This window comes from Brevibacterium sp. BRM-1 (assembly GCF_026802075.1).
Taxonomy (GTDB): domain Bacteria; phylum Actinomycetota; class Actinomycetes; order Actinomycetales; family Brevibacteriaceae; genus Brevibacterium; species Brevibacterium rongguiense.
The window spans coordinates 1,832,753-1,890,423 of sequence record NZ_CP113788.1 but is presented as its reverse complement, the minus strand read 5'-3'; the positions used below and the strand labels follow the sequence as shown (position 1 = coordinate 1,890,423).

The 57,671-nt window shown below is 72.8% G+C and carries 35 protein-coding genes, 3 tRNA genes and 1 pseudogene (1 of these 39 cut by a window edge); 21 read left to right on the top strand and 18 right to left on the bottom strand.

Going from position 1 to position 57,671, the window contains the following annotated elements; genetic code table 11:
* Positions 1-299: 299 nt before the first annotated feature.
* Positions 300-953 (top strand): BPL-N domain-containing protein, encoded by a 654-nt coding sequence (locus BRM1_RS08230; RefSeq protein WP_160953737.1) that lies wholly within the window; start codon positions 300-302, stop codon positions 951-953.
* A gap of 228 nt (positions 954-1,181) precedes the next feature.
* On the opposite strand, the gene BRM1_RS08225 is transcribed toward BRM1_RS08230, so the two are convergent.
* Positions 1,182-2,348, bottom strand: coding sequence for a diacylglycerol/lipid kinase family protein (locus BRM1_RS08225; RefSeq protein ID WP_268525107.1), 1,167 nt, complete (start codon positions 2,346-2,348; stop codon positions 1,182-1,184).
* Positions 2,349-2,461: 113 nt separating this feature from the next.
* Between BRM1_RS08225 and serS the strand changes: the two genes are divergently transcribed.
* Positions 2,462-3,748: a serine--tRNA ligase gene (gene serS, locus BRM1_RS08220; RefSeq protein WP_268525105.1), complete on the top strand. Its 1,287-nt coding sequence runs from the start codon at positions 2,462-2,464 to the stop codon at positions 3,746-3,748.
* Positions 3,749-3,830: 82 nt separating this feature from the next.
* Entirely contained in the window at positions 3,831-4,637 is an 807-nt protein-coding gene (locus BRM1_RS08215) for an HAD family hydrolase (RefSeq protein WP_160953739.1), read from the top strand.
* A 14-nt stretch (positions 4,638-4,651) separates the two neighbouring features.
* Here BRM1_RS08215 and BRM1_RS08210 read toward each other — a convergent pair whose 3' ends face one another.
* From BRM1_RS08210 to BRM1_RS08200, 3 genes are read right to left on the bottom strand one after another with little or no spacing between them, the layout of a single operon-like run.
* Positions 4,652-5,551: an HAD family hydrolase gene (locus tag BRM1_RS08210; RefSeq protein ID WP_268525102.1), complete on the bottom strand. Its 900-nt coding sequence runs from the start codon at positions 5,549-5,551 to the stop codon at positions 4,652-4,654.
* Positions 5,548-6,063: a hypothetical protein gene (locus BRM1_RS08205; protein ID WP_268525100.1), complete on the bottom strand. Its 516-nt coding sequence runs from the start codon at positions 6,061-6,063 to the stop codon at positions 5,548-5,550. The genes BRM1_RS08210 and BRM1_RS08205 overlap by 4 nt, the downstream gene beginning before the upstream one ends.
* Positions 6,063-7,094, bottom strand: a complete 1,032-nt coding sequence (locus BRM1_RS08200; RefSeq protein ID WP_268529786.1) for an NAD(P)H-quinone oxidoreductase — start codon at positions 7,092-7,094, stop codon at positions 6,063-6,065. Before BRM1_RS08200 ends, BRM1_RS08205 begins: the two co-directional genes overlap by 1 nt.
* Before the next feature lie 249 nt (positions 7,095-7,343).
* Between BRM1_RS08200 and BRM1_RS08195 the strand changes: the two genes are divergently transcribed.
* Positions 7,344-8,129: a DUF805 domain-containing protein gene (locus BRM1_RS08195; RefSeq protein ID WP_160953742.1), complete on the top strand. Its 786-nt coding sequence runs from the start codon at positions 7,344-7,346 to the stop codon at positions 8,127-8,129.
* A gap of 126 nt (positions 8,130-8,255) precedes the next feature.
* On the opposite strand, the gene ilvA is transcribed toward BRM1_RS08195, so the two are convergent.
* Complete coding sequence (gene ilvA, locus BRM1_RS08190; protein WP_442864213.1) at positions 8,256-9,542, bottom strand: threonine ammonia-lyase IlvA; 1,287 nt, start codon at positions 9,540-9,542, stop codon at positions 8,256-8,258.
* Between the two features lie 123 nt (positions 9,543-9,665).
* Here ilvA and BRM1_RS08185 point away from each other — a divergent pair, with 123 nt between their 5' ends.
* The 3 genes and pseudogenes from BRM1_RS08185 to glgB all read left to right on the top strand — a co-directional run.
* Positions 9,666-11,768, top strand: a complete 2,103-nt coding sequence (locus BRM1_RS08185; RefSeq protein ID WP_268525098.1) for an alpha-1,4-glucan--maltose-1-phosphate maltosyltransferase — start codon at positions 9,666-9,668, stop codon at positions 11,766-11,768.
* 155 nt (positions 11,769-11,923) lie between these two features.
* Positions 11,924-13,999 (top strand): maltokinase N-terminal cap-like domain-containing protein, encoded by a 2,076-nt coding sequence (locus tag BRM1_RS08180; RefSeq protein WP_268525096.1) that lies wholly within the window; start codon positions 11,924-11,926, stop codon positions 13,997-13,999.
* 79 nt (positions 14,000-14,078) lie between these two features.
* A pseudogene (gene glgB / locus BRM1_RS08175) lies at positions 14,079-16,556 on the top strand (1,4-alpha-glucan branching protein GlgB); the annotation flags it as partial.
* On the opposite strand, the gene treZ reads toward glgB, so the two are convergent.
* From treZ to glgX, 3 genes are all read right to left on the bottom strand, one after another.
* Complete coding sequence (gene treZ / locus BRM1_RS08170; protein WP_268525092.1) at positions 16,553-19,033, bottom strand: malto-oligosyltrehalose trehalohydrolase; 2,481 nt, start codon at positions 19,031-19,033, stop codon at positions 16,553-16,555. The pseudogene glgB and the gene treZ overlap by 4 nt on opposite strands.
* Before the next feature lie 106 nt (positions 19,034-19,139).
* Entirely contained in the window at positions 19,140-21,920 is a 2,781-nt protein-coding gene (locus tag BRM1_RS08165) for an alpha-amylase family glycosyl hydrolase (protein ID WP_268525090.1), read from the bottom strand.
* Positions 21,917-24,151 carry a glycogen debranching protein GlgX gene (gene glgX, locus BRM1_RS08160; RefSeq protein WP_268525087.1) on the bottom strand — a complete coding sequence of 745 codons (2,235 nt, stop codon included), beginning with the start codon at positions 24,149-24,151 and terminating at the stop codon, positions 21,917-21,919. The genes BRM1_RS08165 and glgX overlap by 4 nt, the downstream gene beginning before the upstream one ends.
* Before the next feature lie 205 nt (positions 24,152-24,356).
* Here glgX and BRM1_RS08155 point away from each other — a divergent pair.
* The 8 genes from BRM1_RS08155 to BRM1_RS08120 all read left to right on the top strand — a co-directional run bounded on the left by BRM1_RS08155 (position 24,357) and on the right by BRM1_RS08120 (position 32,692).
* A tRNA-Ser gene (locus tag BRM1_RS08155) sits at positions 24,357-24,447 on the top strand.
* 99 nt (positions 24,448-24,546) lie between these two features.
* Positions 24,547-25,179, top strand: a complete 633-nt coding sequence (locus BRM1_RS08150) for a hypothetical protein (protein WP_268525085.1) — start codon at positions 24,547-24,549, stop codon at positions 25,177-25,179.
* A 382-nt stretch (positions 25,180-25,561) separates the two neighbouring features.
* A complete protein-coding gene (locus tag BRM1_RS08145) occupies positions 25,562-26,248 on the top strand; it encodes a C39 family peptidase (RefSeq protein ID WP_268525082.1) in 687 nt (228 codons plus the stop codon).
* Positions 26,249-26,632: 384 nt separating this feature from the next.
* Positions 26,633-27,358: a B3/B4 domain-containing protein gene (locus BRM1_RS08140; RefSeq protein ID WP_160953704.1), complete on the top strand. Its 726-nt coding sequence runs from the start codon at positions 26,633-26,635 to the stop codon at positions 27,356-27,358.
* Positions 27,359-27,491: 133 nt separating this feature from the next.
* Positions 27,492-28,607 (top strand): MBL fold metallo-hydrolase, encoded by a 1,116-nt coding sequence (locus tag BRM1_RS08135; RefSeq protein WP_268525079.1) that lies wholly within the window; start codon positions 27,492-27,494, stop codon positions 28,605-28,607.
* The gene (locus tag BRM1_RS08130) at positions 28,604-29,881 is read left to right on the top strand and encodes a C45 family autoproteolytic acyltransferase/hydolase (protein WP_268525077.1); all 1,278 of its coding nucleotides are present in this window, start codon (positions 28,604-28,606) and stop codon (positions 29,879-29,881) included. The genes BRM1_RS08135 and BRM1_RS08130 overlap by 4 nt, the downstream gene beginning before the upstream one ends.
* 139 nt (positions 29,882-30,020) lie before the next feature.
* On the top strand, positions 30,021-31,256 hold the full coding sequence (locus BRM1_RS08125; RefSeq protein WP_268525075.1) for an amidohydrolase: 1,236 nt from the start codon (positions 30,021-30,023) through the stop codon (positions 31,254-31,256).
* Positions 31,253-32,692 (top strand): amidase, encoded by a 1,440-nt coding sequence (locus tag BRM1_RS08120; RefSeq protein WP_268525073.1) that lies wholly within the window; start codon positions 31,253-31,255, stop codon positions 32,690-32,692. The genes BRM1_RS08125 and BRM1_RS08120 overlap by 4 nt, the downstream gene beginning before the upstream one ends.
* A 54-nt stretch (positions 32,693-32,746) precedes the next feature.
* Here the strand turns inward: BRM1_RS08120 and BRM1_RS08115 are convergent, their stop codons facing one another.
* Together BRM1_RS08115 and BRM1_RS08110 are read right to left on the bottom strand one after the other, a co-directional pair.
* On the bottom strand, positions 32,747-33,757 hold the full coding sequence (locus tag BRM1_RS08115; protein ID WP_160953698.1) for a hypothetical protein: 1,011 nt from the start codon (positions 33,755-33,757) through the stop codon (positions 32,747-32,749).
* Between the two features lie 126 nt (positions 33,758-33,883).
* Positions 33,884-34,570 carry a TetR/AcrR family transcriptional regulator gene (locus BRM1_RS08110; RefSeq protein WP_268525070.1) on the bottom strand — a complete coding sequence of 229 codons (687 nt, stop codon included), beginning with the start codon at positions 34,568-34,570 and terminating at the stop codon, positions 33,884-33,886.
* A 109-nt stretch (positions 34,571-34,679) separates the two neighbouring features.
* On the opposite strand from BRM1_RS08110, the gene BRM1_RS08105 reads away from it, so the two are divergent.
* Both BRM1_RS08105 and BRM1_RS08100 read left to right on the top strand, forming a co-directional pair.
* Entirely contained in the window at positions 34,680-37,643 is a 2,964-nt protein-coding gene (locus BRM1_RS08105) for an MMPL family transporter (protein ID WP_268525068.1), read from the top strand.
* Positions 37,643-39,976 (top strand): YhgE/Pip domain-containing protein, encoded by a 2,334-nt coding sequence (locus BRM1_RS08100; protein ID WP_268525066.1) that lies wholly within the window; start codon positions 37,643-37,645, stop codon positions 39,974-39,976. Before BRM1_RS08105 ends, BRM1_RS08100 begins: the two co-directional genes overlap by 1 nt.
* Positions 39,977-40,227: 251 nt before the next feature.
* Here BRM1_RS08100 and BRM1_RS08095 read toward each other — a convergent pair whose 3' ends face one another.
* Positions 40,228-42,228: an FAD/NAD(P)-binding protein gene (locus tag BRM1_RS08095; protein WP_268525065.1), complete on the bottom strand. Its 2,001-nt coding sequence runs from the start codon at positions 42,226-42,228 to the stop codon at positions 40,228-40,230.
* Complete coding sequence (locus BRM1_RS08090) at positions 42,225-44,765, bottom strand: LCP family protein (protein WP_268525063.1); 2,541 nt, start codon at positions 44,763-44,765, stop codon at positions 42,225-42,227. The genes BRM1_RS08095 and BRM1_RS08090 overlap by 4 nt, the downstream gene beginning before the upstream one ends.
* Before the next feature lie 274 nt (positions 44,766-45,039).
* On the opposite strand from BRM1_RS08090, the gene BRM1_RS08085 reads away from it, so the two are divergent.
* The 3 genes from BRM1_RS08085 to BRM1_RS08075 all read left to right on the top strand — a co-directional run bounded on the left by BRM1_RS08085 (position 45,040) and on the right by BRM1_RS08075 (position 48,208).
* Positions 45,040-45,128, top strand: a tRNA-Ser gene (locus BRM1_RS08085).
* A 192-nt stretch (positions 45,129-45,320) separates the two neighbouring features.
* The gene (locus tag BRM1_RS08080) at positions 45,321-46,205 is read left to right on the top strand and encodes an SMP-30/gluconolactonase/LRE family protein (protein ID WP_160953280.1); all 885 of its coding nucleotides are present in this window, start codon (positions 45,321-45,323) and stop codon (positions 46,203-46,205) included.
* A gap of 224 nt (positions 46,206-46,429) precedes the next feature.
* Positions 46,430-48,208 (top strand): bifunctional alpha/beta hydrolase/GNAT family N-acetyltransferase, encoded by a 1,779-nt coding sequence (locus BRM1_RS08075; protein WP_268525062.1) that lies wholly within the window; start codon positions 46,430-46,432, stop codon positions 48,206-48,208.
* Between the two features lie 199 nt (positions 48,209-48,407).
* On the opposite strand, the gene BRM1_RS08070 is transcribed toward BRM1_RS08075, so the two are convergent.
* On the bottom strand, positions 48,408-50,240 hold the full coding sequence (locus BRM1_RS08070; protein WP_268525060.1) for a phosphoenolpyruvate carboxykinase (GTP): 1,833 nt from the start codon (positions 50,238-50,240) through the stop codon (positions 48,408-48,410).
* 346 nt (positions 50,241-50,586) lie between these two features.
* Here BRM1_RS08070 and BRM1_RS08065 point away from each other — a divergent pair.
* Positions 50,587-50,662 (top strand) — tRNA-Arg (locus BRM1_RS08065).
* An 86-nt stretch (positions 50,663-50,748) separates the two neighbouring features.
* Here BRM1_RS08065 and BRM1_RS08060 read toward each other — a convergent pair.
* The 5 genes from BRM1_RS08060 to BRM1_RS08040 all read right to left on the bottom strand — a co-directional run.
* Positions 50,749-51,306: a hypothetical protein gene (locus BRM1_RS08060; protein ID WP_268525058.1), complete on the bottom strand. Its 558-nt coding sequence runs from the start codon at positions 51,304-51,306 to the stop codon at positions 50,749-50,751.
* Positions 51,307-51,378: 72 nt separating this feature from the next.
* Positions 51,379-51,714 carry a TfoX/Sxy family protein gene (locus BRM1_RS08055; RefSeq protein WP_268525056.1) on the bottom strand — a complete coding sequence of 112 codons (336 nt, stop codon included), beginning with the start codon at positions 51,712-51,714 and terminating at the stop codon, positions 51,379-51,381.
* Positions 51,711-53,537: a DNA helicase RecQ gene (gene recQ, locus BRM1_RS08050; protein WP_268525054.1), complete on the bottom strand. Its 1,827-nt coding sequence runs from the start codon at positions 53,535-53,537 to the stop codon at positions 51,711-51,713. The genes BRM1_RS08055 and recQ overlap by 4 nt, the downstream gene beginning before the upstream one ends.
* A 105-nt stretch (positions 53,538-53,642) precedes the next feature.
* Positions 53,643-55,322 carry an MFS transporter gene (locus tag BRM1_RS08045; protein WP_268529783.1) on the bottom strand — a complete coding sequence of 560 codons (1,680 nt, stop codon included), beginning with the start codon at positions 55,320-55,322 and terminating at the stop codon, positions 53,643-53,645.
* A gap of 354 nt (positions 55,323-55,676) precedes the next feature.
* Positions 55,677-57,671, bottom strand: partial view of an ExeM/NucH family extracellular endonuclease gene (locus BRM1_RS08040; protein ID WP_268525053.1) — the 3' portion only. Its footprint extends 849 nt past the window's final position; 1,995 of the gene's 2,844 nt are visible here — the last part of the coding sequence; the start codon falls outside the window, past its right edge — the gene reads right to left on this strand; the stop codon is at positions 55,677-55,679.

Here is a 57,671-nt window from a genome sequence, read left to right as displayed (position 1 = left end):
GGCGAGAGGAGCGGTGGGGCCCGTCCGCACACGGCGGCGAGCGCTTCCAGATTAGTAAAGAAGGAAAATGTGGCGCAGACAACTTCTGGTCATTAAGTAACCGCGCCCGCCGTAGGGACCACGGTCGACGGTGTCCGCGCGGGGCGCCGACGAAACCGTAGGCTACGAACGTGCAGGTCGGCAGAGGCGAATCAGCAGGGTGGACGCGGCGTTCTCTCCTCACCGGCGCGGTTGCCGCTTCGGTGGTCGCGCTGGGGGCGGCATGCGCGCCGCCGGCGGCCCGTCGTGCCTCGCCCCCCGTGCCGCGCACCGCGCTCGTCTACCGCGGTCCGGCGGGGTGCGATGGCTGCGCGGAGACTCTCGCGGAGCGCCTCGGAAGCGGGGGCTCTGGCCTCGACGTGTCGTTCATCGGGCCTGGGCAGGACGTTGAGGCGACGCCGGAGGCATTGGACGGAGCGAGCCTCTTCGTCCAGCCCGGAGGCGGGGATGACATCGACGATGCGGCCTCGCACTTCTCACAGGGCTTCTCGCGCGCGCTCAGGCGGTTCGTCCACGACGGCGGGCGGTACCTCGGGGTGTGCATGGGGGCCTACCTTGCCGGCAGCGACGGCTTCGGGCTGCTCAGCACATCGATCGAGGGAGCGGTGGGCACGCCGAGGTTCCCGGTCGCGGACAGCGGGGAGCACCTCGTTGAGGTGGCCTGGAACGGCACGAAGAGGTGGACGTTCTTTCAGGAGGGCGCGCTGCTGCCGGCTCGCGGGGCGGAGGTCTGCGCCCGGTACTGCGCGGGCGGCACCGCCGCAGCGCTGTACCGCGTGGGCAAGGGGCGCGTGGGGCTCATCGGCCCGCACCCCGAGGCGGATCAGACGTGGTTCGACGAGGCGGGGCTTTCCGATCCGGACGGCGACGACTGGCGGTTCGCCCGGCCGCTCGTCGACCGCCTGCTCGCATAGCCCAGACTCGCATAGCCCAGAGCGGGCGGTGGCTCACCCGCTCGAGGCTCTCCGCCGCGAGGGGGAAGCGAGCGAGAGGATCGTGAGGGGGGCCGGGGGCGCGGCCGCGCATCGGGTGCTCGGAGCTGTCCCCTGTTCCTGCGCCACCCGAGTTTGTCGACGCCCCCCCTGGTCCCGAGGTTCTCGACGCCCCCGCGGCTTCCCAAGGCTCCGAGGTGCTCGCCTCGGTCAGTCGTTCGTGTACCCGAAGGGCACGGGCCAGTCGGCGGCGCGGATGCGGCGGCGCAGCTCCTCGCCGGCCGTGCGCACGACGAGCGAGCCCGGATCGATCTCCATGGCGAGGTAGGCGGTCTCCCCGCACGGATCGCCGTCGAGCTGGACCTCCATCTCATCCTCGGCCTCGATGACGACCCGGCTGCACGGCGTGATCTCCGTGTGCAGGCCCCTGCGGCGCCGCCCCACGACGGAGGCGATGACGCCGAACCAGTCCGCCAGGTTCTTGGGGCTCACGATGAGCACGTCGAGGATGCCGTCGTCCACCTTGGCCCCGGGCAGCAGCTCGAGCCCGCCCTGCACCTTGCCGCAGTTGCCGCCCAGCACCGAGCGCACCCGGGTCTCTTCCGGCTCCTTGTCGTCGAAGCGCAGCGAGACCTTCGTGCGGTTGCCCAGCAGCTTGCGCGAACCGGCCTCGACGTAGGCGAGCCAGCCCACGCGCGTCTTGAGCGCATCGTTGGTGTCGGCCATGACCGCGGCGTCGAAGCCCAGGCCCGCCATGACGAGGAAGACGTGGTCTTCGCCCTCGGGGCTCAGCTGCGCGTGCGCGACGTCCATGGATGTGTCCACACCCCACAGGGCGGTGCGCAGGGCCCATTCGGGCCGGCCCAGGACGATCGATAGGTTGCGCGCCAGCAGGTTGCCCGTCCCCAGCGGCACGATGCCCAGCGGCACACCTGTGTGCACCAGCTGCTCGGCGACGTGGCGCACCGTGCCGTCGCCGCCGGCCGCCACCACGACGTCCACTCCGGCGGCCAGCGCCTCGCGGGCCATCTCCGTGCCCGGGTCCTCCTCCTCGGTCTCGATGACGAGGGGGTCGTCCCAGCCGGCCTCGCGGCACACGGCCGCCGCGCTCGCGCGGAAGTCGGCGTGGGCCTTGACGGGGTTGAGCACGATCGCGGCGCGGCGCATGCCACCGGCCGCCCGCGCCGGCGCGGACTGGTCCTGCGGATCGGGCCCGGCGGGCGCCTCGGGCGCGGCGGCGGCCTCACCCGTGCCCGGCGCCGAGGCGCGGGCCCGGCGGGTGCGCGCCGCCTCGAAGGCAATGCCCACGGCAATGCCGATGAGGAGCGTGACGAGGAGCGCCAGCAGCCCCAAGAGCATGTCCGTGGTGATCGTCATGGACTCACTCTAGGCAACCCGCCTGGGAGCGGTGCCCGCGGTGTGCACGGGGCGCTCGCGGCCCGTGCCCGGCGCGGCGCGCGACTGCGGGGCGTGACGGTAGGGTTGGGCCCGTGATCGATCTACAGCAGCTGAGAGACGAACCGGAGGCGTTCAAGGCCTCGCAGCGGGCACGCGGGGCCAATGTGGACCTCGTCGACGACATCCTCACGGCGGATTCGGCGCGCCGCGCCGCCATCACCGAATTCGAGGACGCGCGCGCCCAGCAGAAGGCCTTCGGCAAGCGCGTGGCCCAGGAGAAGGACAAGGAGGCCAAGGCACGGCTCGTCTCCGAGGCCAAGGCGCTCTCCGACCGCGTGAAGGCGCTGCAGGCCGACGCCGACGAGGCCGACTTCACGTTCACCTCGCTGGCCTCGAAGCTGCCCAACCTCATCATCGACGGCGTGCCCGCCGGCGGGGAGGAGGACTCGGTCGAGCTACGCCGCGAGGGAACCCCGCGCGACTTCTCGGCCGACGGGTTCGAGCCCAAGGACCACCTGGAGCTGGGGGAGAGCCTGCGGGCCATCGACACCCAGCGCGGCGCGAAGGTCTCCGGCGCCCGGTTCCACTACCTCACGGGATTCGGGGCGCGCCTGGAGCTCGCCCTGCTCAGCCTGGCCATGGACACCGCCCAGCGCGCCGGCTTCACCCCCGTCATCACCCCCACGCTCGTCAAGCCGGACATCATGGCCGGCACCGGCTTCCTGGGCGAGCACGCCGATGAGATCTACCGCCTCGAGGCCGACGACCTGTTCCTCGTGGGCACCTCCGAGGTCGCGCTGGCCGGCTACCACAAGGACGAGATCATCGACCTGTCCGATGGCCCCATCCGGTTCGCCGGCTGGTCGTCCTGCTACCGCCGCGAGGCCGGGTCGTACGGCAAGGACACCCGCGGGATCATCCGGGTCCACCAGTTCCAGAAGGTGGAGATGTTCTCCTACGTCCACGTGGACGATGCCCAGGAGGAGCACGCGCGGATGCTCTCGCTCCAGGAGGAGATGCTGGGCAAGTGCGAGCTGCCCTACCGGGTGCTCGACATCGCCGCCGGCGACCTGGGCGACTCGGCCGCGCGCAAATTCGACTGCGAGGCGTGGGTGCCCACGCAGGGCACGTACCGCGAGCTCACCTCCACCTCGAACTGCACGACGTTCCAGGCCAGGCGCCTGTCCATCCGCGAGCGCGGCGAGGACGGCACCCGCCCCGTCGCCACCCTCAACGGCACGATGGCCAACACCCGCTGGCTCGTCGCCATCCTCGAGAACCACCAGCAGGCAGACGGCTCCGTGCGCGTGCCCGAGGCCCTCCAGCCCTACCTGGGCGGCATGACCGCCTACGGTCCGGAGGGCCCCCGCTACAGCTGAGCCCCGCGGGCCCATCGAGTGCCGCGAGCTTCGCGGCCACCGGCCCCGCCCGCCAGCCACCCACGCCCGCGAAGGAGAGCACATGGAATCCCACCTCGTCGGCCTCGACCTCGACGGCACCGTCGTCGACTACGACGACGCTCTGCACGAGCCCGTGCGGGATGCGATCCGGGCCGCCGAGGCTGCAGGCCACCACATCGTCATCGCCACCGGGCGCGCCGTGTCCGGGGCGCTGGACGTGGCCAACCGGCTCGACCTCACCGACGGCTTCGTCGTGTGCTCGAACGGCTCCGTGACCGTGCGCCTCAACCCCGCCGCCGAGCGCGGCTGGGAGGTCTTCCACGTCGAGAGCTTCGACCCCGGGCCCGCGCTCGAACGCATGGCGGCCGTGCTGCCCACCGCGCTGTTCATGGTCGAGGACACGGACCTGGTGCGCTGGGCGTCCTCGGACTTCCCCGAGGGGGACCTGGCCGCCGGCGCCCACCTGCGGGTGGTGCCGTTCGACGAGCTCAAGGGCAAGCGGGCCACCCGCATCGTCATGCGCGAGCTCAACGGCACCAGCGAGGAGTTCGAGAAGTCCGTCGAGAGGATCGGGCTGCACGGCGTGACGTACTCGGTGGGCTGGAGCAACTGGCTCGACATCTCCCCGGACGGCGTCTCGAAGGCCAGCGCACTGGCCCGCGTTGCGCAGTCACTGGAGATCCCCCGCGCGCGCACGCTGGCCGTGGGGGACGGCTCGAACGACGCGGAGATGCTCGAATGGGCGGGCGCCGGCATCGCCATGGGCCAGGCGCGCGACTCGCTCAAGGCGATCGCCGATGCCGTCACCGGCACCGTGGACGACGACGGGCTGGCGACGGTGCTCAGCGAGCGGCTGCAGCTGGGCTGAGCCTCGGCACCGCCCTATGCCGGGCGCGCGGCCAGGATCGCCTCGATGACCGGTCCGATCCCGCCCTCGTCGAGGGCGGGCGAGCGGTGCTCGCACGCCGCGAGCACCCGCGGGTGCCCGCCCTCCACCGCGAACCCCGACCCCGCCCACGCGAGCATCTCCAGGTCGTTGGGCATATCCCCGAACGCCGCCACCTCGTGGGCGCCGATCCCGCGTTCCGCGCAGAAGCGGGCAAGCGCCCCGGCCTTCGTCACGCCCGCCGGGGCGAGCTCCACGAGGCCGTTCGCGGGGTTCGAGTGCGTCGCGTGCATGCAGCCGCGGGCCAGCGGCTCGACCTGGTGGAGCAGTGCGTCGGAGTCCATCTGCCCCTCCAGCCGCACGAGGACCTTCACCACCCCCGCCGCCTGGGCCGTGCGCCAATCGCCGAGCTCCACGCGCCGCGCGCCAGCGGGGAGCTGTGCGGCGAAGTCCGGCTCGACGAGCAGCCCGTCGAGGGTCTCGAATCCCAGCCGCGCGCGGGGGATGAGCTGGGACCGCCGCAGGGCGAAGTCCGCCAGGCTCGCCTCCTCGACGAGCTCGGCGTGCACGACGCGGCGCGCCTGCAGGTCGTAGACGACCGCGCCGTTCGAGCAGATGGTCAGCGGCAGGTGCGGCACCTGTTCGGAGATGGGAGCCATCCAGCGGATCGGCCGGCCGGTCACCGGGATGACGATGATGCCCGCGGCGGCGCACGCGTCCAGGGCCTGCGCTGTGCGCTCGGCGATGGGACTGCCCGTGCGCAGGAGCGTGCCGTCGATATCGGTGGCGATGACGCCCACGCGCCCGAGGCGCCCCGCGTCCGGCCATGTCCGCGCGAGACCGCTTCGGGCCGGTGGGGGCTGCGCGCTGCGCTCGGCACCGAGTGCGCCGCTCATGCCCGCTCCTCGAGCCGCTCCACCGCGCGCTGCGCGTCCCGCACGTAGGATCCCGCGGCCCGCGCGGCCTCGCGGGGATCGGTGCCCATGCGGATTGCGGCGCGGCTCATCGCCGCGGCCTGCGCGGCCTGCGCGACCAGGAGAGCCGCCTTCGACATGCCTTCGGCCAGGTCGCCCACCACGGCCCTGACCTGCGCCGGGACAACCATGTCAGCGACAGGGACCTGCGCGTGGGCGCGCCGGGCCGTCTCATCGATCCGCTCGCCGAGCGCATTGAGATCGTACGTGAGCGCGGCCAGCGCCTCGGCCGCCTCCTCCTGCTGCGGATCATCCCCGCGCGCCTCCTCTCGCACGGCAAGCGCCGTCTGGTAGAACCGGTCGACCGCCCGGTTGAAGCGGTCCCGGTGCTGGCGCCACACCCCCGTCCCGTACGCGCGGTCCTGCTGGGCGGCGCGGGGCCGCTTGGCCGGCTGCCCGGAGCCTGAGCGGCGCAGCCGCGAGAGCAGGCCCATCACGCACCGTCCGCGCGCGTCTCCTGGTCATCGGCGCCGATGAGCGGGCTGACGGCCACGACGACCTTGCCGATGCTCTCCCCGTCCTCGAGGAGGGCGTGCGCGCGGCCGGCCTCCTCGAACGGCACCACCCGGTACACGACCGGGCGGACCCGGCCGCGGGCCACGAGCGGCCACACGTCGTCGGCCACGGCCTGCACGATCGCGGCCTTCTGCTCATCCGGGCGGGCGCGCAGGGTGGTCCCGATGATCGAGCGGCGGTGCGCCATGAGCGTACCGATGTTGAGCTCGGCCTTCACCCCGCCCTGCATGCCGATGATGACGAGGCGCCCGTCGTCGGCGAGGGCGTCGACGTTGCGCTGCAGGTATTTCGCCCCGACGACGTCGAGGATGACGTCCGCTCCGCGACCGTCCGTGATCGCCCGGATCCGCTCGACGAAGTCCTCCTCGCGGTAGTCGATGACCGCATCCGCGCCGAGCTCGGCGGCCGCCGCGCCCTTGCGCGCGCTGCCGACGGTCACCGCGACCTGGGCCCCGGCGGTCTTGGCCAGCTGGATGGCGGCCGTGCCGATCCCGGAGCCGCCGCCGTGGACGAGCAGCCACTCGCCTGCCCGCAGCCGGGCGGCCTGGAAGACGTTCGAGTAGACAGTGGCCAGCACCTCCGGCAGGGCGGCGGCCTCGGTGAGCGAGAGCGAGTCGGGCACGGCGAGGAGCTGGCCCTCCGGCACGTCGACGTATTCGGCGTACCCGCCCCCGGTCAGGAGCGCAGCGACCCGGTCGCCCACGCTCCAGCGGTCCTCGCTCACGCCCTCGCCCAGCTCCGCGATGGTGCCCGCGACCTCCAGGCCCGGGATGTCCGTGGCCCCGGCCGGCGGGCTGTAGTGGCCCTGGCGCTGCAGGATGTCGGCCCGGTTGACGCCGGCGGCCGCGACCCTGACGAGCACTGAGCCGGGCGGGCAGGTGGGCACGGGCCGCTCGGCGGCGGCGAGCACCTCGGGCCCCCCGGGTTCGGCGATGGTGATTGCGCGCATCGTAGCCATGCGCACACCCTACGCCGGGGTGCGGACGCGCCGGGCGGCTGCGCCCAGCGGCCGCGCGCGGCGGACCGGCCCGGGTCCGGCGGCGCGGGAATGTTGCCGAACGGCAACGCGCCGGGCTCGCACGCGGCGCCCGCCCGTGTGATGATCGGTACCGTACGGCGCCGAGCTGCGCCTGCGCACGACTGAGCAGTGCTGACAGGCAGTGAGAACCACAACCGACGAGTGAGAAGGGTGAACGAGATGTCCTACCCCAATGATCCGTACGGCAGCGGCCAGGGCGGGTACGGCCAGGGCGGCTATGGCCAGCAGCCCGCGGCCCCCGGCTACGGATCCCAGCCTGCGGCCCCCGGCTACGGCGCGCCCCAGCAGGGCTACGGCACCGGCCAGCAGGGCTACGGCTCGCAGCCCGCCCAGCAGCCCTCCGGCGGCCAGCAGGGCTACGCGCAGCCCGCCGGCGGCGGGTTCGGCTACGGCGGCGCCCCCACCGGCACCACGAACCCGGACGACATGAGCCTGCCGTACTACGGGGCGCCGTTCATGGTGGCCGTCAAGCGCTTCTTCAAGGGGTATGTGAAGTTCAACGGCCGCGCCTCGCGCAGCGAGTACTGGTGGGCCTACCTCTTCGTGATGATCGTCACGCTCATCGCGTCGATCCCGTTCTACATCGGCTACTTCATGGTCATCGGCAGCACACTGCGCTCCGCCTCCAGCTACAGCTCGGACTACAGCTCCGGCTACGGCACGACCATGACGTCGTCCGGGCCCAGCGGTGGCTCGGTGGCCGTCCTCGTCATCGGGAGCATCCTCTTGTTCGTCGTGTCGCTCGCCCTCATCCTCCCGCAGTTCGCGGTGGGCTGGCGGCGCATGCACGATGCGAACATGTCCGGTGCCATGTACCTGCTCAACTTCATCCCGTTCGTGGGCTTCATCATCGGCATCGTGCTGGCTGTCAAGGAGCCCGACCCCGCAGGCCAGCGCTTCGACGAGGGCAACGACCCCAACGCGGTGGCGCCCGCCGCCTACTGAGCGCAGCCGGCTGGGCAGCCAGCCGCGCTCGATCCCGCGCGATCGACCGCGCACGACGACGGCCCCAGCGGATTCCGCTGGGGCCGTCGCGGTGTCCCGGGGTCGCGCGCCCTGGGCCGGTCCGCCTCAGACGAACATGCGGAAGAGCGGCGAGTCCTGCGCGACCTTCTCGATCTGCAGCGGCGAGGCGTCCATGCGCTCGAGGAGGGCGGCCAGATCGCCCGCGTGGCCCAGCGTGACCCCCACGAACGCGGGCCCGGTCTCGCGGTTCGAGCGCTTGACGTACTCGAACATGGAGATGTCGTCATCGGCGCCCAGCACCTCGTCGAGGAAGCGGCGCAGCGCGCCCGGCTCCTGGGGGAAGTCGACGATGAAGTAGTGCCGGAGGCCCTCCCAGACGAGCGAGCGCTCCAGCACCTCGGAGTAGCGGGAGATGTCGTTGTTGCCGCCGCTGACCAGGCACACGACGGTGGAGCCGGGCTCCACGGGGACGGGGGCGCCGGTGCCCGGTGCGCCCACCGCGGCGCTGGCCAGTGCCCCCGCGGGCTCGGCGATGATGCCGTCCACCTGGTAGAGGCTGAGCATCTCCGAGGCCACCCGGCCCTCGGGGACGGGATCCACCTCGAGGCCGAGTTCGGAGATGATCGCGTGCGTCGCCTCGCCGGCGCGGCGCACGGCGGCGCCGTCGGCGAACGAGTCGACCGTCTCGAGGGTGACGGGATGGCCCGCGGTCAGCGCCGCGATCATGCTCGCGGCGCCCTCCGGCTCCGCGCCGATGACGCGGGTGCCCGGCATGTGCTCAGCGGCATAGGCCGCGATGCCCGCCAGGACGCCGCCGCCGCCCACGGGGACCACGATGCAGTCGGGCGCCTCGGGCAGCTGCTGGGCGATCTCCGCGCCGATCGTGCCCTGGCCCGCGATCGTGCGGAAGTCATCGAAGGCGGAGACGAGGAGGGCGCCCGTCTGCTCCGCATAGCGCTTGGCCAGGTCCGAGGAGTCATCGTACGTCGAGCCGTCGATGACGACCGTGACGCGCTCGCCGCCGAAGTGGCGGATCCGGTCGATCTTCTGCCGCGGCGTGGTCTTGGGCACGATGATCCGCCCCGCGATGCCGAGCTCGTTGCAGGCGCGGGCGAAGCCCTGGGCGTGGTTGCCGGCCGAGGCGCAGACGACACCGTGGGCCCGCTCGGCCTCGCTGAGCTGGAGCATGCAGTTGAACGCCCCGCGGATCTTGTACGAGCGCACCGCCTGGAGGTCCTCGCGCTTGAGGTAGACGGTCGCGCCGGTCGCCTGGGAGAGCCGCTCGGAGATGTGCAGCGGGGAGGTGAGGATGGAGTCGCTGATGCGGGCCGCGGCGGCCTGGACGTCGGCGGCGGTGGTCTGCTGAGGGGCACTGGTTCCATCGATGAGCACGGCTCCATTGTGCTCCGCCCGCCGCTCCCGCTGAAAAACGGACCGCAAACGACCGCATCGTGGAACCCCGCCCGCCCGCACCGGCGCCTGCCGCCTGCGCGCCGCTCCCGCTAGGGTTGTGCCATGAGCACCCCGATGGCCGACTCCGCGCCCGCCGCCGCACCCGCCGCCACGCACTTCGGCCGCATCCCCATCGTGGACCCGGAGCCGCTCGTCGAGGGCGGCGCGTTCCCCGCCAAGGCGATCGCGGGCGAGCTCGTGCCCGTCGCCGCCACCGTCTTCAAGGAGGGCCACGACATCGTCGCGGCCAACGCGGTCCTCTACGACGGCGCCGGAGCCGAGGTGCACCGCTCGCTCCTGTTCAACCGCCCGGAGAACGTCGACCGTTTCTCCGGCTTCGTCATCCCGCGTGCCCAGGGGCCCCACACGATCGTCATCGAGGGCTGGGTCGACGAGTTCGCCACGTGGCGCCACCGCGCCGAGGTCAAGATCGCGGCGGACACCGACGTCGAGCTCATGCTGGCCGAGGGCGTCGACATGCTCGACCACTACCGCCGCGCGCCCGGCCGGATCGCCCGCGACAAGGACGCGCTCAAGGCCGCGATCCTCGCCCTCGAGTCGAGCGACGGCGCGCCCCTCGAGCGGCTCGAACGGGCACTGAGCCCGGAACTGCTCGCGCTCATGAGCCGCCGGCCCATCCGCGGGCTCGTCTCCCGCTCCCGCCCCCTGCCACTGCTCGTCAGCCGCGACGGCGCCGGCCGCGCCGCCTGGTACGAGTTCTTCCCCCGGTCCGAGGGCGCCCGCAGGGACCCGGAGACCGGCGCCTGGACCTCGGGCACCTTCGCCACCGCCGCCGCCAGCCTCGAGCGCGTGGCCGACATGGGCTTCGACGTCATCTACCTGCCGCCCGTCCACCCGATCGGCGAGGTCAATCGCAAGGGCCCGAACAACACGCTGACCCCCGGGCCCGCGGATCCCGGCTCGCCGTGGGCGGTGGGCTCGCGCGCCGGCGGCCACGACGCCATCCACCCGGACCTCGGCACCTTCGCGGACTTCGACGCCTTCGTGGCCCGCGCCCGCGAGGCGGGCCTCGAGGTCGCCCTCGACCTCGCCCTCCAGGCCGCCCCCGACCATCCCTGGGCCACCGAGCACCCCGAGTACTTCACCCAGCAGCTCGACGGCACCATCGCGTATGCGGAGAACCCGCCCAAGAAGTACCAGGACATCTACCCCATCAACTTCGACCGCGCCTACGAGGCGCTGTGCGCGGAGGTCCTGCGCATCGTCCGGCTGTGGATCTCCTACGGCGTCACGATCTTCCGCGTGGACAACCCGCACACCAAGCCGCTGCGGTTCTGGGAGTGGCTCATCCGCACGGTCAACGCCGAGCACCCGGAGATCGTGTTCCTCGCCGAGGCCTTCACCCGCCCCGCGATGATGGCCGGCCTGGCCAAGGCCGGCTTCCAGCAGTCGTACTCGTACTTCACCTGGCGCAACACGAAGGAGGAGGTGGAGGAGTACCTGGCCCAGCTGCGCGACGAGACCGGGGCCTTCCTGCGCCCCAACTTCTTCGTCAACACCCCGGACATCCTCACCGAGTACCTGCAGTTCGGCGGCCCGCCCGCCTTCCGGATCCGCGCCGCGCTCGCCGCCACCGCCTCGCCCCTGTGGGGAATGTACGCGGGCTTCGAGCTCTACGAGCACGTGGCGCGCCCGGGGGCGGAGGAGTACATCGACAACGAGAAGTACGAGTACAAGGACCGCGACTTCGCGGGCGCGCTCGCCGAGGGCCGCTCGCTGGCCCCGTACGTCACGATGCTCAACCGGCTGCGCCGCGAGCACCCCGCGCTGGGCGAGCTGCGCAACATCGTGCTCCATTCCTCCGACGACGACTCGATCCTCGTCTTCTCCAAGCGCAAGGGCGCAGACGTCGTCATCGTCGTCATCAACCTCGACCCGCACGCCACGCGCGAGACCACCGTCCACCTCGACATCGACGCGCTGAGGCCCTTCGACCCCTACACCCAGGCCCCGCCCGAGGCGCGCTGGGAGGGCCCGTCGCAGGGCGCCTCGGCGATGGGCGACGAAGGGGAGGACCTGCCGCAGGCCTTCACGGTCCACGACGAGGTCACGGACCAGACGTGGGAGTGGGGTGCGCACAACTACGTGCGCCTCGACCCGCGCGCCGAGCCCGCGCACATCCTCACCGTCGACTGGGACCGGTAGGCCCCGCGCCCGAGGCCGACCCAGGGCCCGGGGTCCGGCCCGAATCCCGCCCGCCGCCCGCACCGGCCGCCGCCCGCGCTGGCCGCCGCCTGCGCTGGCCAGGGGCGCGGATTCGCTAAGGTGGGCACACGACGACGTTGTAAGAGGGGACTCACGTGGCAATCAGCAGCGAGCTCGAGCGCCAGCTCTCCGGGTGGCTGCCGCGGCAGGCCTGGTTCCCGCGGCAGGACGTGGACCTGGGCTCCGACCCGGACGTCACGCCCATGTCGGAGACGCGCCTGTTCGAGTTCGACGGCCCGGACGGCTCGGTCGTGCAGGGCATCGCCGCGATCCTGGCCGTCGGCGACGGGCCCTCGATGCGCCGGCTCAATGTGCCGCTCGTCTTCCGCACCGCGGAGGACTTCGCGCTGCGCTCCCACCTCATCGGGACGGTGGAGGACATGACGCTGGGCCGCTGCTGGGTCTACGACGCCGCGGCCGATCCCGTCTTCGTGCTCACCCTCGCCGCCGCCCTGGCGACCGGCCGCCGCTTCCAGGGCGGACAGGTCCAGGCGCTGCAGGTCAGCCGCGGCAACGATGACTTCCTCGAGCTCGACTCGCCCGCCGCGCTGCTCGAGCGGGCCGCCACGACGGAGATCGCCGTCACCGACCACCGGCGCGGGGAGACGACCGTCTCCATCGACGACGTCGCCACCCCCAGCTCGCTCACGCTCTTCCGGGTGCTCACCCCGGGCATGAGCGCCGGGGTGCGGATCCCCGTCGTGCTGGCCTCGGCCGGTTCGCACACCGTGCCGCCCGTCATGGGCTGGGCCGCGGGCCGCTGGTTCGACGCCCGCGACCTCACGACCCTCACCGCGCCGCTGGCGATGCTCACCCGCAGCGAGGCCTCCGCCCAGCCGGCCTGGCGCGAGGCCGTCGACACGGCGGTGAGCGTGGACTCCGGCTCGATCGGCAGCTTCAACAAGCGCGCGGCCGCCCTGGGCGCCCGCGTGGGTGAGCTGCACCACGACCTCGCCCGCGAATTCGGGCAGGTGCCAGGCGATGCGCGGCAGACGAAGAACTGGGTGCGCAAGTGGACGGAGCGCGTGGACTGGGCGCTCGCCCGCGCACCGCTGGCGCTCTCCGGCCTCGAGGAGCCGCTGCGCCGCCACCGCGCGTCCCTGGCCGAGCTCGACACGGTGGGCGCGCTCCAGCGCATCCACGGCGACCTCACCCTCAACCACGTCGTCTCCGGGCCCACCTCCGGCTTCACGGCCGTGAGCTTCGCGGACTCCGCCGGTGTCGACGACACGCACGCCGATCCCAAGCCCGCGGCCCTCGACCTCGTGGCGCTGCTGCGCAGCCTCGACTACGCGGCAGGGTACGCGCGGCTGCGGCGCACCGGGGCACTCGACGTCGATGCGCGCCCGGCCACGCTGGGCGTGACCGGGCTGGGCGAATCGGACGCCGACCTTCGCGAGGTCGTCGACTCCCCGGAGTACCTGTGGTCCGCACAGGCGCAGAATGCACTGCTCACCGGGTACTCGCACGCCGTGGACGCCTCCGTGGGACTGCACGATCCCGTCCTGCGCGCGGTGCTGGTCGACCGCCTGCTCGTCGAGGTCGTCGCCGAGCTGCGCAACCGCCCCGCCTGGCTGATCGTGCCGCTGGCCTCCCTCACCCTGCTCCTGGCCGGCCGCCAGCCCGGCGGCAGCGCGCGCGGCGCTGCGGCCGACCGCCCGGATCCGGCCGCCGAGGCGCCGGCGGGCCAGGGCGGTCCGGGCGCCGACGGCGCCGCATGGCGGGCGCGCGGGGCGACGGTCAGCGCCGAGGAATTCGCCGAGTCGGCCGAGGCCGCGGCGGGTGCCGAGGCGCTCGCCGCCGAGCTCGGCGTCGATGCGCCCGAGGGTGCGCGGGCCGACAGTGTGCAGGCCGAGGGTGCGCAGGCCGGCCCCGATGCCGAGAGCGCCCCCGAATACGTGCATGCGCCCGAGCCCGGTTCCCATGAGGCAGCGGACGCCGCGGATGCGGCGGGCGACGAGGAGGCGGCAGGCGACGCGGAGGGTGCGAAGCGGGGGCCCGCCGACGCCGGCGACGCTGCCGCTCACGGCACTGGCCACGGTGAGGGCACCGCCGTTGACGACGCGGTTGACGATGACGCCGCCGACGATGACGCAGACGACGAGGCAGACGACGACGCTGACGATGAGGGCGATGCGCCCTTCGCCCCGAAGTCCGCGCGCCCGCACTAGCCCGCACGCCGACCCGCAGCGGACGACTCGATCTGGCGGTCGGCGGCCCGCGGACGCAAAGGAGACGCCCATGAGCAGCATCGATGCCCGGACCGCGCAGTCGGTCGCCGCGGGTGCCCACCACGCCCCGCACGGCGTGCTGGGCGCGCACGTCGTCGCGCGGGACTCGCAGACGCCGGGGGTGCCCGCCGGGCGCGGCATCGCCGTGCGCGCCGTGCGGCACATGGCCGATGCCGTCGACGTCATCGCGGACGGGCAGCGCTACCCGGCCCAGCACCTCGACGGCGGGCTGTGGGAGGCGCAGCTGCCGGGCGAGAAGGTCCCGGACTACCGCATCGAGGCGCGCTGGGGCGAGGACGTCGTGCGCGCCGATGACCCGTACCGCTTCCTGCCGTCGGTGGGCGAGGTGGATCTCCACCTCATCGGCGAGGGCCGCCACGAGCGGCTGTGGCAGGTGCTGGGCGCGCGGGTGCGCACCTACGAATCGGCAGACGGCGACATCCGCGGCACCGGCTTCACCGTGTGGGCGCCGAACGCACAGGCCGTGCAGGTCGTGGGCGACTTCAACGGCTGGGACGGGCGCGGGCACGCCATGCGCTCGCTGGGCTCGAGCGGCGTGTGGGAGCTGTTCGTGCCGGGTGTGGCCGAGGGCGCCGTGTACAAGTTCCGCATCCTCACCCGCGCCGGGCAGTGGATCGACAAGGCCGATCCCATGGCCCGCCAGACCGAGGTGCCCCCGCGCACCGCCTCGATCGTGGCCCACTCGACGTACCGCTTCGACGATGTCGACTGGGTCCTCGCCCGCGACCGCGGCGTGCCGGCGGAGGCGCCCATGAGCACGTACGAGGTGCACCTGGGCTCGTGGCGGCAGGGCCTGGGCTACCGTGAGCTCGCCGAGGAGCTCGTCGCCTACGTCAGCGCGCTCGGCTTCACCCACGTCGAGTTCATGCCGGTCGCCGAGCACCCGTTCGGCGGCTCGTGGGGCTACCAGGTGACGTCGTACTACGCGCCCACCTCGCGGTTCGGCAGCCCGGACGAGTTCCGCCACCTCGTCGACCGGCTGCACACGGCGGGGATCGGCGTCATCGTCGACTGGGTGCCCGCCCACTTCCCCAAGGACGCGTTCGCCCTGGCAGGCTTCGACGGCGAGGCGCTCTACGAGCATCCCGACCCGCGGCTGGGCGAGCACCCGGACTGGGGCACGCTCATCTTCGACTACGGGCGGCCCGAGGTGCGCAACTTCCTCGTCGCCAACGCGCTGTACTGGATCGAGGAGTTCCACATCGACGCGCTGCGCGTGGATGCGGTCGCCTCGATGCTCTACCTCGACTACTCCCGCGAGGACGGCCAGTGGCTGCCCAATGAGCACGGCGGGCGGGAGAACCTGCGCGCGATCTCGTTCCTCCAGGAGGTCACCGCGACCGTGGGCAAGTTGCACCCGGGCGCCGCGATCATCGCGGAGGAGTCGACGGCGTTCCCGGGCGTCACGGCCCCGACGTCGCAGGGCGGGCTCGGCTTCGACCTCAAGTGGAACATGGGGTGGATGCACGATTCGCTCAACTACATCGCGGAGGACCCGCTCTACCGCAGCTGGCACCACAACGAGATCACGTTCTCCATCGTCTACGCGTTCTCCGAGCACTACGTGCTGCCCATCAGCCACGACGAGGTGGTCCACGGGAAGGGCTCACTGCTGCGCAAGTTTCCCGGTGACCGCCGCCAGCAGCTGGCGGGCCTGCGCGGCTTCTTCGCCTACCAGTGGGCGCACCCGGGCAAGCAGCTCATCTTCATGGGCTCGGAGTTCGGCCAGGAGGCGGAGTGGAACGAGGCGCACGGCCTCGACTGGTGGCTCGCCGATGACCCGGGCCACGCCGGCCTCAGGGAGCTCGTCGCCGATCTCAACGAGTTCTACCGCGGCGAGCCCGCGCTGTGGGAGCAGGACGCCGCTGACGCCGGATTCCAGTGGCTCAACGGCGCGGATGCGCAGGGGTCCGTCATCTCGTTCGTGCGCTGGTCCGCCGACGGCCGGCCGGTCGCGTGCGTCATCAACTTCTCCGGTTCGAACTATGCCGACTACCGGATCCCCCTGCCGTTCGCGGGGGTGTGGCGCGAGCGCGTGAACACCGACGCGGCGGCCTACGGCGGCTCGGGCGGCGGCAACATGGGCTGGATCAGCGGCGAGGACGCGGCGTTCGGCGGGTTCGAGGCGTCGGCGTCGATCGTGCTCCCGCCGTTCGCGGCCCTGTACTTCACGCCGGACGACACCGAGGGCGCTGCCGGGGCCGACGAGGCACCGGCCGATGTCACGGCAGCCGTCCCGGGGGCAGTGACCCCGGGGGCAGCAGCCCCGGTGGCAGTGGCCCCGGCCCCGCAGACCCAGGCCACTGCCCCGCAGACCCAGCCCACTGCACCGGAAGCCGAAGCCCCGCAGGTCGAATCCCCAGCCCAGCCGGGTGAGGCCTCAGCGCAGAGGGCCGTTGCGGCCGCTGCGCCGGATGCCGCGGCCTCGACGGGATCGTCGCGCTGGGACGGGGGCCCGCGCAGCGCCCGCCCCTAGTTCGCGGCGAGCTGGACGGCGAGTGCCCGGCCCGGTTCGACGACCACGCGGGCGGTGCCCTCGGCCGCCGGGGCGCGCGCCTCGTCTGCCGCCCTTCCGGTGCGGACGGCTGGTTCGCCGGCGAGGACGGCGGCGGTGTCGAGAAGGACATGCGCCACGGGTCGTGGCAGGTCGAAGACCGCCGGCGCCGCACTGGTTCCCGGGGTGGCCGGGTTGGCCAGCACCACGAGCTCGGCGCCGATGCGCCAGCCGATCCCCGCGGCCGGAGGCGCGGCACCGCCCCCCTGGGTCGCCGCGGGAGCGGCGCCGTGCCGGTTCCCGTCGAGGTTCGGCTCGGAGGAGGTCGGAACCGCATCCGCGAGTGCACCGCCGGCGTCGGCCTCGCCCGCGCGCGCCGTGGCCGCGGAGTCCTCGGGCAGCGGGAGGCCGGCCGCTTCGCCGGCCGGCGCTGCAGGGGCGCCCGTGCCCCCAGCCTGGGGGGCCGGAGCCTCCGAGCCCGCAGCCTGGGAGACCGGTGCCGCTGGGGCGGAGGCCGGCTCCTGCGCGGGGAGGCCGCGGAAGACCTCGACGTCGGAGAACCGGGTGCCGCGGTATTCGGCGCGCGACATGCGCAGCCCGATGAGCCGCCGGTAGAGGCGCAGCATCGAGGCATGGGGCTCGGCAGCGCGCTCGGACCAGTCGAGCTTCGAGCGCTCGAAGGTCTGCGGATCCTGTGGGTCGGGCACCGCCGAGGCGTCCCAGCCCATCGCCGCGAACTCGCCCCTGCGCCCCTGCGAGACGGCCTCGCCCAGCCACTCCTCGCGGTGGTCCGTGAAGAACTGCCACGGGGTGGACGCGGCCCACTCCTCGCCCATGAACAGCATGGGCGAATTGGGGCCCAGGAGCAGGAACGTCGCCCCCACGCCCAGGTTGCCCAGCGCGGCGGCCTCCTGCCCGGTCGCACCGGCGGGTTCGGCTCCATGACCTACGGCGCCCGTCTGCTGCGGCAGGCGGTCGCCCGCCGCGCGGTTGCCCACCTGATCGTGGTTCTGGATGCTCACGACGAGCTGCTCCGGCCGGGCGGCGGCGAGGTCGAGGGGCCGGCCGTGCTCCCGGCCGCGGAACGTCGAGTACGTGCCGTCGTGGAAGAACCCGGACTGCAGCACCTTCGGCAGGGCGCCCGGGGCCGCGAAGTCGCCGTAGTAGCCCACGTCCTCACCGGTCAGGGCCACGTGGACGGCGTGGTGGAAGTCATCGCTCCACTGCCCGTCCAGGCCGAGCCCGCCTGCCCCGGCGCCCAGTTCGCGGCGCTTCGCGATCGTGGCGGGGTCGTTGCGATCGGACTCCGCGATGAGCGTGATGGGCCGCCCCAGCCGGTCGGAGAGCTCGGCGCAGAGGATCGCCATGTCCTCGAGGATCGGGACGGCGCGCGCGTCGACGAGCGCGTGCACGGCGTCGAGACGGAAGCCGTCGACGCCGTAGTCCTGGGCGAACATCGTGAGCACGTCGAGAATGTAGGCGCGCACCTCATCCGAACCGGGCCCGTCCAGGTTGATCGACTCGCCCCAGGGGTTGCTCGCCGCCGCGTGCAGGTAGGGCCCGAACGCGCTCAGGTAGTTGCCCGAGGGGCCCAGGTGGTTGAACACGACGTCCTGGACGACGGCGAGCCCGCGTGCGTGGGCCCCCTCAACGAACCGGCGGTAGGCGGTGGGACCGCCGTAGGGCTCGGCCACGGCGAACCACTGCACTCCGTCGTAGCCCCAGTTGTGCAGGCCCGCGAAGGCGTTGACCGGCAGCAGTTCGACCCACCCGATCCCCAGGTGGGCCAGGTAGTCCAACCGTTCGACTGCGGCGTCGAGCGTGCCGGCCGGGGTGAACGTGCCGATGTGGAGCTCGTAGATGGGCGCGCCGTCGGCCAGCGCGGCGGGGCGCGGCGGCACGGGCGCTGCGGGGGCTACGACCGCCGAGACTTCGGCGACCCTGGTGCCCGTGGTGCCCGTGGTCCCCGTGGTGTCCGCAGGCTGCGCGTCGCGGTCGGCCGTGCTGTCCCCGCAGTCCGCGCCGTGTTCGAGGGCCGAGGGGCCGTGGGGGCCATACGGCGCTCGCCGGCCCCTCGGATCCGGGAGCAGGGCCGGGCTGTCGTCGATGAGGAAGCCGTATTCCAGACGCCCCGGCGCATCCTTGGGGCCCGCGTCCGTCCCGCACGCGGGGGCGCCCCCGGCCGCGGCGCGCGCGAGTTCCTGCGGCACCGCGGTGAGCGACCACCACCCATGCGAGTCCGGGGCCTGCGCGAGCTCGAGCACCTCGAAGCCCGCCGCCGCCAGCTCGGAGAACTCGAACGGCGCGGCCCGGTAGCCCTCGGCTCGGGAAGGGGCGGTGCGCCAGGCGAGGCGGACGCGCTGCGCGCTCGGAGCCCACACCCGGAAGCTGCCGGGCACCTGCCGCCCAGCCGCCGAGGCGCTGGACGACCAGTCGTGGGCGAGGTCCGTATCCGTCATGGGGGCTCCCTGTGGTTGGGGTGGCAGTGCGGTCAGGCGGTCGGGCAGGCGGGCCGGCCGGGCAGCGCACGGGCGGCGGCGAGCGCGGCGGTGCCGGCTGCGCGCGTCACCGGATGCGCTCCAGCACGGCGACGGGCAGCAGTCGGAGCAGGTCCGCGGCGGCGTGGTCGCCGCCGTCGAACTCTGCGCCCGTGATGACGTCGCGCCAGCGCTGGCCGGGCGGCAGGGCCACCTGGGTGTCGCCCCAGCCGCCTAGGTCGGCCAGCGTGATGGGCATGCGGGTTCCCACGAGCGCGAGCTGGCCCTCGGAGCCGAAGGCGAACGCGAGCACGTGCTTGGCGCCGAAGCCGCTGGCCTCGAGGGGCGCGGCCGCGGGCGCTGCGAAGACGTCGCGGCGCTCCCGGCGCAGGTGGAGCAGGGCGCGGGTGAGGGCCAGCTTGACTGCCCCCGTCTCCCACGCCGCATCGTCGGCCCAGAACCCCAGGCTCGGATAGTCCCGCGCGCTGCGCGCGGCGGCGTCCGCGGCCTGCCAGGCGGGCAGGCCGGCGAGGATCTCGCGGCGCTTGGCGTAGTCCACGGGGCGCCGGTTGTCCGGGTCGACGAGCGACTGCTCCCACAGCTCCGTGCCGTTGTAGACGTCCGGCACGCCGGGGGCCAGCAGCTGGAGGGCCTTGGCGACGAGAGCATTGGACCAGCCCCCGGAGCGGATGCGGGCATCGAACGAGGCGATCCGCCCGCGCACGCCGGGGTCCTTCGCGCACGCGGCGGCGAGCTCGTCCACGGAGTGCTCGAAGTCCAGGTTGGGCTGCGTCCACGTGGTCTGCTCACCCGCCTCGCGGGCCGCCTTGAGCACGTAGTCGCGGATGCGGTTCTCACGCAGGGGCCAGGCGCCCAGCACGGCCTGCCAGACGAGCATCTCGAAGCTCGTGTCGACGGTGGCCGGGCGCGCGCCCGCCAGACTCGCGTTGACGCCGAAGGCCAATTCCCCGGCGGCCACCTCGGAGGCGTCGGCCGCGAAGTCGAGCGGGCACAGCTCGCGCACGTGGGCGAGGAACTGCGCGAACTCGCCGGGCACCTCGGCGATGGCGAGGATGCGCGCCCGGGTGTCCTCACCGCGCTTCGTGTCGTGCGTGGTCAGGGAGTTCAGCCCCGCCGGGGACTCCTCCGCACGGCGGGCGAGTTCCGCGCCCAGCGCGGCGGGGGAGTGCGGGTCCGCGGGAGTCCCGCCCACCTCGTTGAGGGCCGTGAGGGCGCAGTAGCGGTAGAAAGCGGTGTCCTCGACGCCCTTGGCCATGACGGCGCCGGTGGTCTGGGCGAAGCGCACCGCCACCGGATGGTCCGCGGTGGTGAGGAGCACGCCCAGGTAGGACAGCAGTCGGTTCGAGGCGATGCGCGACTGGGCGGTCGAGCGCACGCGCGACAGCGCCGAGCGGATGACCTGGCCGTCGCGGCTGAGCGGCGGCAGGGCCTGGGCATCGATCCGCCCATCGAACTCGGCGAGGAAGTGGTCGCGATCGGCGCGGGTGGGCGCGTAGACGCGGTAGACGGGCAGCGAGGCGGTGATGAGCGCGAAGACGTCCGCGAGCTGCTCGGGATCGACGGGGCGGCCCGCGCCGGCGGTGCCCTCGGCCGCCTCGGCGGCGGCCAGCGGGTCCGTGCCGATCGCCTGGTGGGCGGCCTCATCGAGCCGGTCCCAGCCGCGCGCGCTGTCGCGTGCGAGGCGCAGCATCTCCGCGGTGAGCGGCCCGGAGGAGAACTCGGACTTCGCCTCGTTCTCCAGCTGGGCGAGAACACCGCTCACGGCGGTGGGGTGGCGCTGGAGGCGCTTGCCGCTGCCGGCGATGTCGAGCCCCGTCTCCTCGTCCAGGCTGCCGCCGGCGGACAGGTGCTGGCGCAGCGCCTCGATCTGGAAGAAGCCGCCGTGATGGGTGAGCGCGCCGTCGATGGCGGCGATGAGCTCATAGCCGGTGGTGCCGGCGGTGGCCCAGTGCGCGGGCAGCGCCTCGCGCTGCTCGCCGGGGCCCAGCGCGAGGATCTTCTCCACGACGACGTAGGCGCCGGTGAGCTCCCGCAGCCACGCGAGGTAGCCGGCGGGATCGGCCAGGCCGTCGATGTGGTCGATGCGCAGCCCGTCGACGAGCCCGGCGGCGAACCAGGACTCGATCTCCGCGTGGGTGGTCTCGAAGACCTCCCGGTCCTCCACGCGCACCCCGGCGAGGCTGCGGATGGTGAAGAAGCGGCGGTAGTTGAGCTCCCAGTCCTCGTGCGTCCAGTGCACGAGCCGGTAGTGCTGGCGCTCGTGCAGGGCCTGCGGTTCGATGCCCTCGGACACGGTGGCGGGGTCCACCGGGTAGAGCGCGTCGTAGATCTGCAGGGCGGGCCTGCCCCGGTGCTCGACGATCTCCAGGTGCTCGAGGTCCGCGGCCTCGCCGAGCTCCGGCAGGATGATCGTGCCGTCGGCGGCATCGAAGTCGATGTCGAACATGGCCGCGTGCTCGGAGTCGCGGCCGTAGGTGAGCACGTCCCACCAGAAGGGGTTGGCCGCCGGCACGCCGACGCCCATGTGGTTGGGCACGATGTCGACGAGGATGCCCATTCCGTGGGCGCGCGCCGTGCGGGAGAGCGCCTCGAGGCCCTCGCGGCCGCCGCGCGCGGCATCCACGCGGGTGGGGTCGACGACGTCGTAGCCGTGCTCCGAACCGGATTCGAGGATGGGGGAGACGTAGAGCCAGTCCACCCCGAGCGCGGCGAGGTAGTCCACCTGCTCCGCGGCGTCGAAGAGGGTGAAATCGGGGGTGATCTGCAGCCGGTAGGTCGAGGCCGGGGGCAGGTGCCCGCGCGGGCAGCCGATGCGCGACCGGTCCGCCGCGCCCGAGGCGCCGGTCACGACTGCGCCCCCGTCGCCTCGGCCGGGGCATCCCCGGCGGCGTCTGCGCTGTCTCGCTCCTCAGTGGCGCGGCCCAGCTGCTGGGCCACGGAAGCGGCCGGCGAGGTCTGGTGCGACGGCGAGGGGCGCGGGTCCTTGAGCACGAGCATGGACTTGCCGCTCACGCTGATGCTCGCGCCTGCGTCCACGCGGGTGCCGGGGTCGCAGATGCCGGCCGTGTCGATTTCCACCTGCCAGCTGGGGGCGTAGTCCTCACCCGGCATGACGAAGCTGACGGGGGCGAGGTCGGCATTGAAGAGGATGAGGAAGTCATCGTCGCGGATGGGGTTGCCCCGGCGGGTGGTGCCGGTGATCCCGTCGCCGTTGAGGTAGACGCCGATCGCCTTGGCGAACGAGGTGTTCCAGTCCGTCACGATCATCTCGTCGCCGTCCGTGTTGAGCCACACGAGGTCCGGCAGGGGCTGGTCCGTGTCCGAGCGGACCACCTGGCCGTCGAAGAAGCGCGAGCGGCGGAACGTGGGGTGCTCGGCGCGCAGCCGGAAGACCTGGGCGGTGAATTCGAGGAGCGACTGGTCCGCGTGCTCCCAGTCGATCCACGACAGCTCCGAGTCCTGGCAGTAGGCGTTGTTGTTGCCCTGCTGGGTACGGCCCAGCTCATCGCCGTGGCTGATCATGGGCACGCCCTGGGACAGCGCGAGGGTGGCGATGAAGTTGCGCTGCTCGCGGGCGCGCAGCGTGAGGAGCTCCTCGTCGTCCGTGGGGCCCTCGACGCCGTGGTTCCACGAGCGGTTGTGGGACTCGCCGTCGTTGTTGTCCTCGCCGTTGGCCTCGTTGTGCTTCTCGTTGTAGGACACGAGGTCGGCCAGGGTGAAGCCGTCGTGGGCGGTGACGAAGTTGACGCTGGCGAACGGCCGGCGCCCGGAGTTGGCGTAGAGGTCCGCGGAGCCGGAGATCCGGGAGGCGAATTCGCCCACCGTGGAGGGCTCGCCGCGCCAGAAGTCGCGCACGACGTCGCGGTACTTGCCGTTCCACTCCGACCACAGGGGCGGGAAGCCGCCCACCTGGTAGCCGCCGGGCCCGATGTCCCAGGGCTCCGCGATGAGCTTGACCTGGCTGACGATGGGGTCCTGCTGGATGAGCTCGAAGAAGGTCGAGAGGCGGTCCACGTCGTAGAACTCGCGGGCGAGGGCGGCCGCCAGGTCGAACCGGAAGCCGTCCACGTGCATCTCCGTCACCCAGTAGCGCAGGGAGTCCATGAGCAGCTGGAGCGAGTGGGGCATCCGGACGTTGAGCGTGTTGCCGGTGCCGGTGTAGTCCATGTAGTGCTCCGGGGCGTCCTCGACGAGCCGGTAGTAGTGGGCGTTGTCGATGCCGCGGAAGGAGATGGTGGGGCCCAGGTGGTTGCCCTCGGCGGTGTGGTTGTAGACGACGTCGAGGATGACCTCGATGCCCGCACGGTGGAGGGCGCGGACCATGCCCTTGAACTCCTGGACCTGCTGGCCGTTCTGGCCGGAGGAGGCGTAGGCGTTGTGCGGGGCCAGGAAGCCGATCGTGTTGTAGCCCCAGTAGTTGCGCAGGCCCTCGTCCTGGAGGCGCTGGTCCTGGACGAACTGGTGGACCGGCATGAGCTCGATCGCGTTCGCGCCGATCTTCTTCAGGTGCTTGATGACCGCGGGGTGTGCCACGCCCGCGTAGGTGCCGCGCAGCTCGGGCGGGACCTCCGGGTTGAGCTCCGTGAGGCCCTTGACGTGCGCCTCGTAGATGACGGACTGGTAGTACGGGTGATCCGGGTGCTGGTCGTCCTGCCAGTCGAAGAAGGGGTTGATGACGACGGCGAGCATCATGGAGTCCGCCGAGTCGTCCTCGTTCATGCCGGCCCCGTCCTCACCCAGCGGGTAGGAGAACATGGGCTGGCCCCATTCGATCTGCCCGGACACGGCCTTGGCGTAGGGGTCGAGGAGGAGCTTGGCGGGGTTGCAGCGCAGGCCGCGGGCGGGATCGTACGGGCCGTGGACGCGGTAGCCGTAGAGCTGACCGGGGGCGATCTGCGGGATGTAGCAGTGCCAGACGTCCGCGTCCTTCTCCGCGAGCTCCACGCGGGTCTCATTGCCCCACTGGTCGAACAGGCACAGCTCGACGCGCTCCGCCGGCTCGGAGTAGATCGCGAAGTTCGTTCCGGTGCCGTCGTACGTGGCTCCCAGGGGGTACGAGGTGCCCGGCCAGATCTGCATGCGCTCTCCTTGTGAGTCGGGGCCTCGGAGCCCGCGGCGCAGAGGGCGCGCGCGGCGCTGATGCCACGGTGACAAGGGTACTCAACGGCGCGGACACGGGGCGCCGCGCCCGGGGACGGGTGGGGGACAAGTAGCCCGCGCCTGCGCCGGCGGTGTGGAACAATGGCAGGCGCGCCCGCGGCCGCCGTTTCACGGCCGCGTGCCGGGTGAGTTGACAGAGCGGCCGAATGTGACGGTCTTGAAAACCGTTGATGGGCAACCCCCATCCCAGGGTTCGAATCCCTGACTCACCGCCACGGTGCCCTACCGTCCACTGCGCCGTTCGGGTGCCCTCCGGTCCGCGGCGCCCTTCGACCACCGGTGCCGGATGAGCCGCCGTGCCGTACGATCCGCCTATGAGGGCGAGGGCGGCACGACCGGGCCGGTTGGGCAGCCGACCGCCGCGGAAGCTGCGGCGGACCCGCGGGATCGTCCTGTTCACCGTACTGACGACCGCGGGCCTATTCGTCTCCGGCTGCGGACTCCAGCAGTGGACGCAGGGACAGCCGCCCCCGGAGCGCACCCCGCAGGGCGCCTTCACCGCCGGCCCTGCCCGCACCGGGCTCGCCCGGGAGTCGAGCGTGGCGGTGGGGGACTGGGCCGATGTCCTCCCGGACGTCTCGGTGCGGGCGACGCTGCGCATCGTCAAGGCGGCCGCTCGCGAGTGCACGGACACCGGCACGTGCTCTAGGCGCGTCGTCCGGGCAACCGTCACGCTGGAGAACCGGAGCGCCGGCTGGATCGACTTCGGCTCGACCGGCAGCGAGCTCATCTCGGGCGCCGAGCTCGACTCGTTCTCCGGTTCCCTCGACGACTCGTCCCTGCGGATCTCCGCGGACCAGGCCCCGCGGGTGCGCGCCGGGGCGCGCGGGACGTGGACGGCGGACTTCCTCGTGCCCAAGGACCCCCGCGTCGGACTGCGCCTGACCTTCAGCTTCGAAGACGACATGACCCGCACTGCGACCTTCGAGGGCCGCCTCCGGGGTTGAGCACCGGGTCGCGGACCGCGGTCACCAGGAAATCCTCCGATCTGCGAATGGTTCCGTGAGACCGCATCTCGGAGTGCTCCGCAGGGCGGAATCCCAGGTGGGAGCACCTGCAGGGAACTCCCAGAGTCCATTCGGTCAGTCGCCGCGCCACCGCACCCGGCACCGCGCGCCGCGCCGCTGCTCCCGGGTGCGCACACCCCGGCGTGTCGCATTCCTGGGTGATTCCTGTGTGTCCGCCGTCACCGGTTGCGAACACATCGTGGCTGGTGAGGGGATGGATTGCGGATGCCGGTGCGGAACCTCGCACCTCGTCCGCCAGCGGTTGGAGATTCCGGCCGCCGGAGCTCGATGACCCAGAAGCCATGCGAAAGGACTCGAGAACATGACTGCCACCGCGCTGAAGACCAGCACCCCCGTCCGCCGCCGCCTTGCGGCACTCGGCACGGCAGGTGCGATCGCCTTCGGCGGAGGCGCAGCCCTCTCCGTAGCGATCGACAGCTCCCCGGCCGCGGCCGCCGAGCAGACCACCCAGCACGCCGATGCGCAGAAGTCCTCCAACGGACAGCTCGTCGCGATCAACCAGTTCAGCACCGGCCTCGGCACGCAGGACGTCGACTGCGGCCCGGCCGCCGTCGCCTCCGCGATGCTGGCCCAGGGCGCCACGCCCAAGGCCTGGAACGCCGATGCACCCGCCGGCGCCGTCAAGCAGATCCGGGCCGACATCGGCTCGAACGGCGCGACCGTCGGATCCCAGCTGGTGAGCGCGCTCGGCGCTCAGGATGTGAAGGCGAACAACGACACCGACTTCACCGGGGCGCTCGACCAGGTGCGCAAGGGCAATACCGCCATCGTCAACGGTGAACTCCAGCTGGCCCCGTACAGCTATGGCTACACGCCCAGCCACAGCGTTGCCCACTGGATCACGGTCGCCGACTACGACGCGTCGTCGAAGACCTTCACCGTCCTGGACTCCAACGACGGCAAGAAGCACACGGGAGTCACGCAGGCCGGTCTGGAGAAGTTCCAGGCGGGCGTGGGCAGCGGCCAGGACCAGGTGGTCGTCGGGTGATCACCCCGTGAGTCGCACTGCGCCGTCAGCCCCTGACGAGTAGCGCACCCGTGGCTGCTACCTACACCGCGCCCGAGGTGCGGGTCGGCATTCGCCCGACCCGCACCTCGGGCGCGGTGGCGCGTGGGCCGCTGCCGGGCCGCCCACCGTGAGCGGTTCAGCCGGGTGCCGTCACCCGGTCATGGGGGTAGCCGGTGGTCGATTTCGTACGGTCCAGCTGTGCTGAACCGAACAGGATCGACCGTTCACCGGTGGACCATGCCGGCGGCCGCGAACCGCGGGAGAATCGGTGATGAGCGGGAGGGGCAGCCCCCTCCCCCTTCCCGGCGCCAGTGACACTCCGCCCGCGCCCACCGCTCTGCCCGCCCTGCCGAAAGGACCGCCATGACCAGCGCAGATGCCACCACTCTGCAGGACTTCCTCGCCGCCGCCCGCGTGGACGAGGCGGTCTTCGAGCTGCGCCCGGACTATCGGGTGCTGCTGCTCGCGGTGGAGGGGATCGGCCCCGCGCCCAGCGATGCGACCAGCGAGGCACTGCTGGCCGCGGCCGAAGCCGGCGCGGCTGCCGCCCTCCGGGACACGCCCGTCGAGGAGCTGCCCCACATCGCGGCGTGGCGCGAGGCCTACCGCGCGTTCGGCGCCAAGCCGCAGCGCACCCGCAACAGCCTCGAGGCGCTCACCCGCCGCGCGCCGGACGGCCTGCCGCGCGTGAACCGGCTGACGGACGTCTACAATGCCGTCTCCGTGGCCCACCAGATCCCCCTGGGCGGTGAGGATCTGGCGAAGTACCAGGGCGCCCCGCACCTGGTGCGCGCCGCCGGAGACGAGGACTTCGACGTCGTGGCAGACGGTGAGGTCGCAATCGAGCACCCGGCCGCCGGCGAGGTCGTCTGGCGTGATGACGTGGGTGTGACCTGCCGGCGCTGGAACTGGCGCCAGGGACTCCGCACCCGCCTGGACGAGCAGACGACGAGTGCGCTGTTCATCCTCGACCTCCTGGCACCCGTGAGCGATGAGCAGGCCCACGCGGCCGCCGACGAGCTCGTCGAGCAACTGCGCGGCACCGGCCCCGCGCCGGTGACGGCGCGCCGGCTCATCGGGCGGGCATAGCGCGCAGTGGATCGCCTCGCCCCGATTGCCGCGCCTGCTGACACACCGGTGTGAGCTGGGGCATACAGTGGACTGGCGAAGGCGCGGCGGTGGGAGCAGATCCGCCCGCGCACCGAACGAAAGGGCGGGGTCGATGCCGATCGAAGGTCTGAGCCGGAACCAGGAGACGGCCTGGAAGGAGCGGACGCTTCCGCAGGTCGAGCAGGTGGCGGAGGCCACCTGGGCCATCCCCGTGCCGATCCCGGACAACCCGCTCGTCTACACCTACTGCTACGCCCTGGGCGAGGACCGGGGCGTGAGCCTCATCGACCCCGGCTGGGACGGGTCGGAGCAGCTGGCCGCGCTCACGGCCGGGCTGCAGTCGGCCGGGTACTCGCTGCGCGACGTCAACGGCGTGGCGATCACCCACTACCACCGCGACCACATCGGCCTCGTGCCGGCGCTGCTCGCCGCCAACCCGGACATGTGGCTCGGCATCCACGGCCAGGACCTCAAGAGCCTGCGCGCCTTCCGCGACCGGGAGAAGTCGCTGCGCACGGGGACCGCGAAGGGCGTCGACATCGCCGCGGAATACGGGGTGCCCGCCGAGCGCCGGCACGAGATCCTGGGTCCCGAGCGCGCGCCCGCGGGGACCGGGTCCGATGCGGCGCAGCGCCCCACGAAGGACGCCGTGGACTACCAGATCCCGCAGCTGCCCGAGGGCATCACCCTGCTGGCCGACGGTTCGCCGCTGCCGCTGTCCGGGCGCACGGTGTGCAGCATGTGGACGCCGGGGCACACGTACGGCCACACCGCGTTCCGCGAGGACGAAGGAGCGCTCTTCTACTCCGGTGACCACGTGCTGCCCACGATCACCCCGAACATCGGCCTGGACTCCGGCTTCATCACGCACAGCCTGGCGAACTACCTCCGCTCGCTCGAGCGCATGGGCGAGCTGCCCGCCGAGACCCGCGTGCTCCCCGCCCACGGCTTCCGCTTCGCGGGGCTCAACGAGCGCGCCCGTGAGATCGACGAGCACCACCGCGTGCGCCTCGAGGAGATCCGCGCCCGCGCCGAGGACACCGAGGACCACAGCGTCTACTCGCTTGCCCAGGGTCTGCACTGGTCGCGCGGCTTCGAGGCGCTCCACGGCTTCAACCTCTTCGCCGCCCTCGCGGAGACCGCCGCCCACATGCACTACCTGGGCATGCCCGTGGGCAGCCACGACCCGGCCTCCGAGGCCGAGGCGCGCGCAGGGGTGGAGCTGTGACCTCGCTGCCCGATCCCCTGGCGGGCCTGCGCGGCGGCCAGGCCGGCTCGCAAACGGCCGCCGGTTCGCGCCCGTCCGCAGGTTCGCCCGCGGCCCCGGGCTCGCCCGCCGCGCCGGAGGCGGGCCGCGGGTCCGGCCGAGCCGGCCCCGCGCCCGTCGACGCCTCCCAGGTCAAGACCACGACGCTGCACGTCCACGGCGCCGATGCGCGCTCGCGCGGCCTCCAGCGCGCCGCGCAGGCCGCCGCCCGGATCCGCGCCACCGCCCGCGGCTACGACGAGCTGTTCGCCCACTACGACATCTCCCAGCGCCAGGTGCGCGAGGCCGGCCGCGCCTCGCTCGACGCCCTGCGGGCCTGGGACCCGGAGCAGTTCGCGGAGGTCAGCGCCGTTGCCACGGGCTCGGGCATGCAGGTGACCGACCTCGCCTCGACCGTGGCCCGCACGGAGATCCTCACGCTGGCGGACAAGTCCCGCCCCCAGCCCAGCGAGTGCTCGACGGTGGGCTGGCAGGCGCCGGGCGCCTCGGCGGCGGCCCAGACGTGGGACTGGCACGCGGAGTTCGCGGCCTGCTGGCACTACCAGCGGGTGAGCGCCCTGCCCGGCGAGGTCGACCACGCGGGGTTCGCGGAATACGGCATGCTCGGCAAGATCGGCATGAACGCGGCGGGCGTGGGCGTCATCCTCAACATCCTCAACCACCGCGACGACGCGCCCGGCGGGGTGCCCGTCCACGCCGTGCTCGCCGGGCTGCTCGCCCGGGCCCGGACCGCCGCCGAGGCGGTGGAGCTCATCCGCTCGGCCGGCACCACCTCGTCGTCCGTGCTCACCGTGGTCGATCCCGACACCGTCGTCATGGTGGAGATCTCGCCCCACGGCACGGCCGCCCACAGCCAGCCCGGTTGGGCCGGCCACACGAACCACTTCCTCTTCCCCGAGGTGGCCGAGGGCGGCATTCCGCTCTCCGGCACGAGCCGCTCGGAGGAGCGACTCGCCTCGGTCACCGGCCGCTACGAGGGCGCCGGGCCGCCCGCGGATGCCGACGCGCTCATCCCGCTGCTGGCCACCGACCCGGCCGCGGGCCTCGTCTCGCAGGTCCCGGCGCCGGATGCGCCGTTCGGGGAGCGGACGGCCACCCTCGTGACAGTGCGGCTCGACCCCGCGCTGCGCCGGGCCCGCCTGAGCCCCGGCATCCCGCAGTACGCGCACCGGGCCACAGCCGAGTTCGTCCTCGACCCGCCCGGACACGCGGGAGCGGAGGCGCCGGGGGAGTAGCCGTCGCCAGCCGGCCACACCCCCAGACCGCCGCCAGCAGATCCGCGCCAGCAGACCCGTGCCGTCGGGACCCCGCCAGCGGAGACCGCCGCCGGCCAGCCCCTTCACCGCCTACGATCCGCCCCAGGAGAGGACCCTCATGGCCATCGCCCCCGAACTCACCGCCGCACTCGACGCCGATATGCCCGCAGTCGTGGCGACCTACAAGGACTTCCACGCCACCCCCGAGCTGTCGATGCAGGAGCACGAGACGGCGCAGAAGATCCGGGCGCGCCTCGACGAGCTGGGCTATGAGACCTTCGCCTCGGGCGGCACCGGCGTGGTGGGCGTCCTGCGCAACGGCGACGGGCCCACGATCGCCTACCGGGCGGACACCGACGGCCTGCCGATCGCCGAGGACACCGGGCTGCCGTTCGCCTCGCAGGCCACCGGCACGCTGCCCGACGGCTCCGAGGCCCCCGTCATGCACGGCTGCGGCCACGACACCCACATCACGGTGGGCCTCGAGACCGCCGTGCTGCTGGCCGGCCACCGCGATACCTGGTCCGGCACGATCGTCTTCCTCTTCCAGCCCGGTGAGGAGACGGGGGCAGGGGCCAAGGCAATGGTCGACGACGGCGTGTGGGACCGCGCCCCGCACCCGGAGGCGGTCTACGGCCAGCACGTGTGGCCCGCCCAGGCCGGCACGGTCTCCACCTCGAGCGGCACCGCGATGGCCATGGCGGACTCCTACGAGGTCGTCGTCCGCGGCCGGCAGGCCCACGGCTCCCAGCCGGAGGCCTCGATCGACCCGATCGTGCTGGGCGCGTTCATGATCACGCGCCTGCAGACGGTTGTGTCCCGCGAGGTGGGGGCCCGGGAGATGGTCGTGCTCACGATCGGGCGCTTCAACGGCGGGCTCAAGGAGAACATCATCCCCGCCGAGGCCCGGTTCACGATCAACACCCGCACGTTCGACCCGGCCGTCCGCGCCCACGTCGAGGAGGTCATCGGGCGGATCGTCCGCGCCGAGGCCCAGGCCTCCGGTGCCCCGGAGCCGGAGATCCGCAAGCTCTACGACTTCCCCGAGTGCTACAACGACCCGGAGCTCACCGCCGACTTCTTCGACGTCGTGCGCGCGGAGCTGGGCGCGGAGCAGGCCGTGGAGGTCCCGCCCGCCACCGGTTCGGAGGACTTCGGGCGCTTCGGGCAGGCGGTCGGCGCCCCGGCCGTCTACTGGTTCTTCGGCAGCCAGACGCCGCAGGCCCTCGCCGCGGAGAACGTGCCGAGCAACCACTCGCCGCACTTCGCGCCCACGGACATCGAGACGACGCTGCGCACCGGCGTGCGCGCCGCCCTCGCGGTCCTGACGAGCCGGCTGCGGGCCGCGCGATGAGTGAGCTGACGTGGCTGAGCACGCGCGAGCTGGCCGGCCTCATGGCGGCGGGCGAGCTCAGCGCCGTCGAGGCCGTGCAGGACCACTTCGCCCGCATCGACGAGGTCAACGGGACCATCAACGCGATCGTGACGACGGATCCCGAGGGCGCGCTCGCCGCGGCCCGTCGGACCGACGAGGCGCGGGCGAGCGGGCAGTCCCTTGGAACCCTGGCAGGGGTGCCGCTGACGCACAAGGACACGCACGACACCGCTGGCATGCGCACCACGTACGGCTCGCCGCTGTTCGCGGACCACGTGCCCGCCGGCACCAGCCTCATCGTCGAACGGCTGCGGGCGGCCGGCGCGATCACGACGGGCAAGTCCAACGTCCCCGAGTTCGCCGCCGGTTCGCACACGTTCAACCCCGTCTTCGGCACCACCCGCAATCCGTACAACACCGCGAAGTCCGCCGGCGGCTCCTCCGGCGGCGTGGGCGCAGCGCTGGCCGCGGGCATCCAGGCCAGCGGCGACGGCTCCGACATGGGCGGCTCGCTGCGCACGCCCGGTTCGTTCGACAACGTCGTGGGCTTCCGGCCCAGCAACGGCCGCGTCCCGCACACACCGCCCGGCGACCCGTGGGCGTGGCTCGCCCAAACGGGCGTCATGGGGCGCACGACCGGCGATGTGGCGCTGCTGCTGGCGGCCGTGGCGGGCCCGCACCCCCTGGGCCCTGCGTCCATCGCCGAGCCCGGCTCCGTGTTCGACCTGCCGGAGTTCGCGCTCGGCGCCGCCTATGAGCCCTCGCTCTCCGGGCTGCGCGTGGGCTTCGCGCCGGACTTGGACGGTGCGGTCGTGGCCGAGCCCGAGGTGCTGGCCGTGGTCCGCTCCGCCGCGCCGGTGCTCGAGGGGCTGGGCGCACGGCTGGACGAGGCGTGCATCGACCTCACCGACGCCGCGGAGGTCTTCGACGTCCAGCGGTCCTACGACTTCGCGGCGCTCCACGGGGACAAGCTGCGCGCGCACCGTGGGGAGATCAAGGACGCGGTCGTGTGGAACACGCAGCGCGGCCTCGACCTCACGGTCGGCCAGCTCGTGGCCAAGGACCGGGCGCGGGCCCGCCTCATGGAGGCCGTGGAGGCGTTCTTCGCCGGCCACGACGTCCTCGTGTGCACGACCGCCCAGGTGCTGCCCTTCGATGCGGACCTCGAATACCCCGAGCAGATCGCGGGCACCCGCATGGAGACCTACCTCGACTGGATGCGGGCGGCGACGCTGATCTCCGCGACCGGGTGCCCGGCGGTGTCCGTGCCCGCCGGGTTCTCCGCGGACGGGCTGCCCGTGGGCATCCAGCTCGTGGCCCGCCCCGGCGCCGACGTCGACCTGCTGCGCGCGGCGCACGCGTTCGAGGCCGCCACGGGATTCGCCCAGCGCCGCCCCCCGCTGCCGGGGGAGTAGGCGCGGCCGGGCCGCTGGCACGCGGAGGGCGGGGAGCCGGGGCGAGCGGCCCGCTCAGTCCTCCTGCGCGTCGGCCTGGGCGATGGCCTCGCCCACCCCGCCCCCGGCCAGGGCGTCATAGGCCAGCGGCAGGATGTCCGCGTCCTCGATCGAGCCCAGCAGCAGCATCATCGGCACGACGTCCACGCCCTCGACCGCGAACTGCAGATAGGGCTGGCCCAGGCGGGGATCCTCGTCCTCGAAGGCCCCGGAGTCCGGGTCGCCGTAGCGCCAGGCACCGCGGCCGGCGCGGCGCAGGGCCTCGCCCGCAAACGACATGGCGCCGGTCAGGTACTCCTCACCGGCGTCCTCGATGAGCTCGTCGACGGTGTCGTAGCGCGCCTGCAGCTGCCGGCCCAGCCGGTCGAGCGACGCGCGGTCGAAGTCCCAGTCGTCGCCGGCCTGGCTGTCCACCCACTCCGCGATCGCGGGCTCGACCGTGGGCAGGAAGTCCGCGAGGAAGTCCCGCTCCCCGTCGCTGATCTGGGCGGCCGCGTCGAAGGGCGCGCTGACGGTGCCCTCGAGGCCCGTGCAGGAGCGGCGCGGCGGCTGGTCGTCGAAGCCCTCGAGCACCTCGGCATAGGCGGAGATGAAGACATCGCCCGAGCGCACGGACAGCGCGGTCATGAGGAGCTGGACCAGATCGACGGGCTCGCCCTGCTCGTTGCCCGTGGCCGAATCGGGGCGGATGAACGGCATCGCGGCGGGGTCGGCGCCGGAGTCGTCGAAGTCCCAGCGGCCGCCGAACGCGCGCAGGAAGACCTCGCCCACGTAGCGCAGCACGCCCTCGGAGAACGCCTGGTATTCGGGTTCGGCGGCCTGCTCCGGGGATTCGAGCTCGGAGAGGGCGAAGGCCTCGACGTAGGGCAGCGACTGGGGGGAGTAGTCCTTGAGGAAGTCGTACTGCGCGCTGCCGTCCTCCGCGCTGTCGTCCTCGACGGTGACGGCGTCGGGCAGCTCATCGGCGACGAAGGCCGGAAGGCGGACGGGCATGTTGGCGATGAAGGCATCGAATTCGGCGCTCATCCGCCCAGCCTATCGGCCGCACTGCCGCCGCGTCAGGCGCCGTGGGGCCCGGCGGCCTCTCAGGCCCTGCCGCTCCCTCGGGCCCCACGGCCTCTCAGACCCTGCCGCCCGTCAGGCCCGGCGGCCTCAGTCGATGTCGATGAACCCGAGCAGCACCTGCACCGTGCTCTTCGCATCGGCCTGCACGTCGGCCTGGCCGATGCCGTCGGTGATCGCGTCCATCTGCGATTGGCGGGCCACGGCCGCGAGGATCCGCAGCAGGTCGAGCGAGGGGATCGTCGGGTGGCAGCCGTGGCGGCGCAGCGTGGTCTCGACGATCTCCGCGATGGTGCGCAGCTGGGCGTCCATGAGCTGCTGGTACTTCGAGCGCAGCTCGGGCACGCGCACGGTGTAGAGCTCGATCTCCTTCTCGCACACGATCCACTCGGCGGTCGCGGAGCCCACGGGGATGGGCCGCCTCTCCTCGAACACCCGCAGGGCGGTCGCGGCGATCTCGCGCCGGCGCGTCTGCGGGTCCGCCGTGGCCAGCGATTCGGATTCGGCGCACGGGGAGTCCTCGCCGTGCCGGACCTCGATGTGGGTGCGCAGCTCGCTCGTCATCCGCTCGATGGCGAAGTCGATGACGGCGAGGACCAGCTCGTCCTTCGACTCGAAATTGGAGTAGAACGCGCCCCGGGTCATGCCCGCGGCCTCGCTCAGCTGCTCGATGGACGCGCCTGCCACGCCGCTGTGGGCGAAGACGGAGATCGCGGCGCGGATGAGCTTCTCCCGCGTGCGCTGCCTGCGCTCGGTGATGTGACCCGTGACCGTCACCGTCGCCCCCTCTCCTGCCGTGGCCGAGTCGGACTCGCTTGCAATCCGCGCTCGTCTGCAGAACAATACACTACTGTATTCAATACACCTCTGTATCGAGAGGGCCTTCGTGTCGTCATTCCTCTATGAGCTGGGCCGCACTGCGTTCCGCAGGCGCAAGACGTTCGCCGCCGCCTGGCTTGTCATCCTCGTCCTCCTGGGCGGCTTCGTCGCCGCCTTCAAGAACGACTTCTCCGACAGCTTCACGCTCCCGGGCTCGGAGAGCCAGGAGGCCCAGGACTCCCTCAAGCTCACCTTCCCCCAGGCCTCCGGGGCGGCCGGCTCGATCATCGTCGTGGCCCCCGAGGGCCAGAAGGTCACGGACAAGGACTTCCGCTCCGCGATCGGCGACGCCGTCGACCGGGTGGACGACTTCGACCACGTCGAGTCCGCCACCTCGCCGTTCTCCAAGCGGGTCAAGGGCGGCGTCTCCGAGGGCGACCGCGCGGCGATCATCAACATCTCCTACGACGACGACTACCAGGCGCTGCCGGAGACCGTGAAGTCCGACCTGCTCACCGAGGTCGACCACATGAAGCAGGAGCTGCCGAACGGCACCCAGGTTGCCCCCGGCGGCGACATCTTCAAGGTCACCGGCATGCACGTGTCCTGGGTGGAGGGCCTGGGCGTCGCGATCGCGTTCGTCGTCCTCCTCTTCACCTTCGGCTCCGCGCTCGCCGCCGGCATCCCGCTCGTCACCGCGATCCTGGGCGTCATGCTCGGCCTCATGCTCATCGTCGCGTCCACCGCGTTCGCGGACGTCTCCTCGACCGCGCCCATGCTCGCGCTCATGCTGGGCCTGGCGGTGGGCATCGACTACGCGCTCTTCATCATCTCCCGAGCCCGCAGCCTGCTGCGCGACGGACTCGAGCCGGAGGAGGCGGTCGCCCGCGCGCTCGCCACCGCCGGCTCCGCCGTCGTCTTCGCGGGCATGACCGTCATCATCGCGCTCGTGGGCCTCATGGTCTGCCGCATGCCCTTCCTTACCGTCATGGGCTTCGGGGCCGCCGGAACCGTGGCGGTCGCGGTCCTCGTGGCGCTCACGCTGGTCCCGGCGCTCATGGGCATGCTGGGCAAGCGGCTCATCCCGCGCTCCGTCCGCCGCGCCCGCGCCCGCGCCGAGGCCCGCGGAGAGGCCGAGCCGGCCCGCGCCTCGGGAGCGGAGCCCGTGGCCGGCCCCGGCGCGCCGCCCGTCACCGGCGGTGCGCACGCCATGGCCGGTGCCGAAGCGGGCGCACAGGCGCCCGCCGACACGCAGCCCCTGCCGGCCGCCCGCGGTGCGCGCCCCCACGCCCCGGCCGTGACCGCGCCGCCGGCCACGAGCCCCCACGGAGGCCCCGAGCGCAAGCGCAGCCTGCCGCAGCGCTTCTACCACGCATGGGTGAGCGCCGCGACGAAGATCCCGATCCTCACGGTGCTCATCATCGTCGTGGGCCTGGGGCTGTTCGCCATTCCGGCCAGCAAGCTCCAGCTGGCGCTGCCCAACAACGGCGGCGAGGAGGCGGGCTCGCCGGCGCGCGTGACGTACGACCTCACGGAGGAGTACTTCGGCCCTGGCTACAACGGCCCGCTCGTCATGACCGCGGGCATCATCGGCTCCGATGACCCGCTCGGCGACGTCGACGACATGAAGAAGGAGATCGAGAAGGTCGCCGGCGTGGAGCGGGTCGTCCTCGCAACCCCCAACGAGAACGCGGACACCGCCCTCTTCCAGATCGTCCCCACGACCGGCCCGTCGGACCCGCAGACGGAGGACGTCGTCAACCGCCTGCGCGACCTCGAGCCCCACTTCCAGGACGCCTACGGCTTCAACACGGCCGTCACCGGGTCCACGGCGGTGGGCATCGACGTGTCCTCCCAGCTGGCGAAGTCGCTCCTGCCGTTCGGCATCTTCGTCGTGGGCCTCTCCCTCATCCTCCTGACGATGGTCTTCCGTTCGATCGCGGTGCCCATCAAGGCGACCGTGGGCTTCCTGCTCTCCGTCGTCGCGGCCATGGGCGTCGTCAGCCTGGTCTTCGTCGAGGGCCACGGCGCCTCCCTGTTCAACCTCGAGCAGGTGGGCCCCATCATCAGCTTCCTGCCGATCATGCTCATGGGCATCCTCTTCGGCCTGGCCATGGACTACGAGGTCTTCCTCGTCTCCGGCATGCGCGAGGCCTACGTGCACGGGGCCAGCGCCAAGGAGGCCATCGTCAAGGGCTTCATGTCCTCGGCCTCCGTCGTCGTCGCCGCCGCGATCATCATGTTCTCCGTGTTCTTCGCGTTCGTGCCCACCGGCGAGCCCATCATCAAGTCGATCGCACTGGGCCTGGCCGTGGGCATCTTCGTCGACGCCTTCATCGTGCGCATGACCCTGGTGCCCGCCGTCATGGCGCTGCTGGGCAACGCCGCGTGGTGGCTGCCCAAGTGGCTCGACCGCCTGCTGCCCCACTTCGATGTGGAGGGCGAGGGGCTCTACCACCAGGTGGCCCTGCGCGACTGGCCGGAGCCCGACTCCCCCTACCGCGTCTACGGCAAGGCGATGTCGCTGGGCACGCGCGGCCACCGGGTCTTCGAGGACGTGGACATCGCGCTGCTGCCGGGTGAGCTGCTCGCACTGACCGGGCCCGGCGCCGAGGCGCTGCTGTTCGCGATCTCCGGGCGGGCCAACCTGGACTCCGGCGACCTCAAGGTGGGCTCCTTCGTCCTGCCCGAGCAGGCGAACAAGGTGCGCAAGCGCACCCCGTACCTCATGCTCAACCCCGCGGACCCGGACATGCGCCCGCGCGCCGACCACCTGCGCGACCTCGCCGCCGCCCCGCCGGAGCTGCTCGTCGTCGACGCCGCGGACCAGCCCCACGACCAGGAGACCGCGGAGCTCGTCAGCCGCCTCATCGCGGCGGCGCTGCAGGCGGGCTCGGCCGTCGTCCTCACCCTCGGCAACCCGGAGGCGGACTGGATGATCCCGGCCCGCACCGACTACACCCTGCTCGACCTCGCGGCCCACCGCCGCGGCGCCGAGCCCACCCTCGCTCCCATGGGAGGTCATCGCTGATGGCACTGTTCGAACGCGCCGATTCCGGCCGCCGCGTCACGTGGCTGTCCATCCTGGGCCTCGTGCTCGTCCCCGTCATCATCGCCGCGGGCTTCGTGTTCGCGACGTGGAAGGCCGACGACCGCCTCAGCCAGGTCAAGGCTGCGGTGGTCAACGACGACGACGGTGCGAAGATCAACGGCAAGCAGGCCCCGCTGGGCCGCCAGCTGGCCGCGGGCCTCGTCGACAGCGAGGATCAGGACGAGAACTACGACTGGGTGCTCTCCGATGACGAGGACGCCACCGCGGGCCTCAAGAGCGGGGAGTACGTGGCCGTCGTGCACATCCCCAAGGACTTCTCCAAGGCCGTGGCCACCACCGCCGGGGACGACCCCATGAAGGCGGCGCAGGCGACGATCGACGTGACGAGCTCCAAGGTCTCCCCGATCTCCGACGCAGCGATCAGCCAGGCGATCGCCACCACCGCGCGCACGACGTTCAACACGGAGTACACGAAGCAGTACCTGGACGGCATCTACGTGGGCTTCAACAAGATGGGCGACCAGTTCGGGGAGATGGCCGACGCCGCCGGCAAGCTCGACGACGGGGCCAAGGGCCTCAAGGAGGGCACGAGCGGCCTGTCCACCGGCGTCGGACAGCTGGACTCCGGCGTGGGCGAGCTCGACAAGAGCGGCGGCCAGATCAGCGGCGGGGCGGCCCAGCTCGCCTCGGGCGCCGACGGCCTGGCCACGGGCCTGACGAAGCTCGACAAGGGCACCAAGCAGCTGCCCAGCCAGACGCGCAAGCTCGCGGACGGCGCTGGCAACCTGTCCGATGGCGTGGACCAGTACACGAAGGGCACGGACCAGATGGTCAAGCAGCTGTCCTCCATGGGGTCCGAGGACTCCGGGCTGGGCAAGCTCGCCGACGGCGCTGACCAGGTGGCCACCGGCACCCGCGGCGTCTCCGACGGCATCGTGAAGTACCGCAAGGGCCTGGAGCAGGGCGCCGAGGAAGCCGGGGACGCACTGACCTCCGGCAAGATCCCCAGCCTCGACCAGGCGGTGAAGTCCGGTCTGCTGACGAAGAAGCAGGCCGCGCAGATCAAGGCGCAGTTCTGCCCCACCGGCACGCAGGACCAGGTGTGCGAGGGCATCCTCAAGGCCTACATCGCCGGGGTGCTCTCCGGCACCGCGGGCTCGCTCGAGGGCGCGGCCAAGGGCCTCCAGGCGAAGGACCCCAAGTCCGGCCAGTCACTCGAGTCCAGCGCGGACAAGGTGGCCGCCGTCGCCGAGCGGTACGCCGGGGGCGTGCACAAGGCCGTCTCGCAGCTGCAGGAGGGCACCAAGCAGATCGCGGACAAGCAGGACGAGCTGCTCGCCGGCTCCAAGCAGCTGCGCTCGGGCGCCGGCCAGCTGGCCGACGGCACGGACAAGCTGGCCGACGGCATGAAGCCCCTGGCCGCCGGCGTCACCCAGGCCTCCGACGGGGCGCAGCAGTACGCGACCGGGGCGCACAAGTACGCGGCCGGCGTCGGCGCGTACACCGGGGGCGTGCACAAGCTCGCCTCGGGCACGGGCCAGCTGGCCCAGGGCGCGGAGAAGCTGGATCAGGGCACCGGGAAATACGAGGAGGGCGTGGGCAAGTTCGCCGACGGCCTCGACAAGGGCAAGGACGACGTGCCCAGCTACACGAAGACTGAGCGCGACCGCATGAGCGAGGCCGTGTCCTCGCCGATCGCGGACAACATCGACGGGCTCAAGGGCATCTCCCAGGCGTCCTCGATTGCGCTACTGCTCATCATGGCCCTGTGGATCGGCGCCCTCATCACGTACACCGTGGTGCGCGCCGTCTCCGCCACCGCGCTGACCTCGCGGCGCCGGTCCATTGCGATCATGGGCAAGGGGCTCATCCCCGGGATCGTCATCTCGCTCGTGCAGGCGGTGATCCTCACCGGCCTCTCGCAGCTCATCCTCACGCTCGACGCGGGGGATCTGGTCAAGGTGTTCGGCCTGTCCGCGTTCGCCGGGATCGTCTTCACCGTCATCAACTACGCGCTCGTCGCCTGGTTCGGCGGGGTGGGGCGGTTCGTCTCCGTCATCCTCGTCGTCGCCGCGGTGACCGCGAAGGTGCTCACCGCCGTGCCGGGTTGGCTCTCCGGGCTCGCCGCGTTCATGCCCCTGACCCCGGCCATGGACGGGATCACGGGGATCGCGACGGGCACCGGCGGGGCGGGCGCCGCGTTCGGCACGCTGCTGCTGTGGCTCCTCGTGGCCGGCGGTGCGGCCGTGGCCGCGGTGGCCCGCAAGCGCACGATGGGCCCGGCCGGGCTGACCAGGCTCGCCGGGGTCTGACCCCGCCGGCGTCCGCGGGTGCGCGTGCACCCCGCACCGCACCGCGCCCGAGGCGCGAGCAGGCACCGTGCCTGCCCGCGCCTCGGGCGCGGTGCTGGGTAGGTGCGGTGCGTGGTGAGCGCGGTGCGGGCGGCGCGCTGCGCCCGCCAGGTGCTGTGCCCGCCAGGCGCGGTGGCAGTGAGGTGCTGTGGCCGTGAGGTGGGCCGCGGGGCGCGGTGCCACTGGGTGCCGTGCCGCTGCGGTGCGGGCGCTCAGCTGGGCAGGTCGAGGATCGCCTGGGCGATCCGGTGCGCGTCGATGAGCGTGCGCGCGCGGCGCTGGGGGTTCGCGGCGATCGCCAAGCCCAGCTGATCGGCCGACAACTGGATGGAGAGCACGAAGCGGCGCGGGTGGACGTGGCCGCGCGGATCGACCGTGTTGAAGGCCTCGCCGTCCACGAGGAGGCCGCTGAGCGGCAGCTCGATCCCGTCCGGTCCCTCGAGGGTCGCCGCGCACACCTGACCGCGGTCGAGCATGCCGGCGAGCAGCGCATCGTCGGCGGCGCGGACGTTGTTCGCGGGCGAGGCCGCGTCGACGAGCGCGCGGGCGCGGACTTCGCCGGGCACCGCGGGGGAGGTCGCGACGAACGCCGCGGGCCGGTCCGGGCGGGACTGGGCGATGCGGACCTCGGGACCGATGAAGGTCACGAGGCCCGCCCGCGCCAGCGCCGCGAGCTGCGCGAAGCGGCTGGGCGGCGGCCCATCGCAGAGGCCGGAGGCGAAGCCCTCGAACCAGCCGCGGATCTCCGTGGCGAAGCTCAGCGGATCGATCCGGCCGTCGGCCACGAGCTCCTTGAGGTAGCCGCGCGCGGCCCACAGGGCGGAGAAGACGGCCTTCGAGGGCGCGCGCTCGGGGCCGGCCAGCGCGTCCGCGTACTCCGCGTCGAGGAACGCCAGCATCCAGTCGTGGAAGGACCCCGGGCCCGGTTCGCGGGCGGAGAACTCCCTCCCCTCCAGAGGGTGGAGCAGGGCCGCGAGGTCGAGCGCCTGGGCGGTATCGGCCAGCAGTCGGGCCTCGAGCGCGGCCCAGTCGGGGCCGCCGGCGATGAGCAGGCCGGGGCGGTGCTCACCGGGGCGCACCGTGTCCGCGGAGCGCCGGCTGACGTGCTCGGCAACTGAGGCATCGAGGGCTGCGAAGAGCTCCGCCGGCGCGGCGGCGAACGCCTCCGGGCGGGAGGCAGCCAGGGCCGTGTACCAGGCGCGGCGCAGCTCGGCGAGGATGAGCGGCCACAGCTGGTCGTTGAAGAGGAGACCGCCGGCCGCATCCTCGAGCGCGGATACCGACCCCGGGGTGAAGTAGCGCAGCTGCCAATCGCGCGCGGGCCTGCCCGGGGTGATGGGCTTGCACCGGTAGGGCACGCCGCGGCGGCTGGAGGGCGCGAGGATGGGCTCCGCGCCGCTGGGGGCGTAGCGCAGCGTGCCGTCTGGCGACTCGGAGAACCGGCCGCCGCGCCCGGTGGTGAGCAGGGCCTGGAGGTCGAAGTAGTTGAGCCCGAACCCGCGGAAGACCACGGTCTGCCCGGCGAGCAGGCGCTCGACCTCCGTCTCCGCGGGCAGGCCCGGCGGCAGGTACGTGAGGCCGCTGGCCCGGGCGAAACGGGCCAGGTTCGCGCGCTCGCCCTGGAGGCGGGCGGGGAGGTGGCCCAGGCACAGGACCACCGCATCGGCCTCGAGGGTGGTCCCGTCGTCCAGGCGCACGAGCTGCTTGGCCGCCGGCTCCTCGTGCTGGCCCGGCTCCACGATCGCGGTGGCGGTGGCCGGGTGGACGACGATCTCCGTGCCCTCGTCCGCCGCCGTGTGCACGCGCTCGAACGACCAGGCGAGGTACTCCCCGTACAGCGCGCGGGGGGCGAAGGCCGATTCCGGCTGCGCGGTGCCGCCGCGCGCCCGGTACCACTCGGGCATCGAGGGGCCCGTGTCACAGGGCTCCAGGCCGGTCGAGGCATCGGGGAAGACCGTCTGGTCCGCGATCGTCGTGTTCATGAGCAGCTCGGGGGACTGGTCCGTGCGCCAGACGCGGCCGGGCCCCGGGGGATACGGGTCGATGAGGTCGATCCGCAGCTCGCGCGCACGGCCCTGCGCTGCGTGCAGGGCAACGAGCCGCTCGCAGACGCTCAGCCCCCGCGGCCCGGCGCCGACGACCGCGACCCGCAGGGGCGGGTCCGCGGCCTGGGCGGCACCGGCGCCCGCCGGGGGAGCGGCGGCCGCCGTCATTTCGAGGAGTTGCCGGGGTAGCCGGGCCACCCGCTGCCGGGCGTGTAGCCGGTGGGGTAGCACTTGCCGTCGGCGTCCTCGATGCCCGGCGCGGGTGCGCCCGTCGTCGCCGCTGCGGTGGGCGCGGCGGACTTCGTGGGCTTGGCCGAGGCAGTCGTGGTGGCCTGGGCGTCTTCCTTCTGGCTGGACTCGGACGGGTTGATCTGCTCCTGGACCCACGAGTGGAGGACGGTGTAGTCCGGCCGGTAGGTCTTCGTGACCTGGTTATTGATCTGGGCGGACTTGACCTTGGCGCCCTTCATCTGGCCGGCGAGCTCTACGAACGCCTGGAGCTGGTTCTGCGGGATGTCCGTCTGCACGTTCTCCGTGGCGCTGGCGGCGAGCTTGGGGTAGGCCAGCGCCAGCTCCTGCGGGTTCATCTGCCCGAGTGCGGTCTTGATCATGCGCTGCTGGCGGCACATCCGGTCGTAGTTGTCCGACCCGTCGCGCGACCGGACGTACCACAGGGCCTTCGCGCCGGTGAGCGTCTGCTCACCGGGATCGATCCAGCCGAAGATGGAGTTCTTGCCCCCGGTGGCCTGGTTGATGCCACCGCCCATGGGGATGGGCCGCTCGACGTCGATCTTGACGCCGCCCATGGCGTTGAGGACGTCCTCGAAGCCCTTCATGTTCACCGAGGCCCAGTAGTCGATGTCGAGGCCGGTGGAGCCCTCCACGGCCTGCATCGTGGCGGCCATGCCCTTCTCCAGGCCGTGGGTGTCGCCCACGTCCTGCTTGTTTTCCGTCGTCCAGTCCCACACCGCGTTGATGAGGCTGTCCTCCTCGCCCGGGCCGCCGTTGAAGCCGTCGGGGAACTCCTTGGCGAGCTTCGTCCCCTCCTTGAACAGCGGGTGGTTGAGGTTGCGGGGGATGGAGAAGAGGGTCGCGTCGCCGGTGTGCGTGTCGATCGAGGCGACGAGCATCGTGTCCGGCCGGGTGCCCTGGCGGGTGTCCGAGCTGTCGCGGCCCATGAGGAAGACGTTCACGCGCGGCTTGTCCTGCCACAGCTCGGCCGCGTCCTTGACGGGTCCGGAGTCGCCCTTGCCGAAGACCTTGGAGATCGTCTGGCCGGTGACGAAGGCGTACGCAGAGCCCACGCCCAGGGGCACGCCCACGATGACGAGGAGGGAGACGACGAGGACACCGCCCAGCACGCGCTGGACGGCGCTGAACGGGTGGCCGCGGCGCATGACCGCGTAGGAGCGCAGGATGACGAAGAACCAGACGAGGGCGCCCACGATGAGGGCGATCGCCACCATCGTCAGCATCTGCGGGGTGGAGAAGCGGGCCGCGAACTTCACCGGTCCCTTGATGAGGAGGACTGCAACGAGGGCAAGGACGCCCAGCAGGAAGAAGCCCAGGAAGAACCAGCCGAGCTTCTTCGACCGGCCGCTGCGGATCATCGCGAGGCCGGGGATGAGAGTGCCCAGCGACGTCCAGCCGACGACGGCGGGGAAGGCATCCGAGCGGTCCTTCGAGTGGCGGATGCCCCGCTCGCCGTGCACATCCCGGCGGCGCGCACTCGCCGCGGCGCCCCGCGCGGTGCTGCCGACCGCTGCCGCGGAGGCGCTGCCGGTCGCGGTGCCTGCGGCGGAGCCACCGGCCGAGGTGCCCGCCGCCGAGGTGCTCTCCACTGAGGTGCCTGCCGCTGCGGCGCCTGCCGGTGCGCTCGTGTCCGCTGCGGTCGCGTGCCCAGCGGCCGCCGTGCCGGCGGCGCCCGCTCCCGCGGCTCCTGCTGCGGCACCCGAGGCGCGGGCCGCACCGGCGGCGCTGCCCGCACCTGTGGTGGCCGCGGCGCCCGGGGCACTGCCCGCACCGGCGGCACGGGCCGCCGCGCCGCCCGTGGCCGCCTCACGCGTTCCGGCGGGGCCAGCCACCGGGCGCTCGCTGCGCCGCTCGGCGGGGGCGACAGCGTCGAAGTGGAGCCGACGGTTGGATTCGCGGGCCGCGTGCCGCGGGGCCGGGCGCCTCTCGGATCCCGGGTCCTCACCGCCCCCGTGCGCCCCGGTGCCCTCCGGGCGCGCCGGAGCGGGGATGCCGGCTGCGCGCGCTGCACCGGCCGCATCGCCGGTGCGCGCGGGCGCGGAACCGGACGGGGCGGAGCCCGCACCGGCTGCGCCAGCGCGTGCGACGCCGGAAGCGCCAGCGCCAGCGGCAGCAGCGTCGGCTCTCGGCGCGGGGCGGGCCTCGCGCTCGGCCTTGACGCGCGCCTTCTCCGCGGCACGGCGCTCGGCCTCCTGGGCCTCGCGGCGCCGGCGCTCGCGGCGCGTGAGCGGCTGCGCGGGGTTCTCCTCGCGGCGGTTGACGTGGGACTCGGCACCCACGGGACGCTGCGCCGCGCCCTGACGTGGGGCGGTCTCGCCCGCCTCGGGGGCGGAATGATCGGAGGCCGCCTGCTCACCGCGGAAGGCGGGACGGGAGGATGCGCGCAGCGGCTGGTCGCCGCGGCGCCCGGAGGAAGAGCCGAACGGCTGCTCATCGCTCTCGTGGTCTGGCACTTCCGGGCTCCTCGTCGGTCGGGAAACTGCGCCGTGGGAAGGGGCTGTGCGGGCGTGCGGGGGCGCAGGGCATAGCTGGTCGCGCCCGACTGTAGCGAGCGAACATGTGATTGGAGTGTATCGCGCCGTGGATTTCGGAGTGAGTGGAACGCACGACCCCCGCGCCCCGGCGCCCTGCGCCGGACGGCCTCGGGGGCGGTGCGCACCCCGCCGCCCGCCTTTGCTCGCGGGCCGCGGAGTCTGTAGGCTTGGCGAGGTTGCCGCACTGGCGATTGGAGTCGTGGCTGAGCGGCCGAAAGCACCACCCTGCTAAGGTGGAGTCCCTTGAACTGGGGACCGTGGGTTCAAATCCCACCGGCTCCGCGTCGTGAAGTAGCCCCCGTGTCCGGACACGGGGGCTTTTCCGTGCCCGCGCACGTGCACCTCCGACGCTCTCACTCGCCCCGCCCCGGCCCACCGCGCCCGCCCCGGCCAGCCCGGTCGCCCGCCCCGCTGCCGGCTGCGCCACGCCCCGCCGGCCTTGTGCGGCCCGCCGCGGCGTGCTTGCCTGGGAGCATGAAGGCCGAGCAGATCACCGATCCGATCGCCTACCACGGCGAGGGCCCCGTCTGGTGCGAGACGTGGTCCGACCCCGCCCGGGCGGCGGGCGCCGGCACCCCGGCTCCCACGTGGGCCGGCCTCAGGTGGGTCGACATGCTCGCCGGCGACGTGCTGTCGCTGCGCGAGAGCGGCGTCAGCCGCACGCACGTGGGCGAGGTGGCCGCCGCGGTGCGCCCCCGCACGGCCGGGGGCGCGGTCATCGGCGTGGAGCGCGGCTTCGCCCTCGAGGCGCCCGACGGTGAGGTCACCGCCCTGCCGCCCCTGTGGGCCAGCCCGGAGGTGCGGATGAACGAGGGCGGCTGCGCGCCGGACGGCACCTTCTGGTGCGGGTCGATGGCGTACGACCAGGCGCCGGGCGCCGCCCGGCTCTACCGGCTCGACCCCGACGGCGGCGTGGCGCTCGTGCTGGACGCCGTGACCGTGTCCAACGGCCTCGAATGGAGTCCGGACGGTTCGCTGCTCTACTACAACGACACCGCCACCGGGCAGATCGCCGTGTTCGACTACGAGCCGCCGCGCCGCCTGGGCCCTCGCCGGGTCCTCGCCGATGTGCCCGGCAGCCCCGACGGCATGGCCGTGGATGCCGAGGGCGCCGTGTGGACCGCGCTCGCCGACCGCGGGGAGATCCGCCGCTACCTGCCCGACGGCACCCTCGACGGGATCGTCGAGGTGCCGGCGCAGAAGACGACGGCGTGCGCGTTCGGCGGCGAGGGCCTGCGCACGCTCTTCATCACCACGTCCCAGGAGGACATCGACACGGAGGCGGACCCGCTGGCGGGCGCCCTCTTCGCCGCCGAGGTGGGGGTCGCCGGACGGCCCGTGCGCAGCTTCGCGGGATAGCCGGCGGGGCCCGGTGGCCCGCACCCGTCAACCGCATGGTCCCGCTCTCGTGGCCTATGCGGACGGAGCGGGCCGGGCGCTCGGCGGCAGTGGTGAGAGGAGTGGCAGTGGTGAGGCGCACCAGTGGTGAGCAGTGCCAGTGGTGAGCTGCGGCAGCGTTGGGGTAGGGGCAGTGGTGAGGGCAGGGGCAGTGGTGAGGGTAGGGGCAGCGGTGAGGTAGGGACATGGACACATCCACGCCGTCGGCGGTTCCGGAGTCCGTAGACCCGGCCGTCGCCCGCCGCCTCGAGGCGCAGATCCCTCCGGACATCCGCCGAGCCCTTCACCCGCAGCTCTGGCCGGTGCTCGCACACCAGTGCGCGCGCACGCCGCTGGCCGCGGGCGATCTGCCGCCCCTCGCCGCCGCGCGCGCGGAGTACGCGGACGAGCGCCGCTTCTGGAACGAGGGCGGCCCCGCCATGGCGCAGACCACGGAGCACACGGTGCGAGCCGCTGGGCGCGACGTCGCCCTGCGCGTCCACCGCCCCGTCGCCGGGGTCCCGCGCCCGCCGGCCATCGTCTTCCTGCACGGCGGCGGCTTCACCGTGGGCGACCTCGACACCCACGACCGCATCCAGCGCATGCTCGCCGCGCACAGCGGCGCCGCGGTCATCGCCGTCGACTACGCCCTGGCCCCGGAGGCGCGGTATCCCCAGGCGCTCCACGAGGTCGCCGAGGTCGTGGCCGCCCTCGCGTGCCCGGGCAGCGGGCTCGCGGCGCGCCTGGGCGTCGACGGCTCGCGCCTCGTGCTCGCCGGCGACTCCGCCGGCGCCATGCTCGCCGCGAGCGCGGTCCTCGTGCTCCGCGATGAGCCCGACCGGCTGGAGGAAGCCGGCGCGGCCCCGGCGGCGCTGGCCGCCGTGCGGGGCCTCCTCCTGTACTACGGCGCCTTCGGGCTGGCCGATTCGGCCAGCAGGCGCCTGTTCGGCGGCCCGTGGGACGGCATGGGCGCGGCAGACCTCGCGGCCATGAACGAGCTCCTGTTCGCCGAACCCGCCCAGGCCGACGATGCGGTGCTCCACCCGCTCGCCGCGGACCTCGCAGGCTTCCCGCCGGCGTTCATCGTCGCGGCGGAGCTCGATCCGCTGCGCGATGACTCCGAGGCGCTCGCCGCCCTCTTCGCGCGCGCCGGCGTGCGGGTCGACTATCGGCGCGCCGCCGGGATGCTGCATTCGTTCCTGCACTTCGGCCGGTTCGCGGAATCGGCCAACGAGGTGCTGGCAGACGGCGCCCGCTTCGCCGCGGCGTGCCTGGCCGGCGCCGAGCGCGTCGAGGACACGGAACGCGTCGACGGCGCGGAGCGCCCTGATGACGCTGGGGTCCTCGCAGGCGGGGAGCGCCCGGCCGGCACGGCGAGCCTGCACGATGCGAAGGGGCTGCACGATGCGAAGGGGCTGGAGGCCGCCGATCGCCCGGAAGACGCGGGGGGAGGGCGCACCGGCGCGCCGAACGAAGCGCGGGGTGGGCGGCTGGTGACCGTGCGACCGGCGCGGGAGGGCGACGGCCCCGGCATCGCGCGCGTGCACGTGGCCGGGTGGCGCGAGGCCTATGGCGAGCTGCTGCCGGAGCGCTTCTACGACGCGGCCGAGCTCGCCCGGCGCACCGACGGGTGGAGTCGCGCGCTCGCCCGGGCGGACATGCGCGAGCGCACGTGGGCCGCGGAGTCCGGGGGCGAGATCTGCGGCTTCGCCAGCATCGGCCCGCCGCGCGACGCGGATGCGCCGGCCGACCTCGAGCTCACCAGCCTCTACATCCGCTCGGAGGGCTACGGCACCGGCGTGGGCCGGGCCCTGCTCGACGCCGCAATCGGGAACCGCGCCTGCACCCTCTGGGTGGCGCGGGACAATCCGCGCGCCATCCGGTTCTACGCGAAGGCGGGCTTTGCGTTCGACGGCGCGCAGCAGGCCGATCCGGACCTCGTGGGCCTCGCGGAGGTGCGCCTGTCCCGGCCCGCGCAGTCGTGAGCCGCCTCCAGCGTCGGTGCCGGGACGGGGGCCCGGCGCGCGGCAGAGGCTCGATGCAGGGCAGAGAAAAGGGCGCACATCCCGGCTCAGGATGTGCGCCCTTTTCGGCGCGGGGGCCCGAGGCGCGCCTCGGGCGGGGTGCTGCCGGTGCGCGGGCGGAGCCGGGACGGTGCCCGGCGCGCCCGCGCCCGCGGGCGGCTCAGGCGAGGCCGAGGCGCTCGCGCAGCTGGCCGACCTCCTCGCGGAGGGCGGCGGGGACGTGGTCGCCGAGCATGTCGTACCACTGCTCGATGGCCTCGAGTTCCGTCTTCCACTCACCGGGGTCGACGTCGAGGGCCTTGTCGACGACCGCGGGGTCGATGTCGAGGCCGTCGAGGTCGAGTGCGCCCTCGGCGGGCGCGTTGCCGATTGCGGTCTCCACGGCGTCCGCAGTGCCCTCGAGGCGCTGCGCGATCCACTTGAGCACGCGCGAGTTCTCCGAGAACCCGGGCCACAGGAACGAGTTGTCCTCGTCGCGGCGGAACCAGTTGACGTAGAAGATGCGCGGGAGCTGGGCGCCCTCCGTGTTGCCGATGTCGAGCCAGTGCTGGAAGTAGTCGCCCACGTTGTAGCCGATGAACGGGCGCATGGCCATGGGGTCGCGGCGCACCACGCCCACCTTGCCCGCGGCCGCCGCCGTCGTCTCCGAGGACAGCGCGGAGCCCATGAACACGCCGTGGGTCCAGTCCGTGGTCTCCGTGACGAGCGGCATCGTCGTGTTGCGCCGGCCGCCGAAGAGGATCGCGTCGATCGGCACGCCGTCCGGGTTCTGCCATTCGGGCGCCAGCGTCGGCACGTTGGAGATGGGGGTGCAGAAGCGCGAGTTCGGGTGCGCGGCCTTCGTCTCCGACTCCGGCGTCCAGTCGTTGCCGCGCCAGTCGGTCAGGTGGGCGGGCTTCTCGTCCGTCATGCCCTCCCACCACACGCCGCCGTCGTCCGTGAGGGCGACGTTGGTGAAGAGGTTGCCGCCGGCCTCGATGGCCGCCATGGCGGTGGGGTTGGACGAGTAGCCGGTGCCCGGCGCCACGCCGAACAGGCCGAATTCGGGGTTGACCGCGTAGAGGCGGCCGTCCTCGCCGAAGCGCATCCAGGCGATGTCATCGCCCAGGGTCTCGGCCTTCCAGCCGGGCACGGTGGGCTCGATCATCGCGAGGTTGGTCTTGCCGCAGGCGCTGGGGAACGCGGCCGCGATGTACTTGACGACGCCCTCGGGGCTCGTGAGCTTGAGGATGAGCATGTGCTCGGCCATCCAGCCCTCGTCGTGGGCGATCGCCGAGGCGATGCGCAGCGCGTAGCACTTCTTGCCCAGGAGCGCGTTGCCGCCGTAGCCGGAGCCGAAGGACCAGATGGCGCGGTCCTCCGGGAAGTGGGTGATGTACTTCGTCGGATTGCACGGCCACGCGACATCCTCCTGGCCCGGGGCCAGTGGGGCGCCCACGGAGTGCACGCACTCGACGAAGTCGCCGCCGTTGTCCTCGATCGCGCGCAGCACCTGGGTGCCGCAGCGGGCCATGATGAGCATGGAGAGGACGACGTAGGGGGAGTCCGTGACCTCGATGCCGAACATGGGGGTCTTCGCGTCGATGTGGCCCATGACGAAGGGGATCACGTACATCGTGCGCCCGGCCATGGAGCCCTCGAACAGCCCGTCGAGGATGCCCTTCATCTCCTCCGGGGCCATCCAGTTGTTCAGGGGGCCGGCGTCGGCCTCGTCCTGGGAGCAGATGAAGGTGCGGTCCTCGACGCGGGCGACGTCGTCCGGATCGGAGGCCGCGTAGTAGGAGTCCTTGGGGTGGGTGAGCTTCGTGAGGGTGCCGGCGGCGACGAGGCGATCGGTGATCTCCTGGCGCTGACCGGGTTCGCCGGTGATCCACTCGATCGCGTCCGGCTTCGTCAGCGCCGCGATGCGCTTGACGAAGCTGAGGGCGTGCTCGCCGTCTGTGGGGGCCGAGGCGAGGAGGTCTTCGACTGAGCCGTTGTCGAGGACTGTCATGTGTTCAACTCCTACTGTGTGGGGTGGTGCAGTGTGGGTGATGCGGTACGTACACCGTACGGACGCGCATCCGAGCGCTCACCCCGTGCGGTGGCCCCGCGGCCTGTGCATTGGATCACAGGATGATCCGTTATGGCGCATACACGCCAAACATGTGACGTATATTGTCGATCGTATGACGTGAATTCCCAAACCCCGCGCCTCAGCGGGAGTGAGGTCGCCCCGGCGGCCGGATGGCGCGGATGGGACGGGGGCGCAGCGGGCTCGGAGGGAGGCCGGGGGGAGGAGGCGCGGGATTTGAGGCCGCAGTGCCCGGCGTGTATAGTTGTGCGAGTCGCAAAGACGGGCGCCATTAGCTCAACGGATAGAGCATCTGACTACGGATCAGAAGGTTGGGGGTTCGAATCCCTCATGGCGCACCATCGGAAGGCCCCTCACCGCAGCGGTGAGGGGCCTTCGCGCTGTCGGCTGCGCTGCGGCCGCGCCGCCGTCCCGGCCCGCCGCGGCGCTACTCGCCGCCGGCTCCCGCGCTGCCGAACGTGCCGTCGATCCACGCCTGCTGCTTGAGGATCTTCCCGTCCTTCATGATCGTGAGCGACTGCGCGTCCGCCCGGTAGGACGTGGCGCCGTTCGAGGCCGTGAATGCCCCGGCGCCGTCCTCGCTGGCGCTCAGGTGCGTGTAGCCCTTCGCCGAGCTGCCGGCGATGTAGCGGTACTCGCCCCCGCCGGCGGAGTCCGCGCAGATGAGCACCTCGAACTCGGCGGTGCGCCCCCAGCTGTGGGCGCTGTAGCCGCTGGGGCAGGTGATCGTCGCGCCGCTTGGATCCGCGGCGCCGGAGTCTGCCCCGCCGGGGGACTGCCCTGCGCCGGGGGCCGTAGCGGTGGCCTCGACCACCTCGTCATCGCCGTTGCCCGCCGAGCCGCTCGCATCCCCGGAGCCCTGTGCGGACTCATCGGAGGAGAGCCACGGCACGAAGCGGTCGATCGGCAGCGGGCCGCACCCGGCAAGCAGCAGCAGCGAGGCCGCGGCCGGGGCGGCGGCGAGCGCGCGCAGCGAGGGCTTCATGGCCCCATGGTAGCGGCGGTTGTGCAGGCTGGGTGGGTGCGCGGCCGCCCGTGAGAGCTGCCCCGGACCGCCTCAGCGCCGGCGGGGCCTGGGCGCGGGCAGCTGCGCGGCGGCCGCGAGCACCGCGGCGCGCACCCGCTCGGGCTCGTGGGCGATGGCCGCCGCGGGCAGCCGCCAGGAGTCCTTCGCCCCCGGGTACGCCGGGGCCAGGCGCGCCCAGCCGTGCAGGGCCTCGGCTGCGGCGGGGGTGTCCTTGACGAACACGGCGCCGTCGTTGATGAGCCCGGTGGGCTTGTCGTCGAGGTAGAAGCACGCGCCGCCGAACATGGCCCGCCAGCGCGCGGCGGCCGGCTGGAGCGCCTCGACGAGGTCCTCGGCGAGCTGCCGGTCCGCGGCGTCCACGCTCACGCCTCCTGCTGTGCCGCGGTCAGCACCTCGAGGAGTGCCTGGCCGTACTGCTCGAGCTTCTTCTCGCCCACGCCGCTGATCTGGCGCAGGCCGCCCAGACTGGTGGGCCGCTGCTGGGCGAGCGCGGCCAGCGTCGCATCCCCGAAGACGACGTAGGCGGGCACGCCCTGCTCCTTGGCCTGGCCGGCGCGCCACGCGCGCAGCGCCTCGAACACCTGCGCCTGCTCCGCGCTCAGGTCCGCCGCCGCGGACTTCGCGCCCGCCTTCGTCTGGGCTACCCGGCCCGCCCGCGCCGAGGTGCGGCGCAGCGTGACCCGCTCCTCGCCGCGCAGCACCAGGCCGGCCGCCTCCGGGACGGCGAGCACGCCGTACTCCCCGACGGGGGCCACGAGGCCGCGCGCCATCACCTGGCGCAGCACGCCGCGCCACTCGGCCTCGGAGAGCTCGGCGCCGATGCCCCACACGCTCAGCGAGGCGTGGTCGGACTGGCGTGAGCGCTCGTTGTCCTGGCCGCGCAGCACGGAGATCACCTGGCCCGCGCCGAAGCGCTGGTCGCGCTCGCGCTCGAGCCGGATGATCGTCGAGAGCAGCTTCTGGACCTCCACCGTGGCGTCCCAGCCCGTGGGCGGCTCGAGGCAGTTGTCGCAGTTGCCGCACGGCCCCGATTCCTGTCCGAAGTAGGCGAGGATCTGCACCCGCCGGCAGTCGAGCGTCTCGCACAGCGCCAGCATGGCGTCGAGGTGCGCGCGCTGCGAGCGCTTGTACGCCTCGGCCCCGTCTGACTGGTCGATCATGCGGCGCAGCTGGACGACGTCGCCCAGCCCGTAGGCCATCCACGCGGTGGAGGGCTGGCCGTCGCGCCCGGCCCTGCCCGTCTCCTGGTAGTAGCCCTCGACCGACTTGGGCAGGTCCACGTGGGCGACGAAGCGCACGTCCGGCTTGTCGATGCCCATGCCGAACGCGATCGTCGCGACCATGACGACCCCGTCCTCGCGGAGGAAGCGGGACTGGCGCTCCTCGCGCTCGGCCTCCGTGAGCCCCGCGTGGTAGGCCAGCGCGTCGAATCCCTGGGCGCGCAGCGCCTCGGCCGTCTGCTCGACGGACTTGCGCGAGAGGCAGTAGACGATGCCGGCATCGTGCGGGTGCTCCGCGCGGATGAACGAGATGAGCTGGGCGCGCGCCTGGTTCTTCTCCACGATCCGGTACTGGATGTTCGGCCGGTCGAAGCTCGAGACGAAGTGGCGCGCCCCGTCCAGGGCCAGCCGCTGGGTGATCTCGCGGTGGGTCTCCGGGGTGGCGGTGGCCGTGAGCGCGATCCGCGGGACGGCGGGGAAGCGCTCGTGGAGCACCGAGAGCCGCATGTAGTCCGGGCGGAAGTCGTGGCCCCACTGGGAGACGCAGTGGGCCTCGTCGATGGCGAACAGGGCCAGGTCCGCGCGCGCCAGCAGGTCGAGGGTGCGCTGCTGGGTGAGGCGCTCCGGGGCCAGGTAGAGCAGGTCGAGCTCGCCGTCGAGCAGCGCGCGCTCGACGGCCTGGGCGTCCTCCGGCGCGAGCGTGGAGTTGAGGAACGCCGCGCGCACCCCGAGGTTGGCCAGCGCATCGACCTGGTCCTGCATGAGCGCGATGAGCGGGGAGACGACGATGCCCGTGCCCGGCCGCACAAGGGCCGGGATCTGATAGCACAGCGACTTGCCGCCGCCGGTGGGCATGAGCACCACCGCGTCGCCGCCGGAGACCACCTGGTCGATGATCTGGGCCTGCTCCCCGCGGAACGAGTCGTAGCCGAAGACGGTGTCGAGGACGGAGGCGGCGGTCGTGGTCACGTGCCCACCCTAGCGGGCGGGACGGACACGGCCCGCGCCTCGGCAGCGGTTGCGAACCGCTTCCGAGGCCCGGGCCGTGTCAGCGGCGGCGGTGCCGGCCGGCGATCAGGCGGGTGCCATGGGCTTGTCGCCGGGGGCGCCGCCCTCCTCGCGGCGTCGGCGCTGCTCATCGGCGTGGTCGTCCGGGTGCAGGGGGCCCTCGACCTTCGCCTCGTCGCCGAAGAGGTCGGACGAGTCGAGGTCCGGGTTCTCGTCCTGGCCGGCGACGAGCTCGTGGGCCTCCTCGTCGGTCATGACGGAGGGCATCGCCCCGGGCAGCGGGCGGCCGGCGGACTCGCGCAGGAAGACCGTGGCGATGAGCCCGGCGGCGGAGGTGAGCACCACCCAGACGCCGGGGGCCAGTGGGGAGCCTGTGATGGCGACGAGCGCCTCCATGTAGAACGGGGCGGTGCCGGCGAACAGGGCGACGGCCAGGTTGTAGGAGATGCCCATGCCGCCGTAGCGCGAGGCCGTGGGGAAGAGCGCGGGCAGCGACGAGGCGAGGTTCGCCACGAAGAACGCCACCGGCACCGCCAGCAGCGCCAGGCCCATGAGCGTGGACCACACGGCCCCGTGCATCATGAGCAGGAACGCGGGGATGGACAGCACCATGCCGGAGATCGAGGCGATGAAGAGGACCTTCTTGCGCCCGATCCGGTCCGAGAGCATGCCCACGAGCGGGATGCAGGCGGACATGACGACGAGCACGGGCAGCGTGAGCAGGTTGCCGTGCACCGCGTCGTAGCCCAGCGTCGATGTGAGGTAGGTGGGCATGTAGCTGGTGAGCGCGTAGCCCAGGGTGTTCGCGGCGGCCACGAGGATGAACGCGACGAGCAGCTCGCGCCAGTAGGTGCGCAGCAGGCTGCCCAGCCCCTTGGGGGCCTCGGCGTCGTGGGCCGCGGCGTCCTCGGCCTCGTGCTGCTCGTCCTGGGCGGCCTGGAAGGTGGGGGAGTCCTCGATCTTCAGGCGGAACCACAGGGCGATCGCGCCCAGCGGCAGGGCGACGAGGAACGGGATGCGCCAGCCGAAGCCCTCGATGAAGTCCTCGGAGAGCGTGAGCTGGAGGACGGAGACGAACGCCGCGCCGATCGCGAACCCGAAGTACGAGCCCATGTCCAGCAGGGAGGCGAAGAAGCCGCGCCGCTTGTCCGGGGCGTACTCGGTGATGAACGTGGTGGCGCCGGCGTACTCGCCGCCCGTGGAGAAGCCCTGGACGAGCTTGAGGACGATGAGCGCGATGGGCGCCACCCAGCCGATCACGGTGGCATCGGGCAGGACGCCGATGAGGAACGTGGCCGTGGCCATCATGAGGAGCGTGAACGCGAGGATCTTCTGCCGGCCCAGCCGGTCGCCCAGCTGGCCGAGCACGATCCCGCCCAGCGGGCGGGCGATGAACGTCGTCGCGAAGACGCCCAGGGAGAACAGGTTCTGCGCGGTGGGGCTGGCGTCGGGGAGGAACATCTTGCCGATGACGACGGCCAGGTAGCCGTAGACGCCGACGTCGTACCACTCCATGAGGTTGCCGACGACCGTGCCGCCGATGGCGCGCTTGAGCATCGAGTCCTCGACGACGGTGACATCATCGAACTCGAGGCGGCGCCGCGGCAGGGCGAAGCCCTTGGCGCCCGCCTTGCGCGGCTTCTCCGAGGCCGAGTTCTGCGCCGGGTGCGAGCCTTCCGAGCCTCCGGGCTGTCCGGGGGCGCCCGTGGGCGCACCGGGTTCGGAGGGTGAAGCCGAATCGTTCATCTTCACATCACCTGCATCATTCGGTTGTGGTTTCGGGCCGGCGCCGCGGCGGCTCCCTGCGGAGTCGCCGAGGCGCGGGCCGGGTCCGGCCCGGCCGCCGGACCCGCGGGGGCACGCGGCGGCCGGGCACTGCGGCAGAAGCTTAGCGAATGGGCGGCCAGCGGTGCCGGGCGCGGTACGGGAGCGGTCGCATCGGGGCTGGTGAGAGCCGTATTTGACAGGATTTCGAGCACCGGGCGCACGCGGTGCGCGCAGTCCGCCAGGCGGTGAGCACGGTGACCTGGGCCGCGGCGGCGCACACCGCCGCAGCCCCCGGTCTCCCCGGTCTCCCTGGTCGCCTCAGTCTCCCCGGGCTCACCGGCGCCGGCGTGCGGCGCCCACGAGCAGAGCCCCGGCGCTCACGAGGGCGAGGCCGGCCGCCAGGGCGCCCAGCCCGGCACCGGTGCGCGGCAGGCGGCCGCCGTCTCCGTCACCGCTGCCGGTGTCGTCACCGCCGCCGTCGTCGCCCGGGGCGCCCGGGCCGCGCGTCGGCTCCGGTGCCGGGGCAGTCGAGGCACTCGGCCCGGGCCGGGAGGGCGCAGCGGTGCTCGGGTCCGGGGCCGTCGGCGCACCCGTCGTGCTCGGCGCGGGAGCCGGCGCGCTCGGGGGCGCGGAGGCGGAATCCGAGGCACCGGAGGTCGGGTGCGGCGCGGTGGTGGCAGGCGCCGGCGCGGCTGTGAAGCCCACGACGAGCGGATCATGGTCCGAGGAGCGGAACGGCCCCGGCGCGTAGAGGCTGCGCGCATTCGTGTTGTAGCGGCTGTATTCGAGCCCCACGGACTCGACCGAGTTGATGTTCCACACGTCGGCCCCGGTCACTCGGGACAGCATCGCCCGGGTCGCGAGCACGTGGTCGAGGCTGCCGGTCCGGCCCCCGAACAGGTAGGTGTCCTCCGTGGTCTTCTCCTTGCCGATGTCCGTGTAGCCGGCCTTGTAGAAGACCTGCATGGGGTCCTCCTCCGTGTAGGAGTTGAGGTCGCCCAGCAGGAAGGCGCGATCGGTGCCGGCGGCCTGCTGGCGCTGAGCTGCGAATTTCACGATCGCGTTCGCCTGCTTCACGCGGTCCGCGTTCGACTTGCCCTGGCCGTCGCCCGCGTCGTCGTTGCCGGTCCCGGTGCCCGAGCCCTTCGACTTCATGTGGTTGACGATGGCGACGAAGGCCTGCGCGGCCTCCGTGCCGGTGCCCCGGGCGGTGCGGGCGGCGGGGACGACCGGTGCGAACTCCTGGGCCAGCGGTGCGCGGGCGTTGTGGAAGGCCTCATCGTCGAGCAGCGTCGACTCGCCGCGGGGTTCGACTTCGGCCGGCTGGTAGATGAACGCGGTGCGGATGGCATCCGTGCCGTTCTTCGGCAGCGCGGCCGGCGACCTCACGTAGTCCCACTTCCGGCCGCCCGCGGCGTCGTTGAGGGCCGTGACGAGGGCGGCCAGCGCCCAGTCGCGGTCCTTGCCGAGCTTCGAGGAGTCCTCGATCTCCTCGAGTGAGAGCACGGAGGTGTCGATGCGGTTGATCGCCGCGACGATCTTGTTCTGCTGGCGCGCGAAGCTCTGGGCGTTCGCCGCCCCGCGCACATCGCAGCCGTCCTTGACGGTGAGGGGGGTGCCGGCGCGGTCCTTGTAGTACGTGCAGCCGGTGCGCTGGTCGCCGGTGGTGGGGAAGTAGTTGAGCACGTTGAAGCTCGCGATCGAGGCATCGCCGCCGACCTGCTTGGGCGCCTGCTCGCGGGTGTCGGAGAACTTCGCGGGCTGCGCGTCGCCGGCCTGCGCATCGCCCAGGTAGCGCAGGGGCTGGAGGCGCCAGGCGTCGTGGTCGTAGCCCACGACGACGGGCCGGGTGAAGGTCGCCTTCGCGCCCACCCGCACCGGCGCGTTCGCGGACAGGTAGGGCACCGGCGTGTCCTTGGCGGCCGAGAGGAAGTTCGCGGTGCCGCCGTCGTCCAAGAGGTAGGACCGCCGCGCGTTGTCGGCCTCGAGCCGCTTGGCCTCGGCGGATCCCGGCCGCGCCGCATCGGTGGCCTGGCGCAGCGTCTGGCCGCCGTTGGCAAGGCCCACCTCGCCGTACTGGTTGGTCGCGTAGTTGTCCGTCACGGTGATGTCGCCGCCCGGCTGGACGAGCATGCCCTCGAGCGCCTCGCGCTGGGCGGGATCCTCCGGGAACGCGGCCCCGACCGGCTTGGGTGCTGTGGCGGCCTCGGCCAGGGGTGTGGCGGCGCCGGCCGCGGCGATCTGCGTCTGGCCGTAGTGCTCGCCCACGGTGCCCGTGACCTCGACGTACCGGCCGATCGTCGCGGCCTCGCGCGAGTAGACGAAGAT

What these genes read in the sequence shown, in the direction of transcription:
- treZ (WP_268525092.1), bottom strand. Translation starts at nt 19,033, where the DNA reads ATGACGGATACGGACCTCGCCCACGACTGGTCGTCCAGCGCCTCGGCG.
- BRM1_RS08195 (WP_160953742.1), top strand. Translation starts at nt 7,344, where the DNA reads ATGTCCTACCCCAATGATCCGTACGGCAGCGGCCAGGGCGGGTACGGC.
- BRM1_RS08045 (WP_268529783.1), bottom strand. Translation starts at nt 55,322, where the DNA reads ATGAACGATTCGGCTTCACCCTCCGAACCCGGTGCGCCCACGGGCGCC.
- BRM1_RS08140 (WP_160953704.1), top strand. Translation starts at nt 26,633, where the DNA reads ATGACCAGCGCAGATGCCACCACTCTGCAGGACTTCCTCGCCGCCGCC.
- BRM1_RS08115 (WP_160953698.1), bottom strand. Translation starts at nt 33,757, where the DNA reads ATGAGCGCCGAATTCGATGCCTTCATCGCCAACATGCCCGTCCGCCTT.
- BRM1_RS08125 (WP_268525075.1), top strand. Translation starts at nt 30,021, where the DNA reads ATGGCCATCGCCCCCGAACTCACCGCCGCACTCGACGCCGATATGCCC.
- BRM1_RS08135 (WP_268525079.1), top strand. Translation starts at nt 27,492, where the DNA reads ATGCCGATCGAAGGTCTGAGCCGGAACCAGGAGACGGCCTGGAAGGAG.
- BRM1_RS08060 (WP_268525058.1), bottom strand. Translation starts at nt 51,306, where the DNA reads ATGAAGCCCTCGCTGCGCGCGCTCGCCGCCGCCCCGGCCGCGGCCTCG.
- BRM1_RS08080 (WP_160953280.1), top strand. Translation starts at nt 45,321, where the DNA reads ATGAAGGCCGAGCAGATCACCGATCCGATCGCCTACCACGGCGAGGGC.
- BRM1_RS08225 (WP_268525107.1), bottom strand. Translation starts at nt 2,348, where the DNA reads ATGACGATCACCACGGACATGCTCTTGGGGCTGCTGGCGCTCCTCGTC.
- BRM1_RS08145 (WP_268525082.1), top strand. Translation starts at nt 25,562, where the DNA reads ATGACTGCCACCGCGCTGAAGACCAGCACCCCCGTCCGCCGCCGCCTT.
- BRM1_RS08150 (WP_268525085.1), top strand. Translation starts at nt 24,547, where the DNA reads ATGAGGGCGAGGGCGGCACGACCGGGCCGGTTGGGCAGCCGACCGCCG.
- BRM1_RS08215 (WP_160953739.1), top strand. Translation starts at nt 3,831, where the DNA reads ATGGAATCCCACCTCGTCGGCCTCGACCTCGACGGCACCGTCGTCGAC.
- BRM1_RS08205 (WP_268525100.1), bottom strand. Translation starts at nt 6,063, where the DNA reads ATGGGCCTGCTCTCGCGGCTGCGCCGCTCAGGCTCCGGGCAGCCGGCC.
- BRM1_RS08200 (WP_268529786.1), bottom strand. Translation starts at nt 7,094, where the DNA reads ATGCGCGCAATCACCATCGCCGAACCCGGGGGGCCCGAGGTGCTCGCC.
- BRM1_RS08210 (WP_268525102.1), bottom strand. Translation starts at nt 5,551, where the DNA reads ATGAGCGGCGCACTCGGTGCCGAGCGCAGCGCGCAGCCCCCACCGGCC.
- BRM1_RS08070 (WP_268525060.1), bottom strand. Translation starts at nt 50,240, where the DNA reads ATGACAGTCCTCGACAACGGCTCAGTCGAAGACCTCCTCGCCTCGGCC.
- BRM1_RS08120 (WP_268525073.1), top strand. Translation starts at nt 31,253, where the DNA reads ATGAGTGAGCTGACGTGGCTGAGCACGCGCGAGCTGGCCGGCCTCATG.
- BRM1_RS08185 (WP_268525098.1), top strand. Translation starts at nt 9,666, where the DNA reads ATGAGCACCCCGATGGCCGACTCCGCGCCCGCCGCCGCACCCGCCGCC.
- BRM1_RS08075 (WP_268525062.1), top strand. Translation starts at nt 46,430, where the DNA reads ATGGACACATCCACGCCGTCGGCGGTTCCGGAGTCCGTAGACCCGGCC.
- glgX (WP_268525087.1), bottom strand. Translation starts at nt 24,151, where the DNA reads ATGCAGATCTGGCCGGGCACCTCGTACCCCCTGGGAGCCACGTACGAC.
- BRM1_RS08100 (WP_268525066.1), top strand. Translation starts at nt 37,643, where the DNA reads ATGGCACTGTTCGAACGCGCCGATTCCGGCCGCCGCGTCACGTGGCTG.
- BRM1_RS08095 (WP_268525065.1), bottom strand. Translation starts at nt 42,228, where the DNA reads ATGACGGCGGCCGCCGCTCCCCCGGCGGGCGCCGGTGCCGCCCAGGCC.